This is a genomic window from Muribaculum gordoncarteri, from assembly GCF_004803695.1.
Classification (GTDB): Bacteria; Bacteroidota; Bacteroidia; order Bacteroidales; family Muribaculaceae; genus Muribaculum; species Muribaculum gordoncarteri.
In genome coordinates, this window is the sequence record NZ_CP039393.1 from 1,787,815 (window position 1) to 1,845,485 (window position 57,671).

The 57,671-nt window shown below is 47.8% G+C and carries 49 protein-coding genes, 2 tRNA genes, 3 rRNA genes and 2 pseudogenes (2 of these 56 only partly in view); 21 read left to right on the top strand and 35 right to left on the bottom strand.

Annotation, left to right across the window (positions count from 1 at the left end; translation table 11 throughout):
• The 3 genes in view from E7746_RS07920 to mazG are tightly spaced (at most 40 nt apart) and all read right to left on the bottom strand, a layout consistent with a single transcriptional unit that may run on beyond the window.
• Window positions 1–440: the 5' portion of a DNA topoisomerase 3 gene (locus tag E7746_RS07920; RefSeq protein WP_136410433.1), read on the bottom strand. The gene continues 1,627 nt to the left of window position 1, outside the view; only the first 440 of its 2,067 coding nucleotides appear in the window; its start codon is at window positions 438–440; its stop codon lies beyond the left edge, outside the window.
• Between the two features lie 11 nt (window positions 441–451).
• Complete coding sequence (locus tag E7746_RS07925; protein ID WP_136410435.1) at window positions 452–865, bottom strand: hypothetical protein; 414 nt, start codon at window positions 863–865, stop codon at window positions 452–454.
• 40 nt (window positions 866–905) lie between these two features.
• Window positions 906–1,697, bottom strand: coding sequence for a nucleoside triphosphate pyrophosphohydrolase (gene mazG, locus E7746_RS07930; RefSeq protein WP_123396815.1), 792 nt, complete (start codon window positions 1,695–1,697; stop codon window positions 906–908).
• Window positions 1,698–1,899: 202 nt separating this feature from the next.
• On the opposite strand from mazG, the gene E7746_RS07935 reads away from it, so the two are divergent.
• A complete protein-coding gene (locus E7746_RS07935; protein WP_123396814.1) occupies window positions 1,900–2,685 on the top strand; it encodes a Cof-type HAD-IIB family hydrolase in 786 nt (261 codons plus the stop codon).
• A 218-nt stretch (window positions 2,686–2,903) separates the two neighbouring features.
• On the opposite strand, the gene E7746_RS07940 is transcribed toward E7746_RS07935, so the two are convergent.
• Entirely contained in the window at window positions 2,904–4,709 is a 1,806-nt protein-coding gene (locus E7746_RS07940; RefSeq protein ID WP_136409411.1) for an IS1634 family transposase, read from the bottom strand.
• A 121-nt stretch (window positions 4,710–4,830) separates the two neighbouring features.
• Between E7746_RS07940 and E7746_RS07945 the strand changes: the two are divergent.
• From E7746_RS07945 to E7746_RS08000, 12 genes and pseudogenes are all read left to right on the top strand, one after another.
• Window positions 4,831–4,914 (top strand): annotated as a pseudogene (locus tag E7746_RS07945) (Cof-type HAD-IIB family hydrolase); the annotation flags it as partial.
• Window positions 4,915–5,067: 153 nt separating this feature from the next.
• On the top strand, window positions 5,068–5,877 hold the full coding sequence (locus tag E7746_RS07950) for a glycogen/starch synthase (RefSeq protein ID WP_123396813.1): 810 nt from the start codon (window positions 5,068–5,070) through the stop codon (window positions 5,875–5,877).
• A gap of 26 nt (window positions 5,878–5,903) precedes the next feature.
• Window positions 5,904–7,274: a DUF4270 family protein gene (locus tag E7746_RS07955; protein WP_136410437.1), complete on the top strand. Its 1,371-nt coding sequence runs from the start codon at window positions 5,904–5,906 to the stop codon at window positions 7,272–7,274.
• Between the two features lie 21 nt (window positions 7,275–7,295).
• Window positions 7,296–7,369: transfer RNA gene (locus tag E7746_RS07960), tRNA-Thr, on the top strand.
• Window positions 7,370–7,533: 164 nt separating this feature from the next.
• Window positions 7,534–8,142 (top strand): hypothetical protein, encoded by a 609-nt coding sequence (locus tag E7746_RS07965; protein ID WP_136410439.1) that lies wholly within the window; start codon window positions 7,534–7,536, stop codon window positions 8,140–8,142.
• On the top strand, window positions 8,139–8,549 hold the full coding sequence (locus E7746_RS07970; protein ID WP_168184337.1) for a hypothetical protein: 411 nt from the start codon (window positions 8,139–8,141) through the stop codon (window positions 8,547–8,549). The genes E7746_RS07965 and E7746_RS07970 overlap by 4 nt, the downstream gene beginning before the upstream one ends.
• A gap of 225 nt (window positions 8,550–8,774) precedes the next feature.
• Window positions 8,775–9,011, top strand: a complete 237-nt coding sequence (locus E7746_RS07975; RefSeq protein ID WP_136410443.1) for a helix-turn-helix domain-containing protein — start codon at window positions 8,775–8,777, stop codon at window positions 9,009–9,011.
• Entirely contained in the window at window positions 9,004–9,786 is a 783-nt protein-coding gene (locus tag E7746_RS07980; RefSeq protein ID WP_136410445.1) for a DUF7833 domain-containing protein, read from the top strand. The genes E7746_RS07975 and E7746_RS07980 overlap by 8 nt, the downstream gene beginning before the upstream one ends.
• A complete protein-coding gene (locus tag E7746_RS07985) occupies window positions 9,701–10,375 on the top strand; it encodes a P-loop NTPase family protein (RefSeq protein WP_238337155.1) in 675 nt (224 codons plus the stop codon). The genes E7746_RS07980 and E7746_RS07985 overlap by 86 nt, the downstream gene beginning before the upstream one ends.
• 216 nt (window positions 10,376–10,591) lie before the next feature.
• Window positions 10,592–10,948 (top strand): plasmid mobilization protein, encoded by a 357-nt coding sequence (locus tag E7746_RS07990; RefSeq protein WP_136410447.1) that lies wholly within the window; start codon window positions 10,592–10,594, stop codon window positions 10,946–10,948.
• Window positions 10,948–12,120, top strand: a complete 1,173-nt coding sequence (locus E7746_RS07995; protein WP_136410449.1) for a relaxase/mobilization nuclease domain-containing protein — start codon at window positions 10,948–10,950, stop codon at window positions 12,118–12,120. Before E7746_RS07990 ends, E7746_RS07995 begins: the two co-directional genes overlap by 1 nt.
• Window positions 12,117–12,761 (top strand): hypothetical protein, encoded by a 645-nt coding sequence (locus E7746_RS08000; RefSeq protein ID WP_136410451.1) that lies wholly within the window; start codon window positions 12,117–12,119, stop codon window positions 12,759–12,761. Before E7746_RS07995 ends, E7746_RS08000 begins: the two co-directional genes overlap by 4 nt.
• Window positions 12,762–12,897: 136 nt before the next feature.
• Here E7746_RS08000 and E7746_RS08005 read toward each other — a convergent pair whose 3' ends face one another.
• The 10 genes from E7746_RS08005 to E7746_RS08050 all read right to left on the bottom strand — a co-directional run bounded on the left by E7746_RS08005 (window position 12,898) and on the right by E7746_RS08050 (window position 23,485).
• A complete protein-coding gene (locus tag E7746_RS08005; RefSeq protein WP_136410453.1) occupies window positions 12,898–14,571 on the bottom strand; it encodes an RNA-binding domain-containing protein in 1,674 nt (557 codons plus the stop codon).
• A gap of 75 nt (window positions 14,572–14,646) precedes the next feature.
• On the bottom strand, window positions 14,647–15,477 hold the full coding sequence (locus tag E7746_RS08010) for an HNH endonuclease (RefSeq protein WP_136410455.1): 831 nt from the start codon (window positions 15,475–15,477) through the stop codon (window positions 14,647–14,649).
• Complete coding sequence (locus tag E7746_RS08015; RefSeq protein WP_136410457.1) at window positions 15,455–15,946, bottom strand: hypothetical protein; 492 nt, start codon at window positions 15,944–15,946, stop codon at window positions 15,455–15,457. Before E7746_RS08015 ends, E7746_RS08010 begins: the two co-directional genes overlap by 23 nt.
• A 3-nt stretch (window positions 15,947–15,949) precedes the next feature.
• Window positions 15,950–17,740 (bottom strand): DNA cytosine methyltransferase, encoded by a 1,791-nt coding sequence (locus tag E7746_RS08020; protein ID WP_136410459.1) that lies wholly within the window; start codon window positions 17,738–17,740, stop codon window positions 15,950–15,952.
• Window position 17,741: 1 nt separating this feature from the next.
• Complete coding sequence (locus tag E7746_RS08025) at window positions 17,742–18,563, bottom strand: DUF6339 family protein (RefSeq protein ID WP_136410461.1); 822 nt, start codon at window positions 18,561–18,563, stop codon at window positions 17,742–17,744.
• 393 nt (window positions 18,564–18,956) lie between these two features.
• Entirely contained in the window at window positions 18,957–19,412 is a 456-nt protein-coding gene (locus E7746_RS08030; RefSeq protein ID WP_136410463.1) for a hypothetical protein, read from the bottom strand.
• Window positions 19,399–21,486 carry a hypothetical protein gene (locus E7746_RS08035; RefSeq protein WP_136410465.1) on the bottom strand — a complete coding sequence of 696 codons (2,088 nt, stop codon included), beginning with the start codon at window positions 21,484–21,486 and terminating at the stop codon, window positions 19,399–19,401. The genes E7746_RS08030 and E7746_RS08035 overlap by 14 nt, the downstream gene beginning before the upstream one ends.
• A gap of 5 nt (window positions 21,487–21,491) precedes the next feature.
• Window positions 21,492–21,725, bottom strand: coding sequence for a hypothetical protein (locus E7746_RS08040; protein WP_136410467.1), 234 nt, complete (start codon window positions 21,723–21,725; stop codon window positions 21,492–21,494).
• A 156-nt stretch (window positions 21,726–21,881) separates the two neighbouring features.
• On the bottom strand, window positions 21,882–22,148 hold the full coding sequence (locus tag E7746_RS08045; protein ID WP_136410469.1) for a hypothetical protein: 267 nt from the start codon (window positions 22,146–22,148) through the stop codon (window positions 21,882–21,884).
• A gap of 20 nt (window positions 22,149–22,168) precedes the next feature.
• Window positions 22,169–23,485, bottom strand: coding sequence for a site-specific integrase (locus tag E7746_RS08050; RefSeq protein WP_136410471.1), 1,317 nt, complete (start codon window positions 23,483–23,485; stop codon window positions 22,169–22,171).
• A gap of 318 nt (window positions 23,486–23,803) precedes the next feature.
• On the opposite strand from E7746_RS08050, the gene E7746_RS08055 reads away from it, so the two are divergent.
• Window positions 23,804–24,529: a glycerophosphodiester phosphodiesterase family protein gene (locus E7746_RS08055; protein ID WP_238337156.1), complete on the top strand. Its 726-nt coding sequence runs from the start codon at window positions 23,804–23,806 to the stop codon at window positions 24,527–24,529.
• A 73-nt stretch (window positions 24,530–24,602) separates the two neighbouring features.
• Here E7746_RS08055 and E7746_RS08060 read toward each other — a convergent pair whose 3' ends face one another.
• The 3 genes from E7746_RS08060 to galK are packed head-to-tail and all read right to left on the bottom strand — an operon-like array spanning window position 24,603 to window position 27,717.
• Window positions 24,603–25,505 carry a sugar phosphate nucleotidyltransferase gene (locus E7746_RS08060; RefSeq protein WP_123396810.1) on the bottom strand — a complete coding sequence of 301 codons (903 nt, stop codon included), beginning with the start codon at window positions 25,503–25,505 and terminating at the stop codon, window positions 24,603–24,605.
• Window positions 25,506–25,524: 19 nt separating this feature from the next.
• Window positions 25,525–26,568 carry an aldose epimerase family protein gene (locus E7746_RS08065; RefSeq protein ID WP_136410475.1) on the bottom strand — a complete coding sequence of 348 codons (1,044 nt, stop codon included), beginning with the start codon at window positions 26,566–26,568 and terminating at the stop codon, window positions 25,525–25,527.
• A gap of 18 nt (window positions 26,569–26,586) precedes the next feature.
• Window positions 26,587–27,717, bottom strand: coding sequence for a galactokinase (galK, locus tag E7746_RS08070; protein ID WP_136411324.1), 1,131 nt, complete (start codon window positions 27,715–27,717; stop codon window positions 26,587–26,589).
• Between the two features lie 186 nt (window positions 27,718–27,903).
• On the opposite strand from galK, the gene E7746_RS08075 reads away from it, so the two are divergent.
• Together E7746_RS08075 and E7746_RS08080 are read left to right on the top strand one after the other, a co-directional pair.
• Entirely contained in the window at window positions 27,904–28,968 is a 1,065-nt protein-coding gene (locus tag E7746_RS08075; RefSeq protein WP_123396808.1) for an endonuclease, read from the top strand.
• Entirely contained in the window at window positions 28,965–29,429 is a 465-nt protein-coding gene (locus tag E7746_RS08080; RefSeq protein ID WP_136410477.1) for a hypothetical protein, read from the top strand. The genes E7746_RS08075 and E7746_RS08080 overlap by 4 nt, the downstream gene beginning before the upstream one ends.
• A gap of 6 nt (window positions 29,430–29,435) precedes the next feature.
• Here E7746_RS08080 and lgt read toward each other — a convergent pair whose 3' ends face one another.
• The 8 genes from lgt to E7746_RS08120 all read right to left on the bottom strand — a co-directional run bounded on the left by lgt (window position 29,436) and on the right by E7746_RS08120 (window position 38,793).
• Window positions 29,436–30,296, bottom strand: coding sequence for a prolipoprotein diacylglyceryl transferase (gene lgt, locus E7746_RS08085; RefSeq protein WP_136410478.1), 861 nt, complete (start codon window positions 30,294–30,296; stop codon window positions 29,436–29,438).
• Window positions 30,297–30,403: 107 nt separating this feature from the next.
• Window positions 30,404–31,300: a diaminopimelate dehydrogenase gene (locus tag E7746_RS08090; protein WP_136410479.1), complete on the bottom strand. Its 897-nt coding sequence runs from the start codon at window positions 31,298–31,300 to the stop codon at window positions 30,404–30,406.
• 30 nt (window positions 31,301–31,330) lie between these two features.
• Window positions 31,331–32,542 carry an acetate/propionate family kinase gene (locus E7746_RS08095; RefSeq protein WP_136410481.1) on the bottom strand — a complete coding sequence of 404 codons (1,212 nt, stop codon included), beginning with the start codon at window positions 32,540–32,542 and terminating at the stop codon, window positions 31,331–31,333.
• A gap of 42 nt (window positions 32,543–32,584) precedes the next feature.
• A complete protein-coding gene (gene pta, locus E7746_RS08100; RefSeq protein WP_123396803.1) occupies window positions 32,585–33,589 on the bottom strand; it encodes a phosphate acetyltransferase in 1,005 nt (334 codons plus the stop codon).
• Window positions 33,590–33,741: 152 nt separating this feature from the next.
• Window positions 33,742–33,850 (bottom strand): 5S ribosomal RNA (gene rrf / locus E7746_RS08105).
• Window positions 33,851–34,025: 175 nt separating this feature from the next.
• Window positions 34,026–36,920, bottom strand: a 23S ribosomal RNA gene (locus E7746_RS08110).
• 140 nt (window positions 36,921–37,060) lie between these two features.
• Window positions 37,061–37,134 (bottom strand) — tRNA-Ala (locus E7746_RS08115).
• A gap of 121 nt (window positions 37,135–37,255) precedes the next feature.
• A 16S ribosomal RNA gene (locus E7746_RS08120) occupies window positions 37,256–38,793 on the bottom strand.
• The 16S, 23S and 5S rRNA genes sit together here with 1 tRNA gene alongside, the layout of an rRNA operon.
• Before the next feature lie 458 nt (window positions 38,794–39,251).
• On the opposite strand from E7746_RS08120, the gene dnaE reads away from it, so the two are divergent.
• The gene (dnaE, locus tag E7746_RS08125) at window positions 39,252–42,887 is read left to right on the top strand and encodes a DNA polymerase III subunit alpha (RefSeq protein WP_136410482.1); all 3,636 of its coding nucleotides are present in this window, start codon (window positions 39,252–39,254) and stop codon (window positions 42,885–42,887) included.
• A gap of 134 nt (window positions 42,888–43,021) precedes the next feature.
• Here dnaE and E7746_RS08130 read toward each other — a convergent pair whose 3' ends face one another.
• Entirely contained in the window at window positions 43,022–44,827 is a 1,806-nt protein-coding gene (locus E7746_RS08130) for an IS1634 family transposase (protein WP_136409411.1), read from the bottom strand.
• 70 nt (window positions 44,828–44,897) lie between these two features.
• Between E7746_RS08130 and E7746_RS08135 the strand changes: the two genes are divergently transcribed.
• From E7746_RS08135 to E7746_RS08150, 4 genes are all read left to right on the top strand, one after another.
• Window positions 44,898–45,320: a hypothetical protein gene (locus E7746_RS08135; protein WP_136410484.1), complete on the top strand. Its 423-nt coding sequence runs from the start codon at window positions 44,898–44,900 to the stop codon at window positions 45,318–45,320.
• Between the two features lie 87 nt (window positions 45,321–45,407).
• Window positions 45,408–45,725, top strand: a complete 318-nt coding sequence (trxA, locus tag E7746_RS08140; protein ID WP_123396507.1) for a thioredoxin — start codon at window positions 45,408–45,410, stop codon at window positions 45,723–45,725.
• A 174-nt stretch (window positions 45,726–45,899) separates the two neighbouring features.
• Window positions 45,900–47,699: a translational GTPase TypA gene (typA, locus tag E7746_RS08145; protein ID WP_136410485.1), complete on the top strand. Its 1,800-nt coding sequence runs from the start codon at window positions 45,900–45,902 to the stop codon at window positions 47,697–47,699.
• An 85-nt stretch (window positions 47,700–47,784) separates the two neighbouring features.
• Window positions 47,785–48,261: a PepSY-like domain-containing protein gene (locus E7746_RS08150; protein ID WP_136410487.1), complete on the top strand. Its 477-nt coding sequence runs from the start codon at window positions 47,785–47,787 to the stop codon at window positions 48,259–48,261.
• Between the two features lie 95 nt (window positions 48,262–48,356).
• Here E7746_RS08150 and E7746_RS08155 read toward each other — a convergent pair whose 3' ends face one another.
• From E7746_RS08155 to E7746_RS08190, 9 genes and pseudogenes are all read right to left on the bottom strand, one after another.
• A complete protein-coding gene (locus E7746_RS08155) occupies window positions 48,357–51,290 on the bottom strand; it encodes an outer membrane beta-barrel protein (protein WP_136410488.1) in 2,934 nt (977 codons plus the stop codon).
• A 191-nt stretch (window positions 51,291–51,481) separates the two neighbouring features.
• Window positions 51,482–51,907, bottom strand: a complete 426-nt coding sequence (locus E7746_RS08160; protein ID WP_136410490.1) for a hypothetical protein — start codon at window positions 51,905–51,907, stop codon at window positions 51,482–51,484.
• A gap of 38 nt (window positions 51,908–51,945) precedes the next feature.
• Window positions 51,946–52,326, bottom strand: a complete 381-nt coding sequence (locus E7746_RS08165; RefSeq protein WP_136410491.1) for a hypothetical protein — start codon at window positions 52,324–52,326, stop codon at window positions 51,946–51,948.
• A 108-nt stretch (window positions 52,327–52,434) separates the two neighbouring features.
• Window positions 52,435–53,145: a tyrosine-type recombinase/integrase gene (locus E7746_RS08170; protein WP_238337377.1), complete on the bottom strand. Its 711-nt coding sequence runs from the start codon at window positions 53,143–53,145 to the stop codon at window positions 52,435–52,437.
• Window positions 53,146–53,172: 27 nt separating this feature from the next.
• Window positions 53,173–53,466 (bottom strand): annotated as a pseudogene (locus E7746_RS15265) (site-specific integrase); the annotation flags it as partial.
• A 38-nt stretch (window positions 53,467–53,504) separates the two neighbouring features.
• Window positions 53,505–54,461, bottom strand: a complete 957-nt coding sequence (locus E7746_RS08175; protein WP_168184338.1) for a tyrosine-type recombinase/integrase — start codon at window positions 54,459–54,461, stop codon at window positions 53,505–53,507.
• Window positions 54,454–55,704 carry a tyrosine-type recombinase/integrase gene (locus E7746_RS08180; protein WP_136410497.1) on the bottom strand — a complete coding sequence of 417 codons (1,251 nt, stop codon included), beginning with the start codon at window positions 55,702–55,704 and terminating at the stop codon, window positions 54,454–54,456. The genes E7746_RS08175 and E7746_RS08180 overlap by 8 nt, the downstream gene beginning before the upstream one ends.
• Before the next feature lie 142 nt (window positions 55,705–55,846).
• A complete protein-coding gene (locus E7746_RS08185; RefSeq protein ID WP_136410499.1) occupies window positions 55,847–56,641 on the bottom strand; it encodes a hypothetical protein in 795 nt (264 codons plus the stop codon).
• 107 nt (window positions 56,642–56,748) lie between these two features.
• Window positions 56,749–57,671: the 3' portion of an MFS transporter gene (locus E7746_RS08190; protein ID WP_168184339.1), read on the bottom strand. It continues 520 nt past the right edge of the window; the window shows 923 of its 1,443 coding nt (coding positions 521–1,443); its start codon lies beyond the right edge, outside the window; the stop codon is at window positions 56,749–56,751.

Consider the following 57,671-nt stretch of genomic DNA (forward strand, 5'->3'; position numbering starts at 1 on the left):
GGCTTAAGGTCGTTGAATCCCTCGCGTATCGACTCGTCGGTCAGCGAGCTTATCCACAACCGGCGCACCGGGCAGTGTATCTCGGCTTTCTGCATGACCCATCGCTGGATCAGCTCACCCTCCTGGCCGGCATCACCGCAATTAATCACCTCATCGGCCTCGCCTATAAGGGTCTTGATAACGTTGAATTGTCGCTCGATGCCTTTGTCGGCTATAAGTTTTATACCGAATCGCTTGGGAATCATCGGCAATGCGCCCAACGACCACCGCTTCCACAGGTCGGTATAGTCGGCAGGCTCCTTGAGTGTGCACAGGTGACCGAAAGTCCATGTCACCTTATAGTCACCGCCCTCATAGTAGCCGTCACGCTTGACATTGGCTCCCAGAATGGCGGCAATGTCCTTGGCGACACTCGGTTTCTCGGTGATGCAAAGCTTCACGGCCCACTCGATTAGTTACGTGTCAGATGACATGTGTCGACACCGCGCGGCGTGGTGATAATCATCACGCCCGACTGAAGGGTATTCATCTTCGGGAAATCAATCTCAATAGGAATCACGCCGTCGTCCTCCCATTGAAACCAACGCTTGAAGTCAACGCCGTCAATGTCGTTGGCTCCGTATGTCATGTCGTTGCACTTTAGCACTATTTCGTCGATGCGCTGCGATGTGTGAGGACGGCCCACAAGCTTGCCGTAAACACGAGTGAGGTCGGCACGATAGTCGATGCTGTCCACTACGAGCGTTATGTGTTCGGCGGCTGAAGCTCTGTATCGGCGTTCAACACGGGCCTGGGCAATGAGCACTGCGGCAATCAGAAACAGCACCGAAATGCCAAAAATCCAAACACGGTTCTTCTTATTCACATTTTCACTCATCTTTATATAAATCTATAGCACGTTGTTTTTAATTTTGTTCGATTGATTTGGCCTCATTCCACAGTTCATCCATCTCGGCAAGCGTCATCTCCCTCAAGTTTCGTCCCGCCTTCTTGGCTGCCGCCTCAACATAGTTGAAACGCGAAATGAACTTCTGATTGGTGCGTTCAAGTGCATTCTCGGGATTCACGCCATAAAGACGCGCGGCATTCACCAGGCTGAAAAACAGGTCGCCAAACTCAGCTTCCATGCGATCCTGCGACATGGCATCAATCTCCTTGGCCACCTCGCCTATCTCCTCGCGCACCTTGTCCCACACCTGGCTGCGCTCATCCCAGTCAAATCCCACATTGGAGGCCTTCTCCTGAATGCGGTCGGCCTTTATCATTGCGGGGAGCGACTTGGGCACACCGGCAAGTACGGTCTTGTTGCCGCCCTTCTCCTTAAGTTTTATCTGCTCCCAGTTCTGCTCAACATCATGCGAATCGTTGACCTTTGTGTCGCCAAACACATGAGGATGGCGGAATATAAGCTTGGCGTTAAGAGCCTCGGCCACATCGGCTATGTCGAAGTCGCCGCTCTCCTCGCCTATCTTGGAGTAAAACAGGATGTGAAGAAGCACATCACCAAGCTCCTTCTTGATGTTGGCCTTATCGGAATTGAGCAAAGCCTCGCACAACTCGTAGACCTCCTCTATCGTATTCGGGCGCAGCGACTCATTGGTCTGTTTTCGGTCCCACGGACACTCCACCCTCAAAATGTCAAGAGTGTCAATGACTTTGCCAAGCGCCTCAATTTTTTCCTCTCTGGAATGTTTCATAACGTTGATTTATTGATGCAAAGATACGAATAAGTTGAGAGCAATGCCAAATTTATTTGAGCATTGCCGAACGTGAGTATCTAAGACGGAGTCAAATATACGAATAAAATTACCCACTCTCCGCACCAAATCCCACAAAATTATGTTATATAACAACAAAACGATGTAACTTTGCACCAAAATCACATTAATCTACAACGACATGAACAAAGCCCTGTTTTTTGACATAGACGGCACATTAGTAAGCTTCAAGACCCATGAAGTGCCCGAATCGACAATCGAGGCTCTGCAAAAAGCCCATGACCGAGGCAACAAGATATTCATATCGACCGGCCGTCCCTATCAGATAATCAACAATCTCGGCCCGCTGCAGCAGCGAGGTCTAATCGACGGCTACATAACGATGAACGGTGCCTACTGCTTCATAGGCGACAATGTGCTGTATAAAAGCCCCATTCCGCAGGAAACGGTGAAAAACGTTGCCGAGATAAGCCGACGCGAAGGATTCCCCACCATATTTGTAGGCGAAAAGAGCATTAAAGTGTGTCAGCCCGATGAAGAGGTGCGCAAGATATTCTACGAATTTCTGCATGTCGAAATTCTCCCTGTGGCGACATTCGATGAAGTGGTCGACATCGAAACCTATCAGATGACACCGTTCTTCACCGTTGATTTTGAGCCAAAGATAAAGCCCTATCTCAATCAATGCGAACTTAACCGCTGGTATCCTACATTTGTCGACATAACGGCCAAAGGCAACACAAAAGCCCACGGGATAAAGGTGATACTCGACTATCTGCACCTCAGCGTCGACGACGCAATGGCATTCGGCGACGGAGGCAACGACATTCCCATGCTCCTTGCCGCAGGCACAGGAATAGCCATGGGCAACTCCGACGACAAGGTGAAAGCCGCAGCCGATTATGTGACGACATCGGTCGACGATAACGGAATTGCCAATGCCCTGCAACGGTTTGGCCTAATATAGCGTGAAATGTCGTCCATAAATGTTAACGTAACATAACTCGTTGCTCTTAAGCCCCAATCGTAGACAAATCGAGTCGAAAGACGACAATAAGATAGCATATTTGGAAAAAAATCACCCATCTTTTACAGTCCAAAAACGAGCAAACCCTTTTGTACATTGGCGTGAAGCCATGTGCAAAAGGGTCTATATATGTAGCACTGGAATGGGGTTATCTATATTTAACCTTTTTTAATATTAGCAATAATCTGTTTGATTTTCTGACGAGTAACAATCTCGGTGTCGAGTCTGAAGCCGGCTTTGGCATGTAGGTCATCGGTAAGATCATCCCGTGTGAAGTTAGGCTTGTAGCCTTCTCCCTTGACTATGTTCATAGTCATTGACCGTAGTTTCTCAATTATAGCGGAGGATGTGTATTTATAGTTCAGTTCCTTTTCCATTATTCTGAAGAGCAGTAGTGTGATAAAGCAGACAATGAAGTGGGCCCTTATGTGTTCCGCCGTCCAGACGAAGACGGGTCGACCCTTGAAGTCAGTCTTGATGACCCTGAAGGCATCCTCCGACTCCCAGCGGTTATGGTTCAGTTCGATGATTTTCGTCACATTGTCAGACAGATCCGTACATATCGCATAGAAGCCGTCATATTTTTCTTCTTCTGATATGGCGTCAAGATTCAGGGAGACGGTTCTGAATACCGCAACCTCGCCGTCTTCTGTGGCGTAGGTCTCGGAAAGGAACCTGTCAGGGCTCTTATAAGATTTGGTCAATGTCCTGTTTCCACGTGCATTGCTGTCAGCCTTGTCAATCTCGCGTTGACGCAGGAATCGGAGGTAGTCGCGGTATTTGTATGAAAATGTCACAATCAATCTTTGAGAGAACTTTGTCTTTTCATTGACAATCCAACGCTCGCGATAAAAAGTGCGGTCTCCGTAATAACGGGCAGTATCGGCATCAGTCAGGTCAAACTCCAGTTCATCCTCGTCTGCATCCCGGTACCGCTTGTCTTTTTGTACCGTGTCGGACTTTACAAGTTTCCATCCTGTCGGTTCCAGACACCAGTCCCTGAGATTATCCTCCAGTTTCTTTATTGACTGCACCGTTATGAATGATCTTTCTGCTGTGGAGTTATATGACCGGTTGCCTTCAGAAGAGAGACCTCCGTCTGTACAGACTACAATCTTGCTGACCCCCATCTTCTCAACTATAATCTTTTCAGTTGGAATCAAGGTAGTCTGTTCGTTGGCATTGCCGGGATTGATGCACATCGCAACCGGCATGCCGGAGTTGTCGATGAACATACCCATCTGTACGATGGGGTTCGGTCGATGTTCCTTGGAGACTCCGTACTTGCGTATACGTTCATGAACGTTCCCTTTTTTGTCTGTCACATAGTCCGGATCGGCAGATTCTCTCTCGAAAAAATAGTTGGTGCAGTCATAGTACATGACGGTCGTATCCCGTTCGACAACCTTTGACGAATTAAGGAAAAGTCTCTTCTGGATGTATTCACCGTGTCTGTCCAGGATATCCAGACTCCTGTAGATATGCTGTTTTTCTATATCAAAAGGCTCGATATAGCTTCCGCTCCTGCGATAATTACCTAGTTTTGAAGCCGGTCTCAAAAGCCGTTCGTAGACCATCAGCTCCAGAACTTTGTTGAAATCGAAGTCGAACTTATGTTTACGTGAGATTGCCTCGCATATCCTGTCCATCCCGACCTTATGGTACAGCCGTTTAAGAAACAGATATCCGCTCTCGCAACTCTGAGCCTCGCCTTTTTCAATAAGCTTTGTGGGCGACAGACGTGATATTATCACCTGCCGGCCCTCCTTCTCCTGTGCCGTAAGCCTGGCGATATATCCCCTGGCCCATTCAACAGGATCTCTGTCTCCGCATCTCTGACGAACTTCCTCAAGCGTTCCAAGGCGCTCATGGATTCTTGAGGTACTTTTGCCGTTCTTGTCCCTGTATGCCTTCTGTACATAAAGGATGGAAGTCTTTTTTGTCTTGGTTATTTTCAGCTTCATATTATGCCGCCCTGCCGTTGATTGCTACACGGTGCTACAAAGATAGTAATAAAATTTGACACGTGCAAGCGTGCCAGCAAAAAAGATTCATGAAAATGCAACTGTCAAACTACCGGACAAGGTGAAAGCCGCAGCCGATTATGTGACGACATCGGTCGACGATAACGGAATTGCCAATGCCCTGCAACGGTTTGGCCTAATATAGCGTGAAATGTCGTCCATAAATGTTAACGTAACATAACTCGTTGCTCTTAAGCCCCAATCGTAGACAAATCGAGTCGAAAGACGACAATAAGATAGCATATTTGGAAAAAAATCATTATCTTTGCACACAATTCTATAGTCAATCTTAAAATTAATGGATATCAACAAGGTTCTATACATTTCTCAGGAAATCACGCCTTACCTACCCAGCACTCCCATGTCGGAGATTTCCCAGAAGTTGCCGCAAGGCATACAGGAACGCGGCTCGGAAGTGCGCACATTCATGCCTAAATACGGGTGCATAAAGGAGCGTCGCAATCAACTCCATGAGGTGATTCGACTTTCAGGAATGAACATAATCATCGACGACTCCGACCATCCCCTCATCATAAAAGTCGCCACGCTTCAACCGGCCAGAATGCAGGTCTACTTCATCGACAACGAGGATTACTTCCTGCGCGGACAATCGTCCAAGGACCTTGAAATAAGGCTGACTCCCGAGGACAACGACGAGCGCATCATGTTCTACGTAAGAGGCGTGGTCGAAACCGTAAAGAAACTGCGTTGGGATCCCACGTTGGTTCATGCTTCGGGATGGGTATCGGCTCTCGCTCCCATATACTTGAAGCGAGTTTATTCCGACGACCCGTCGTTCCGCAACTCCAAGGTGGTCTACTCGGTGTTTGACGACAAATTTGACGGAACGCTCGACCCCCGCATGGTGGAAAAGCTGAAGATGGAAGGCTTCACCGACGAAGACCTGAAATCGATATCCTCGGCTCCGGTCGACTACGTGGCCTTGAACAAGCTGGCTATTGACTATTCCGACGGTGTGATTCAGGCATCGCCCGAAATTGATTCCGAGATATTGAGCTACATCAAGGAATCGGGCAAGCCGTTCCTCCCCTATCCCGGCGAAACGGAATATATCGACAAGTACGCCGAATTCTACAATTCGCTCTAATTACTTTAAGCAGTACACAATTCACAATGAAAATAAAGAACCTATTCATTGTCACGCTGATTGCTCTCGGAGTCATCAGCTGTAATGAAGACAGCACTATAGGCTCATCGATTGTCAATGACGAGCTTGCTGTAGTAATCGACTCCACATTTACTGTAACGGGTCATTCGGTGCCCAATGCAAAGATTCAATCACGCACCGATGTACAACTTCTCGGAATAATCGACGCAAAAGGCTACGGACATCTGTCAAGCGAATTTGTAACACAATTCATGCCTTCCAACGCGCTTGACACAGTAGGTGTAACCGTAAACGACATCGACTCACTGATGCTCGGCATGGTCATGAGCGAAGGCCAGTATGTAGGCGACTCCATCGTGCCGATGGGAATCGATGTCTACCGCCTCAAACGCGCTCTACCCTATCCCATATTCAGTAATTTCAATCCCGAGGACTACTATTCGCCCGATGACCTCATAGCGTCAAAAATCTATAACGCTACCCGACTTGGAATGCCCGATTCGATAGCCAAAGTCTACCGCAATAACAAGCAGGTGCCTGTCGAGGTCAAGCTCCCCGTCGAGCTCGGACGCGAATTTTTCAAAAAATACAAGGAAAGCCCTGAAACATTCAACGATCCCGAACGATTTGCCGAGTGGTTCCCCGGACTTTACATCAAAAACAGCTACGGCACAGGTCGTGTGATGCGATTCTACAACACATCATTGGCATTGCACTACACCAAGCACATAACCGCCGACTCCACCACCCACATGCGCAAGGCAATAATGGCCGTAACGCCCGAGGTTGTAAACAACAACAACATGGAGCTTTCGATAAGCCCTCAGATAAAGTCACTCGCACAAACAACTCCCATAGTCATGGCTCCCCTCGGCTACAACACCGAAGTGACCCTGCCGGCTCAGGACCTGCTCAACCGCTTCCGCTCGCAATCGGGCGACTACACCGTGGTCAACGCAATGACATTTGAGGTTCCTGCCGAAACCATCGAGAACGACTACGACATCAAGGCTCCCAACTATATGCTGCTTGTAAGGAAGGACAAGTTGACCGATTTCTTCGCCACGACCCAAATCAACGACGATGTAACTTCGTTCTACGCCATCTACAACACAGCACGCAAGTCCTATACATTCTCTGCAATGCGCGGCTATTTCACCGACCTGCTTAAGAAGGACAAAATAACGGCTACCGACTGCGAGTTTGTGCTCGTCCCCGTCAATCTTAATGTCGAATATGTGCAATCGGGCTACAACACCAATGAAGCCGTTGTAGTGGCAATTGTCCCCTATGTCGACACTCCCGCAATGGTAAAATTTGACCTCGACAAAGCAAAAATTAAGCTCACATATAGCAAGCAAACGATAAATAATTAGTATCTTTGCACTCGCAAACAAGCCACAATAGCTCAGTTGGTAGAGCATTTCATTCGTAACGAAAAGGTTCGTGGGTTCGAGCCCCACTTGTGGCTCATAGAATAGCTGATAATCGTTTGATTATCAGCTATTTCTGTAAATTTGGGTAGCCAAAGGGTAGCCAAAACAACAAAAAGGTGTACTGTTGAAGAGAACCAAAGAGAACTCATGCTGTTCTAATTCTAAGGACAAATTGCAATTTTCCTCAAACACATCCCCCATGATAAACGAGCTTGTTCAAAACCTCATTGCCATCAATAAATGCACCGAAGGACAAGTAATGTCCTTTGAGAACGCATTGTCCATCGTGAAACTTTACGATGAGATGCCGGAACCGAATAATCTGATTGATGAAGCGGAGGAGATGGCTGCATCCGATATTGATGCTCTGGAAAAGTCCGTCATCAAACTCAAAGAGGAATCAGAACGATTTTTGTGTGTCGGTATGCCAATGCTGAAGGAGGTTGATTTCAAGGCTATCGCACAAAATTATTCACGCACCTTTTATAATAAGTTTCATAAAGCAGAGAAAGAGTTGACAGCATATTGGAGAGAATACTGCCAGTTCAATAACCGACTTGACTATCTGGATTTTGATTCCCGGGAATACATAGAAACAGAAAAACTTTGCGAGAAAGCCAAAGCAGAACATGATGAACGGCAAAGGGTGGTTCGGGAGTTATATGCCGAATATGAACAGGCAAACAAAGATAGCTCACATGTATTCCGGTTCAGAGCTGACTTTCTGGGAACTGTCATTTCCCGATATAAAGACATAGCAACTGCGATACTTGCAGACATCAAACGAATCAAGGAGGGCGGTTCATGAGGAAGATTTTGATGAAAGATGCCGAGCAGTTTCGCGATACTGTATCGGCGAAGCTCTGCAACTGCCTTTATGAAGCCTGCAACGAGGTACTGTTTGAATTTACTACTCCCATAATGTTCAGTTTCTACATGAACATTAGATCTGAACAAGATTTCTTCCAGCCTATAAAATTCAAGCAGCTTCATATATGTTATATGGTGTATGCTGTGGAGAAATTAATCTCCCCATCTGCACTTGGAAAGGAATGGTCATCGCTGTTCCTGAAACGCAGCGGCATAAGTCAGCCCTATTATAAAAGTCATCGGCTCGATGACGCAAGAAGCGATGTCCCGGCTAACATAGAATTTCGTGAAAATATAAACAACGCCATCAAAAACTGGGAAGAGATGAGACGTGCCCCACGTTAATCACAATTTCAACACAACAGAATTCGATTTTCAGGACTCACAACGCGCTATATCGCTGTATCCCAGCATATAGTGCGTTTGCATTATTTATATTTCGACACAATGTGCTCACATGGTGTCACTTTGGATAGGCGGTAACTTTGCATCGGAAACGAAAGGTACTCAATGCATGCCAAGAGTACCCGGGTATTTCCAAAAGTATCTACGAAAATCTGACACTACAATATGCAAAGAAAACTTCTCACCTCTAAGGAAGCTGCACAGTATCTTGGCATCTCGCTATCCTTTCTCCGTAAGATGATGATGAACCGCATCATCCCCATGTACAAGCCTAACGGCAAACTCTGTTACTTTGATCCTGCAGACCTCGACGCCTATCTTACCAGTGTCCGCATTTCCTCTCAAGATGAAATCAGGGAGCGCGCTAACGAATATCTACGCAAGTCTGGCAATCATGTCTAAGGGAGTCAACATCTACGAAATCATGCAGCGGTTTTGGCGAGAGAACGAGTATGAGCCATTCTCCACTGCGGAGATTGCGCTGTACTTCTTCCTAATCAACCGCGCGAACAGTCGCCGATGGCAGATGCCGTTCAAGTGTCCGACTTCGGTAATCAGCACCGCAATCCAAGTGACCCGGCAGACTGTTGTCAACACCCGCGAGTCATTGCGAATCCGGAATTTCATAACCTACACCAAAGGCACGGGCAAGGGTTCCCATCCGTTATATTCACTTGTCTTGACAGATAACTTGACGGAATGTTTGCCGGAGGAATTGACGGAAACTTTGCCGGTTAGCTCAACGGTTGACCTGTCGGATAGCTTGACACCCTATAATATAGAAGATAGAAATATTAAAGATAAAAATTATTCTTCAATTAAAACAGGCGATGTGAAGATTCTGAGTTTGGAAGAACTTGAGGTTTTGCTGGTTAACGACGAGTTGTGGCTCAATGAAATCATCACCCTTCTTTCTCCCTCCTGTCAAATCGAATTGCCGGATCTGAAATTGTATCTCGGCAACTTCTTCCGCTACCTCCGTTGCCAGGGAACGAAAGGTAGGGAGGAAGATGACTGCCGGAGATATTTCGTGAACTGGATTAAAAAACAACCAATCAATAAAAACAAAACAACTCTTAAACCGACAATCCATGCAACAAATCAACCATCCAACGATGCTCGCCGACCTGCTGGCGTCACAGCTAAATCAGCGACAGACTACGAGGGCGCGTTTTAGGCTTCCGTTCTCAAAGACCGATACCGTCCGTGTACTTCTTGCCGGAGTGAAAGCGGAGGTTGAACGCCGCGACAAGACTTTTGTAATGAGCGAAGCCCTGTTGACGCAGACCGAACAGATTGCGGAGTGGCTCACGGGCAACCACTCGAAATTCGGGCTTATGCTGTGCGGCGGATGCGGCAACGGCAAGACTACATTTGTAAAAGCCTTCCAGCAAATTCTCAACAAATTTGAAATGAAAGTTGATGATTATTACTCCGAGCGATACTCCATCCGGATTGTCAATGCCCGCGATCTTGCGAGGGTTTGCAAAGAGGACTATGACGAGTGGCGCAGTCTCTGTTATAAACGGATGCTTGCCATCGATGATTTCGGAACCGAACCGCTTGAGGTAATGGACTACGGCAACGTGCTTTATCCAATCACGGATTTGCTGACTACACGCTACGACCGTCACCTTTATACCATCCTCACCACCAACTTGACACCGCAGGAGATACGGCCAAGATACGGCGACCGCATAGCCGACCGCCTCAACGAGATGATGGGCAAAGTCATCTTCGCCAACTCCACTTACAGGACTCCGTAGTCGGAAGTTCAGCCGCTTGTAGCTGTGCTCCGTAATCGAAACGGAAGTGAAGATGGAGGAGGATTGCAAGGTTGTTTTTTATGTCCCATAAAAATTGGCTCCGTCAACCTCACGATTGCCGCATTCTCCGTGGTCTTGAAATCATTCTGATTCCGCATCCTGTCCTTACCTCCTCCATCCTTCTTCCCTCCATTTCTATTTCCAATCAACCCCACAATGACACTGACAAAACGAATATCCAAACACGGGCGCAAGCCCAAACCGGAGTGGCAGCGACTCCGCAATGAAATCAAGCTACATCTTGATGACGGAAACTACGCCGTCGTAAAAGATATGGCCCGCGAAGCCGGTCTTTCACTCAATAAGTTCATCACCCGTGCCGTCATGGGCGCAACAATCCGTAAGGCTCTGACTGAAGAGGAATACTCGATGGTCCGCAGCCTTCAGGGTATCGCCAATAATCTCAACCAGCTTGCCCGATGCGCAAATGGCATGGGCTTCGATACGGTGGCAAGCAAAGTTGATAGCCTGCTCACAACAACGCTCGGTTTACTCTCCAAATTCCGTATGTGATGATAGCCAAATTCAAAAACCGAGTTGACTTCTCGGGTCTGGTAAGCTATGCCAACGACATCAAGAGCGATGAAAAGAGAGGACGGCTATTGTCATATCAGGGTGTCTGTGTCGTTTCCAACGAAACTATTGCTGACAGTTTCAATACACATCTGCGTCGCCCGGATAGCCGAGGACGGGTACATCATATCGGGCAACCGGTAAAGCATGTGTCTATCTCATTCTCCCCGGAGGACGCCCATCTGTTCCCCGACAACGAGGATGGTGACCGCTATATGGCGCAGCTCGTTGATGAATGGCTGCGGGGCATGGGTATTACCAATGCACAGTATATCGTGGCACGTCACTTTGATAAGACGCACCCGCATTGTCATCTTGTGTTCAGCCGGATTGACCTTGACGGCAATATTATCTCCGCATTCAATGAGCGTATCAGTAGCGCGAAAGTCTGCAAGGAAATCAAGCTACGCTACGGTCTGACATTCGGTAACACGACAGGCGAGAAAGTTAACCGTGATAGACTGCGACCGATTCAGCAGTTGCGATTCGATGTCAAGTCGGCAGCAATCGTCGCCGCAAACTGCTCGACATCCTGGGCTGAATTCCAACATTCTTTGGAGGCACATGGGATAGAGGCTTATTTCATTATCAACAGCTCCACGGGAGAAATCCGAGGCATTGCATTCGCCAAAGATGGTTGTCGGTTTGCCGGTTCCAAACTCTCCAAACAGAAACTCTCCTACGGTAAGCTCGTTGCGAAGTTCGGAGAGCTGCCCAATGTGGGGGTGAACGTTTTGTTCACTCCCTCTCGTTACCATCGGATTAACTCTGAGGAGGGTATGGGCAAATTGACCGCACCCTATCAAGATTCAAGCAAGGGGGTCGGCGTTCTGCAGACCTCCTCTCGCAATGAGCCGGTTAAAGGTAAAGGGGTTTACAAAACGGAAAGTCCTTTTGAGGGAGTGCTACCCGTCAGCACTCCCGCTGAACCAACGGAAGTTAGTATGATACCATTGTCTATAATACTCGATCTGCTCACTGGTCCGGCAGTCGTGCAATTTTCCGGCGGTGGAGGCACCACCAACGATCTTGACTGGAATGATGAACGCCGTCGCCGTAAGGAAGCAGAGGAAAACCGAGATATTCACAAACCGTTCAAACGCCGAAGATGAATACAAACGATAAAAACTATGTTGACCGACTGCACAACCAGCAAGTCAACGAGCTTAACGAAATCAAGAACCGACTTCTGATTCTGGAAGGCAACTCGAATGCGATGTCCGACGGCAACATCAGGGTCGAAATCGACACCGACAAAATCTATGAAATGTTCTTGAAATCATGTCACGACTGTCTGCAACAACAGCAGGAACGCCGCCAAGAAGAAGACCGCCAAGCCGCCGAACAACTTCGACAGGAATGTGAAGCTAAAGGGGAACCATATTATGGCTCCGAGACAGAGATGCACGTTGTTATGCTCAAAGAGTTCAACACATTTTACCGGTTGATAATCACCTATATCAAAAGAACGGAGGAGCACTATAAACTCTTCCATTCAGATATACTCAATCATCTCGTAGCAGCCACCACTGCAGATGATACGCCCAAACCGCATTCGATTTTCTCAAACCTACCGTCAGGCTTACTCCCCAAAATAGCCACACTTCGCCATCGCCTCACAAGCTGCATCCGCAATTATCTCACCGGCAGTTTCACTCTTCCTCGCGGCTGGACACTTCTAACCATACTACTCTATTCCCTTGTGTTTATTCTTATCCTCTACTTCCGCATAACAATTATGGTGTCAGGTTAATGAAAACAAAGAACACGCCTGTTACCTATAACTACTCGTTTTTTCGGACAAACTACTCGGATATTTGCAGAACTACTCGCCAACTACTCGCTTTTTCGTATGAACTACTCGGTTTTCAGGTCAAACTACTCGCTTTCTACTCGGTTTCCATAGCATACCAGCGTTGTTTAATTGATTGGATTTTGCCTTCAGATGCCAATTCCTTGAGAATATTACCGACCATTTGGCCATTCTGATCGGGAGTATTGCGGCTGGGGAGAGTGCCGCCGAGATATTCCATGATGTCGCTACGCTTGGCACCATCCGCACCAGCGTTCTGAATGTATTGGAGCACCATGAGCTTTATCTTGTCTCGCTCTAAGCCGACAACGCGAGTATAACCGGAAAGTTGTTTGGTTTTCTTCGCCACTGTCAGCGAGATACGATAGTTTGGAGCTTCGCCTTCGATGAGACCACGCTGCATCATGTCCTGCGCGACCGTTTCATCAATACGGTGCCCCTTTTGGATAGCGTCAAGTGAGATGCAGTCCCAAAGGGTAAGCGAGTCGTTATTCTTGAGCATATTGGTGTAACGCTCATCAATGGACGTACCGTAAATGCGAACAGCTACTTGCTGCCTATCATTGTCTATCTCATAGTCCGGCATAGGGAAGCGGCGCTGCCATTGCTCGGTGAACATCTTCTTGATGCCTCGGCTTACGGTGTCAATCATGTTGAAATGCACCATCGCCTGACAAAGACAGTCGTTGCGGAAGAACTTCTGCGGCTCGTCAGTGCTCAGGACTTCTTCCAATGATCCCGGAATGAAAGAACCGGCATTGGAGTAGTAAAGAAAACCGGGATTCTCAACGAAGTTTATACGCTGCTGGAGCTGATAATTCGAATGGGCAATGCAGTTGTGAAGTGCCTCACGGATGGTGTAGTCATCATACTGCTTCATTGTGTCGGGGAACAATGTGCCGCCCGGCATCTCGCGCAGCGTCAGATTGTGAATCTTGGCAAGGATTTCATCGACTGTCAGTATGTATGGCACGGAGAAATGCTCGTAATCAACAACATCCTTGTTCTTGTCGCGTAGCGTCCAAGTAACCTGCACGACAGCCGGTCTCAGCAGATACTCCGAAAAGCTCTTGCCTAAAAGAATGATGGCTGCACGTGTCAGCTTACCGTCAATCATAAGACCGCATTTGCTGAGGAACTTTTCATCTGACCAAGCATTGACTTCGGCAACCGGAATCCGGCTATGCACCTTTTTGAACATCTTGCGGGCTTTTGCAATCGCAACCTCATCAAGGTCTTCGAGCGAAGCGTTGGGCACAATCTCGGCAGACCAGTCGCGATATGGTGTCTGATTGCGGATTTCATCCTGCTTCGACTGATTGAGTGGTTTTAGACTCTCGCCGTCACGACCGTAAGCGATACCTTTCCACTTCATCACGATATTGCGCGGTGAGGCCGGAATCTTGAACATCAGTATGCGCTTGTTGTAAACTTCGACAGGAATAATCTCGCGGAATGTCTGACCGTCACTCATGTTATTAGTGAGGTCTTGCTTCACCCTGTTCAATGCACCCTCGCCATCCTTGTAAAAAGTGCCGACGATTTCATGCTTCTTTTCATCGTAGCCAAATACAAGCCACGCAAAAGGAAGACCATGTAAATTCGCCTCGTTGCTCAATGCCGAGAAATACCTGCCGAGATCATCAAAGTCGAAGTTATTCTCCGCCTTCTTGAACTCCACCACTTCCGATTCCTTATGCTGAATCAAAGAGTGAAAAAGCTGCCTGCATGTCGAGTTGTCAGTTGTCATAATCTTCTAATGGTTTTTAATTGGATTTTGCAAAAGCAAGACCGATATAATACACAATCCTTACAATTATCCAAGTCAATTTATCAATTTCTCACGATGCATGGCAAGATACTCCTGAGAGGGTTTATATATTGGCGGAAGATGTATTGCTTTTCCTTCAAAGTTTAGAAAATATTCCTTAAATGCGGTGGAGGTATACTCTTCTTTTAAAATCGGACTAAGAATCAATCGATAATCTTCATCGAAAGAGATGAAATATTTATCGAATGCTGCATCATAAGTCGCACTAAGACATAAACCATTTTCTGGGTTCAAGCGGGTATTCACTCGCTCTGCCCATGGAATAATGTGACTAGCCCGTAGCACCTCTGGGATTTCTAATCCAGTAAGGCAACATTTTGAGTCATAAATTTTAAGCAACATAGCCCTGAATATGTCTTGACCAACTCGTCGTTTTGCTCTAACTTCTGTGTCAGATCCTATTTCATTTATCTGAAACTTCTTCATCAAATCTATAGAAAGCTTTGATCCATTATGTTCAGACTTTCGCATAATTTCGGATGCTTCGGCGGCACAAGCCCTTTGGACGAATTCTCCAAATCTACGGATAGCTGCAGTACAGAATCTTTTTCTCGGATAGCTCGTTTGGGTCGGCTTGCCAAAATCAAATATGGATTCCGTCCCATTTCTAAACTTATCTTCTTCGGCAGCAATATAATCAATGATTCGAGCAATCAAATAAGGATCTCTTATTTCTAAAAGAGGCTGATTGCCCCAATTAAATTGATTTTCCTTTTGTAAAAGCTCATCAATAATTTCAATTGCCTTAAGATATGAAGATGGAGTACCGCTATTCTTATTTGGATAAGCGGAATACAAATAATCACTGAATGTAAGAGCTTCCATTATGATCAGAATAGTCGTTCTTGTTACTCAAAAAATCTTTTATTGGGTTTCCGAAGTCTGAATTAAGAGCACGCTTTATACTGTACTGAGAAATATTAAGCAAATAAAGCTTGTTGTCAGAAGCAAAAATGGCTAATTTGTCATTCGGAGAAGCATATTTACGCGCAAAAGGACCAAACCAAATGCGGCAGTCACCTCGTTTATTAGCTCGATATAGGGTAGACAAGCCATCGTCAAGTGACTTGTATGCGAGATATATAGTGGGGATCTGAATTTTATACTCGGGCCCAAATTCCTGTTTAGCATAATCGTGTATACACCCTTCAACGAGTAAATCGCGAAGCGAACTATTTGCATCGGCAATACTATGCGAAAGCATATTCTCACTCATCGGCATTAGTGAGAATCTACATCCCATCTCTGTAAGTACAGCGATATTTTGGGTTACTCGTTCAGATTTTTCATCCATGGGTTAATGTATATGTTTAAGAATTTCGTTAGCAATTGCTTTAGCCATCAAAGGAGGAACGGCATTCCCGACAAGAGAGTATTGTGGTATGTCATTCTTTCTCGAATCTCCACCCGTGGTACGTTTGCCTTGAAAAACGAAAGAGTCATCAAAAGACTGCAAACGAGCCATTTCACGTACAGTCATGCATCTGTGAGATGAATAATGTATAAAGTCATCCGGCATAGTTACAACTGTAGGGGATTGACCATTAGGATCTAAGACTGTATAATTGCGTTTAGCAGATGCTAAATTTTCTGCTTGCAATCGATTTTTGCATTCTGGAGTATAACCACCTTCTTGAGCTATTATTTCTAATCGGCGCTTTACAGTATCCGTTTGGTAGCTTGTTTGATGATTAAATAACTCTTGTCTCAAAACATCTCTTGCTTCATACGCCTCTTCTGATTTGGCGTATATCGGAGAATTGTCAAATTCAAAACGATGATTCATACGACCCTCTCTTGACTCTTTGGCATAATCAGATTGAGCCTCTAATTCATAGTTGGTTTTAGACTCCCCATTGCTAATAAAATCTAAATCGCCAATGGCATCCTTTACAGTAGGAGATATGGGGCAAGTTGACGGAATTGCAGAAATCAAAGGTTGATCCTTTCTGCATCCAATAAATAAGACGCGCTCTCTTTTCTGAGGGACTCCATAATCTATACTATTAACCACAATTGGTTCTTGGATATTATATAAGTGTATGGAGTCAAATTGTTCTTTAACAAGTTGTTGCCGCCCATCTTGAACTGATTCCAAAATTACGTCAATCGTCTCTTCTATTGTCTTGTTGAACAGTCCTATTGCAGTATAAATTTCATTATACCCATCAGAATCATCAACTTCAATATTAACGCTTAATGCTTTTTGCATCTCCGATATAACAGCATCGTCGTTATAGGAATCAATAAATGTATCGATTTTTTCTGCAAAATTGTCGTTATCGATATAAAATTCTGCCTTCTGATGCATTAATGTATTTATTATTGTTTGTCTCGCATCAGAATTTTTAAGCAAGATAATACCATGACGAACAGTATTTATATCAGAATCGCTTTTACTCGTTTGATATGGCAATCCTTTTGTATATTCCTTAAACTTGGCTTCAATTGCTTTCAAATATTCGTCTTTAGCCACTGAATCGTCAAATAGTTCCCATTTTAATTTATTAATGAGGACAGAACGCATAAAATCAGATATTTCCTGATCAAGCGATTCTTCAACATAAATGATGAATTTTTGAGCAAGTTTTTCGTCTATTATAGAACGAATCTCATTTAAAATAGCCGCCTTAAACGCGCCATGGTCTTTTGTGAGAATACCACGCACATTCTCCATTACGAAGTACTTCGGTTTTAACTCGCTAATTACTTTTAAATAATGGATGAAAAGATTATCTCTTTTATCATATTTGCGGCGACGCCCCGAAAGGCTGAATGACTGGCAACTTGGGCCACCAGTAACGACATCAATACTCCGACCTTCAAGTTGTCGTTTTAGCTCTTCAATGAACTGGGGGGACATAATATCTTGTGTTATGAATTTTATATTCAACCCCAGTTGATAATTATAACGCAACTCGTGAGTTAAAGCACAGTTTTTATTGATGTCACTTGCCAAAATAAATTCAAAATATTTATCGGGTGTATAAGCTTGTAAAAAGCCCTCACTGAAACCACCGGCTCCAGCGAACAAATCAATAAATGTGAATTTACGCTTATCCTTAGTAAATTCTACCTTCTCTGCCATGTTAATCCTGCTGTTCTCTTAATGCCTTTCTTTGTTTCTTGCGATCTTCAATCGCAACGATTACATCTTTACACTGTTCCAGGTAGTTAAAGAAGTCATTTTGATCCCATACTGTCAAATCAACAACGCCTCCGGCATTATTAAGTAGTTGGACACACGCATCCATTCTGTATTCTACATATTTGTTAAATATATCAGATTCATGTGCTGAAACAAAATTCATAAGGCCTTGAAGCGGTGCTCGGTTACTCATTAGAAAAGGTGCGGCAGCAACTCCTCTAGAACGTATATTCTGATGTGTGAACAGACGTTGGGTTAAGGTATAATCAAAATTTTGCTCTTCGCTGTCGCCTCTTACCACTGTCGCATACACAGACCAGTAAAGGCCATGAAGCCAATTTCGCACTACTCCTTGACCATAGAGCCAGTGCTCATTAATATAATTAGGACTTACATCCTCTTCTTCGTCAATTTTCTCCCAGCGTTTGCGCACGTAAGGCATTAAAACGCAATGGGATAAAAACACCCAAATCTCGCGTTGAGCGACTTGTAAAGGGCTCAGTTCAGGAAACGCCTCAAATAAGATTTTGGCAGCTTCAAAATCATAAATGGCTTTATTACGTGCATCAGAAGGAGGAACGGTAGCTAACATACGGTCGCATAAATCATCAGGAACTTCGATTGGAACTGTATGTAATCCATTCTTATCCTGAGCATATTCCATCCAATCGAAATTAGGGTCCTTATAGCGGTCCATGTTTTCGTCTATCGAATTTGAAAGGATATCGACGAAGTCTTTTGTGAAGATACGTTGGTTACTCATATTCTTCCTGATTTAATTGTGCAGAAAATTCTTTTATAGCGTTCTCTCGAGGGTTACTGAGCAGTTTGTCTGCTACGTCACAGGCTTCGTCGTAGGTAGGCGTTATGTCATTATCTAAATCGATATTTGTATCAGTAAGAGACTGGATAAATTCCTTTAAGAATATGCACCAATCTTTTTCGGCATAAATGGCCTTTTTTATATTTAAAACTCCTTGCAAGAATGCATCTCTTACGATAAGGCCATTTGATAACGATGGATGTTCACCGTCAAAATTCTCGAAGGCTCGATAAATATTCGAAGGACAACCTATTTGAATTTTATCGCCATCAAATTTGTATTCAAAATTGTCAATGCCTTCTTTACGAACATAAGAGATGAAGTTGTTAAGATTTATGGAGTTTTTACTGCACGAAGAGATACACGTTTTTCCTCTAAAAAAGCAACGGTTGCGCCCTTTTCAAAATCAACGATTCCCTCATAGTCATCACTTACATTTTGAAATGGGAACCCGTTAATTTTCTTTACGGCAACAATAGAAGCCGCACATATAAATGTATTGTACACAGATGATGCTGGAAATCTTAATTCCAACGGAAGTGAGTCGGACTGTGCTTTGCAACTGAAGAAAGTCTTACTGCACTCAACAACTATCTGGTATTTGGCACAACCAGATTCTATTAGTTTCTCTATATCCTCATTAGAATTTTCCATAGACAACCGGATCACAATTTCTTGGTCAAGATCATTTATTGTAATCTCAAGATTAACCTTTGGCTCTTCTCCAATGAAATCCTCAGTCCATCCCCAAATGGGATGAGGATATATGGCGTTTTTATCGAGTTTCATATGCCTTTGGAACTAATGAATAGTTAATGGACTTATTCACGGGGGTAAAATATATTATGTTCGCACTATCTTTCTGCAAATCAAACCCACGAATCTCATTCTTGTTATTTCCAACGATAGATAGACCATCTCCGACCTTTTCAAGTTCAAGAGGGAGTGATTTTCCACCAAGAGCTGATATATACAATGCTACAGAACATCCTACGCAATCTTTAGGAGAGCGTATAATGAGTTTACATGTGTATTCAGAGTCCGACAAGGGTATTAACTTAAATGCCCTTGGCAACAATCTGAGCTCTCTAAGGTGAGTTATTGGCTCATCGCTAACTTGGTTCTCATGATTGCCATTTTCTGTTTCAAATTCATCTTTCTTGATGGACCCATTAGGAAGTTTATCACTTGGCGGCGGTGTTGGCCTCGGCGGTATCGCCCCCGGCGGTGCCGGGGGCATTGAAGGGACTTCTGTTTTTTCAGGTGTGGAATTGCCTCCACGAGTAGTGTTACCTGCTTGTCCCTTCCGTCTCTTTTTCTTACTTTTGCCAGTCTCTAAAATAACGAGACTACCTTTGGATTTTTTATGTGTAGCCTTTATTTCGTCTAATTCATTAGATGTTGGCCATACAGCTTCATCTTCAGTACTTTTATGTAATGAATTTCCAACCAGATTTACTTCAATAGATGAGAGAGATTGAAGCGATCGCTCCTCACTTCCATTATCCGGAAACGTTAGATTAATACACGTTGTTACAAATTCTTCGAGTTGCTTTTGAACTAAAGTTATCGCGTTTTTTTCTGATGTTGACAAACGTCGGAGTTCGGCGTTGACCCATTTGTCATGAGTGACATTTTCTATTTTGCGCAACTCAGAACTACCCTCGTTTACTACCACAACTCCACGATAACCTTGCCGTTCTTTGCCGCGACGAACTTCTATTGTCATGAGTTTATCTCGCATATAAATTATTGTATCGCGATATTTTGCTTTCAGATCGTCGTTTTTCCAAAGATAGAGCGTGGCACTGAAGTTACTCCATTTTTCTGGTGTAACTTCGTTTGTCGTGTAAACCAAGTGCTCGTCATCTTCTTTAGCTTTTGAGACAGCTTCAATCAAATATGGTCTTGGACTGAAAAAGATTCCGGCATCGCGAATTTTATTTTTAATGGAATCAAATATATCCTCTGTAGAATTGAAATAATGTTCAGTCTTCTCTATAATATTGTTGTGGTTGAATTCTTCTCCAAAGAGATTAGCGGTAATTTTCTCTTGTAATATTGCCATAAAGAAGCCTCTAAGGAAATTCCTTTTCATTTCAACCTTTTCTTCCTCGGTTAGATCAATACCTAACACATAGGCATCTGTTCCAGGAACGCTGCGTTGAAACACTTCCGGTATGGCTTCACCTGAACCTGGATGTAATCCACCTTCAGAGTCGTAAAAACCATGAGCTTTGAAACTTTGGCCATCTACGCGATGATCACATAATTTTATGACGCCTTCACAGAAAGTTTCATTTTCTGTTGTGAAGGTACTATAAATGACTGCATTAATGTTCGAATTAACAAAGCCAACTGTTTTTCCAAGTCCATGACTGCCACCAGCAGAATTTTCAGGCTTATAACTTGCACAACACTGACGGACGCAAGCATTAAAAGCACTGTTCTCACCGGTTTCATTTTCATCTTTGTACGGCATTCCTACTGTGTAATAATCGGAAAAAATCAGCACTGGGATTTCTCCATCAGCCACCCATTTAGTTAGGGCTTCAATTTTTGGGGGATATGGATCCCTACTAAAATTGTCTCTTTTGCAACTATCTGAAGCTGCTTTTAGATGGGGAAGCAATTCCCGAGTGAGATTCGGGAACTCATCAATGGACAAGCTTGAAACTGATACCATAATCCTAACAGGATTTGGTGATGTGTTGTCATGCGCATCCAGTGAGTTTTGAGTATATTCACGTATTAGATTACGAAGAGCATACTTCTCAAATTGAGGGAAGGATGCATCTTCGCTACCTTGCCCCATATCTAAAGGGCCTTTAGGAGCAAAAGTCCATTTAAAATTCTTCTCCATGCTCGTTACTTAAAAGCGAAAGTGGACTTACAAGCCTTACCCAACTCTTTTGTATAGGCGCCACGAGATTCCTTAAGCGCCTTGCTAATTTCATTGTACATAAATTCTACATCCTGTTCATTGTACTCGTAGTTGCTACGATTGGCACAATTAGCAAGGAGAGACAATGTGTTAACAATCTTCTGCACGCGTCCTGTGGCTACTTTCTCAAAGCGCTGTCGTTTTTCTGATTTTTCCATTATTGGCAATTATTTTAATATTTTTCGCAAAACTATAAAATATAATTTATTCTGCAAAATATTTGCCAATATTTTTTATATATTGTCGATAGGATTTATTGATAGGACTGATTAATGCACCTTATTTCAGACTGTTCGACATTCAATTAGATATGTTCAATAATTTTCAATAGCTTTGATAAATGGGACATCTTCGGGTGCGGAAGAACGGAGAGGATAGCGCTCAACCGGGCCACGCTCGGGAGAGCCGTAGCCGATACCGGCGCAATAGGCAAGAGATTCGGCTTCGGTGTCGAAACATTCTGGTTCATTTAAGTAGATAGTGTCATCGGAGTCGAGGTATTCTTTGAAACCTTCGATGTCGCCGTCCTGAGCGAAGTCGATAAGAATTGGATCTGTGAGGACGTAAATTTTAACTGACATATAAATTGGTATTTAAGGTGTTATAGATTTAACGGTGGCATTGAGTCGATGGCGGCTTGTTTGAGGGAATCGACGGCGCGGGTATATTTCTCGGTGTGGGAGAGACCGCTGTGTCCGAGGATGCTGGCTACGGTCTTGATGTTGGCTCCGTTGCTCAACAGGTTCGTCCCGCAACTGTGACGGGCACAATGCCAGGTGATGTGCTTTTCGATACCGGCACGGGCGACCCAGTGGCGCAAGGCTTTCAGGCACATGGTATGCGACGGTAATGGGAAGATGATTTGATTGCGGTTGCCATCCTTGGGTTGACCGATAAGGTGCAGAAGTCCGTCATTGAGGGGAATGACTACACCACTGGCTGCGCTATGGGCCTTGGTCTTGCTTTGCTCGAACTTCAGCAGTTTGTTTGAATAATCGACATTAGCATAGGTGAGATCTTTAACATCGCACCAGCGAAGTCCGCAGTAGAGGCAGAAGATAAAGGCACGGTGAATGTCGGGATTCTCCTTTTCGTAATGCGTATTGGCGAGCAGAACGATTTCTTCCTGACTGAGAATTTCCTTTTTGAGCTGTCCGTAGTCTTTCTTGATAGAGACACCTCGGCACGGATTCTTTGCAATTATATCTTTGTCGAGAGCGGCAAGTATCATTTTCTTGAAGCGCCCATAAACAGTGTGAGCACCCTCGCCGGTGAAGCGGTTAATGAGATACTCGGTGAACGCCTTCATCAAATCTTTGGTGAGATGCTGTGGGCGCACAACGAGCCCCTGCGCTTTCCTCTCCCTCTGCGCTTCTTTCTTTGCATTGCTTTGGCGGATGGCCTCCTTTTCCTCTTTCGCCATCGAGCCCGTAATCTTCCCCGGTAGCAGCTTCCCTTTCGGATCAATCAGAAAGTCGATGAACACAGTGCGTGCACGACGGATCTGATTAGCGTCCTTCTTTGTATATGAGGCATGATATTCGGCCATGAAGTCGAGGTAGTTTATCTCGACTTCCTCCTTCTTCAATCGGTAGCCAAGTTTATCCTCTTTCAGTTCTTGTTCGCGCTCAAAACGGATTTTCTTGGCTATTTCAAGAAGCTCTTTGTTTTGCTGGCGTTCAAGTTGTGTTCTCGGAGCCTGCCAAAGATAGAGGCTCAGGTATTCACGGCGCCGGTTCTTTTTTATAGTTTCTTTACCAGTTTTCTCATTGAACACCTTGGAATAGCCAAAATAGAAGTCCAAGAACAGGCTTTCACGACCGTCATTCAAAACCTTAGCCCCAAGTTTGGGGTTATCCGTTGTATCCGTGCTGATTAGATATGTATTATCGGCTCTATAATTCTTCTTTATTGCCATGTTTGTTGTCCTTTGATTCTTATGGCTACAAAGGTAGTAAAAATTTCTGATTCGGGTAGCCAAAGGGTAGCCAAAAACAACAAAAAGAGGGAATTTTTAAGAATTGAAGAAAATGGCTCAAAATTGTATTCATTTAATACACAGCTATTTTAACTTCCATTGCATTCCGATATATTCCTATAGAAATACGGTTAAGAACCCACTCGCGGCTCAAAGAGGTGGAATAAATCAATTTCACCTCTTTTTATTTTATCGGTAATAACTGAACAAAACCTCTTCACCATGCGTATAATAACATCATTAATCATCGCAATCGCAATGTCACTATCAACAACAGGATGCTCCGAAAAGACTCCGCATGTCATAGCGCATAGAGGCTATTGGGAAACCGACGGTTCGGCCCAGAACTCTATAAGGTCAATCGTCAAGGCCGATTCAATCGGCTGCTTCGGCTCGGAATTTGATGTCTGGATGACCGCCGACGGCCAATTGGTGGTGTACCATGATGAAGCTGTCAATGGATTTGTCATCGAAAATTCCAACGCCGATGATGTATTGAGCCAGAAGCTCGAAAACGGAGAGAACGTACCCACTCTTGACCGGTATCTTGAAACAGGAAAGAATCTTGGCGTAAGACTCATATTTGAACTTAAACCGCACACCGAACGCGCTCAGGAGTCGCAGGCCATAACCAAGCTGCTCGATATGGTGCAAAGCAAGGGACTTGCCGACCGAATAGACTACATAACATTCTCCAAGGAGGGGATGCTGGAGCTGATCGAACGCGCTCCGGCAGGAACCCCGGTCTACTACCTCAACGGCGAGATGACGCCTGAAGAGCTTAAAGAGGCGGGAGCTGCAGGAATGGACTATGAACTGGATGTACTGAAGTCCAATCCCGAATGGATTGACCGATGTCACGAGTTGGGACTGAAAGTCAACGCCTGGACGGTGAATGAAGCCGACGACCTGCAATGGTGCATCGACCACAAGCTTGACTTCATAACGACCAACGACCCGGAACTGCTGCAATCGATGCTTTAAGGTCTAAGAAACAATCAGGGCTGCCCCCGACGGGACAGCCCTGATCCATTATATATAACCTGCGCAGTTATTATCAGAACAACTTTTCAGGATAAGTGCCGTCCTTGTGAAGTTCGGCAAACTTGGCAACAACACCGGGGCGGTCGGCGGCATAAGTAACGCCAAACCACTTTGACTCAGTGTCAAGCACCTTAACGGTAGCTTCGCCCGAATTGATGAGAGTGTCGATTACAAGGGGAATGAAGAACTCGGCCTTGGGAGTGTTGATGTCCTTCTTGAGGAAGTTGACAAACTCACGCTCGCTGTAATCGAAATAGTCGGGAGTGAAGCCCCAGAGGTTCATCGAAACCGGAGTAGAAGGAGCGAGCTTCTGAACTTCGCCGTTCTCGTCGGTAAACACGATGTCGTGATTGTCGTCATAGCTGATAGCTGTACGCTCAACAACCGAGGTAAGCAATCCGTCCTTGTTCTCGCACACGCCGCGAGCCACTGAACCGTTCTCGGTCATGGTGTTGCCTACACGGAATCCCACCATGCAGTAATCGCCCTTGCGGTCACGAGGACGCGAAAGTTCCTTTGCAATCACCTCAAATGCATCACGGCCGTAGAAGTCGTCGGCATTGATTACGGCAAAGGGCTCCTTGATTACATCCTTACCCATGAGTACGGCATGATTGGTACCCCAGGGCTTGGTGCGGTCGGCAGGACAAGTGAAGCCTTCGGGAAGAGCGTCGGTTGACTGGAACACAACTTCTACAGGCACATGTCCTTCATATTTTGACAAAATCTTATCGCGGAAATCCTGTTCAAAATCCTTGCGGATTACGAATACCACCTTTCCGAAACCCGATTTTATGGCATCATAAATCGAGTAATCCATGATGGTTTCTCCATTGGGGCCGAGCGAATCGAGCTGCTTCAAACCTCCATAACGGCTGCCCATGCCGGCAGCAAGCACAAACAATGTTGGTTTCATTACTTAGATGATGTTTGGTTTATTTAGTTTTGAATCGGTAGACTATAGTTTGATCGTACACTTCACCCACGCCAAGAAGCTGCGAGGGGAAATTACGATGATTGGGAGCGTCGGGCATTCCCTGACACTCGATGGCAACGCCGTCGTAGTCCTCGTAACCGCGACCGCTCTTGCTTTCAGGACAGCCTGCCAACCAGTTGCCGGTGTAGACCTGTACTGCCGGCTGGGTGGTTTCCACCTCAAGCACACGACCGCTCTTGGCCGACTCAAGCACAGCTATCTTCGACAAGTTGTGCTTGTGCCAGTTGTCGACAACCCAGCAGTTGTCATATCCCTTTCCGTAGACGAGTGCGGGGAAATCGGCCTTTATGTCACGGCCAAGTTTCTTGGGAGCGGTGAAATCCATAGGCGTTCCCTTTACCTCGGCAATCTCTCCGGTGGGGATGAGTGTATCGTCGGTAGGCAGATAGCGTGAAGCCATCAGTTGAAGCTCGTGATCGAGCACGCTTCCGCTGTTTTCGCCGTCAAGATTGAAGTAGGCGTGATTGGTGAGATTGACAATAGTCTTCTTGTCGCTCTCGGCCTTAAGCTCAATAGTAAGCTCATTATTGTCGTTCCATGAATATATCACGGTAGCGGTGAGCTTGCCGGGATATCCCTCTTCACCGTCGGCTGCGACATAGGTGAACTTTACGTGGCTGCCGCAGGCTTCCGATTTCCAGTTCTGGTTCATGAAACCCTCGGGACCGCCGTGAAGAGCGTTAGGCCCGTTGTTTATGGCAAGCTGATACTCGGTGCCGTTGATGGAGAACTTACCCTTGGCGATACGGTTGGCATATCGTCCGGGGGTCTTTCCTGCACAAGGGCCGTCGCCTATGTAGTCGGCGGGATTGGCATATCCGAGAGCCACATCGACCATGTTGCCGTCCTTATCGGGAACGACTACGCTTACTATACCGGCTCCAAGGCTCGACACGGTTACCGATGCGCCTGAAGCATTTGTTAAAGTATAAAGTGTTATGTCACCCTTGGGCGACACAACACTTTTTGATTCAATTTTCATATTGTAAATTTATGATTATTAGCATCTACGGGCTCCGTCGGAAACGATTACTTCATAAACCTGAGGTTCATGACCGTACTTGGCGTTAAACTTCTCCTTGGCGGTAGCGATGAAATGGTCATACAACTCATCCTTTACAAGGTTGATTGTGCAGCCGCCAAATCCGCCGCCCATTATACGTGAACCGGTAACGCCGCACTCCTTAGCTATGTCGTTAAGGTAGTCAAGCTCCTCACAACTTACCTCATAGAGTTTCGACATTCCTTCATGGGTCTTGTACATGCGGTCGCCTACAGTGTCATAATCGCCGCGCTGAAGAGCGTCACACACATCGAGCACACGCTGCTTCTCCTCGATCACATACTTGGCGCGCTTGTAATCCTCTTCTGAGATTTGATCCTTGATTCGGTCAAGGTCGGCAATCTCGGCGTCACGCAATGTTTCTATGCCGAGAGTCTTTGCTACATGCTCGCATGAAGCACGGCGCTTGTTATAGGGAGAGTCAACGAGTTCATGCTTAACCTTGGAGTCTACAAGAACCAGCTTATAGCCATCGAGTTTGAAGGGGAAGTACTCGTATTCAAGCGAGCGGCAGTCAAGACGCATGAGGTGATCCTTCTTTCCGAACACTGAAGCAAACTGGTCCATGATACCGCAGTTTACACCGCAATAATTGTGCTCGGTCGACTGGCCTATCTTTGCAAGTTCAAACTTGTCTATCTTATTGTCATTGAACATGTCATTCATGGCAAATGCGAAGCAGCTCTCAAGAGCGGCCGATGATGAAAGGCCGGCTCCCAGAGGCACATTACCTGCAAACACGGCATCGAAGCCCTTTACAACGCCTCCGCGCTTGATAACCTCGCGGCACACACCGAAGATGTATCTTGCCCACTGCTGTGAAGGAGCATCTTCTTCATTCAAGCCAAATTCGGCATAGTCATCGATATCGATTGAGAATACACGCACCTTATCGGTTCCGTTGGGCTTGATTTCAGCCATGATAACTTTATCGATTGCTCCGGGGAATACAAAACCTCCGTTGTAATCAGTGTGTTCTCCAATAAGATTGATGCGTCCGGCCGACGCATAGAGAGTACCGGCAGCTCCAAAGCGTTCGCTAAATTGCTGCTTGATTTTTTCAGTCATGTCCATAATGGTAGTTTAAAGTTAATTGTTTTGGTAATTGGATTTACTAACTGCAAAATTAACAATTTATTTCTAAAATCATAATCTTAAAGTAGTTTTTCTCATTATATTATAATGTAATCAAATAATTTAACTATATTTGCCATTATCGAATCGATTAGCGAATGTCACATAATACCATAAGCCATGAATACCAGATTTTGCGGCATTGCCGTTGCCGCAATCACTGCAGGGAGTGTCATGATTTACGGCGATGCGATAGATGATTACGCCGTCGGTCGCAAAGACGCCGCAATTAAAAGCACCGTGAAAAGTCACTACCGTCCCCACAACTACGTGACGGAATCACACAACGACATTAACCTGTGGCAATCTCTTCTCAAAGTGGACGCCTCCGACAATGACGACGGAAGCGTGCTCAACCGTTACGCGACGACAACGGTGACTCCGGCATTTGACTCCCAAGGCGTCCCGCTCAACTTAGGATTCGACAGGATAGTACCGCCTGAATGGTGGAAGTCATCCGACATGATGACATCGGCCGCAATGGATCTTTACAACATCGTGGTGTGTGACCAGGAGCTTATGCAGAAGCGCAAATCGCTTCCTCTCGCCGATGTCACTAACGTTGAATCGGACAACGGATTCTGGAGATACGGTACATCGCCGCTCTACGGCAGCGAAAAGATTCAGTGCATCGAACCGCCGGCCGAATACAAGGGCGACTTCGCCCGCGCATTAATGTATATGGTCAGCGTGTATCCTCCGTCGATATGGCAAGGATGGGGCGATGTTATGCTGCTGGGCAACGAATATCCCACAATGCGCGACCACACCGTAACGCTTTACCTCAAGTGGCATTACGACGACCCTGTTTCTCCTCTCGAACTGCAACGTAACGACCGCATCGAGGCTATTCAAGGCAATCGCAATCCCTTTGTCGACCATCCTGAACTAATCGACTACATCTGGGGCCGTAAAGCCGGTGAGATATACGGCACGCATGAGGCTCCTGTCGACCCCGACGACCCTGACCGCAAGCGCACTCCCCTGAAGGGCAACTACACAGCGGCTGATGGTGCCGTCGACCTCTATTCGCCCTATGTCCCCGACGATGCCGAGTGGACAATCGACCTTCAGCCCGTCGCCGAGAAGAGCCTGCCGATAGACGACATCGCCGCAGGGCGTCACGAATTAAGGTACACAGCCGGCGACATGAAGGGCCGACTCATAATCAACATCACGAAATGAAACCGATAGTCACAGCAACTCTCCTGATGGTATTGTCGCTGACAATAGCCGCATGCAGCCGCAATCATCGTGAAGGCCCCATAGACCCCGATTGGATTGAGGAGCCGGGCCTGCGTCCCGACGATCCCGAAAAGTTTGACTTCACCCCCGAGTTGAGCAATGACGCATTGCGGTTTACCTCCAACGACCTGTCATTACGCTACGACGACGGAGGCATCATCTTCAGCCGCAGCACATCGGGCAACGTAACGGTAGAAATCGTAGAGCTTGCCACCGGACACTCCATCAGCTTTTCATCGGAGAGCCGGTGGAACGAAGGGCCGCTAAAAGCACCGTCATTGAAAATCAACGGATCCGAAATCAAAATAATCGACGCCTCGATAGAGCATATAAACGAAAAAAGCGCATGGATATACATCCACGCGCCTAAAAATCATATCGTTTTGGTTATTGACCGATGACTCGATTCAACGACGGCTTTTCACCGGCTTCTCATCGGCAAACTCATTGGGGAAGTCGATGTGAACCTTCGGCCGCATCATGGCATATATCACAAGACCGATGCCAAGCAGGATGAACGGAATGCTCAGCTGCTGACCGATGTTGAGCGTCATCGTAGCCTCACGTGCCACCTGGTCGTTCTTAATGAACTCAATCAGGAAACGCGGAAGGAATATACCGATGAAAAACACGCCGAGTATCAATCCGGGACGCTCCTCAGCATTCTTCTTCCAGTACATCCACATCAACAGCGCAAACAACGCGAAATAACATAATGCCTCATATAGCTGGGTCGGATGCACCGCCTGCCCTTCATACAGCTCATGCCATTCACGCGACCTCACAAACATGAAGCCCCACGGCAGTGTCGTCGCGGTTCCGAATATCTCGGAGTTGAACAGATTGCCTATTCTTATCAATCCGCCCACAAGGGCAATGGCTATGACAAGTCGGTCGAATGTCCACAACGGACTGCGCTTTGTGACAAATATCGAAAACAGTATTACAGCTATTATTATGGCTATCGTGCCGCCGTGACTTGCCAGGCCGCCCTCCCAGATGTAAAGAATCCTTATGGGGTCGGCGCGGTAGACATCCCACTCATAGAAAAACACATGTCCAAGTCGCGCACCCACTATCGTGGCCACCACGACATAGATGAGCAATATTCCAAGCCAACGCTCGGGGGCTCCCTCGTGCTTAAACATTTTGGCAACGAGCTCATAGCCTATCAGGAAGCCTATCGCAAACATCAGCCCGTACCAGCGTATGGTAACGAAACCGCTGAATATCTCGGGATTGGCCGCCCAGGTAATATAGTCAAGCATATTTTATGGAGATTATTTTAATTTTGTATCTGCAAAATTAAGAAAAAGGTTGCAATAAACTAAGTTTATCGCAACCTTTTATAATGTCGTAATCAATCAACGCGCTCTTATACGAGATGGCGTATAAGCTCCTCGCGGTCGCCGTAGAGCATGTCGATGACCGGAATCTCGATCATGGTGTATGCTCCGGGGCGCTCAATCATCGTGGCGCGTGCAACGCCTACGAGAATCTGAGCCGTAAGAGCCGGATTATTGATTGACATGTTAAACTCGAAACGCTGATTCTGGGTAACGCCCGAAACTCCCTTGCGCACCATGTTGACACCATGTCCCATATCCTTGATTTCATCAACCGAAGGCACTTGGAACACGTGGGTTTCATCGCTCGCAAAGTAGGGATCTTCCTTGACCGACTTGGCAATCTGGTCGATGGTATATCCGTCCTCGACTTCGACATACACCATTCGGCGGTGGATGCCGGTTCCCAACGGAATAGTCATCGAAAGCGCATTCTTAACACCGGGCTTCGATTTTACGGCAACGGTGTGTCCCATGCTCATACCGGGGCCGAAATTGGTGTAGGTAACTCCCTTGGGAGCGGCAGCCTGCATCAATGCACGCACGATAGAGTCGCTTCCCGGATCCCATCCTGCCGAGATGATGGCCACTGAACCGTGAGCCTTGGCAATAGGATCGAGCGTGGCACGCAGGTCGGCTATCGAACCGTGTATGTCGAAACTGTCGACTGTATTCACTCCTTCGGCCAGCAACACCCTGGCATGTTTCTCCACCTCACGTGTCGGGGTACAGAGGATAGCCACATCGACATCCTCAAGCTCCATCACATCGGCCACTACTTTGTAGCCGGCCAGCTCGGCAGGTACATTCGAGGGATTTCGTCTTACAACTCCTGCAACCTCAAAGTCGGGTGCCTGTTGCAATGCCTCAAGGACATATCGTCCGATATTGCCATATCCCACTATGGCGGCTCTTATTTTCTTCATTCTATATTTATAATGTGTAATTATTTAAAATCACTCGGGCTGACGGCCGTTTACGATAGCCTCGGTGTCACGTGCTATCATCAGCTCTTCATCGGTAGGTATCACAACCACCTTGACCTTGGAGTCGGCAGCCGAAATAACCTTCTCTTCACCGCGTGACGATGCATTTACGGCGTCATCAATCTTAACGCCGAGATAGCTCAAATGTTCACACACGGCCTTGCGCAAAGGCTGCTGGTTCTCGCCCACTCCACCGGTAAACACGATTATGTCCACGCCGTTGAGCACTGCGGTATAAGCGCCGATGTACTTGATGATGCGGTAGATATACATGTCAAGGGCAAGCTTGGCACGCTCGTTGCCTTCAGCGATGGCGGCATCGATGTCACGCATATCCGATGATATGCCCGAGATGCCGAGCACTCCGCTCTTCTTGTTGATGAGATTGCTGAGCTGCTTGGTGTCGAGATGCTCCTTATCCATTATGAATGTAAGGGCTCCGGGGTCTACATCACCTACACGTGTTCCCATCATGAGTCCCTCCACGGGGGTAAGACCCATCGATGTGTCGATGCTCTTGCCGTCCTTTACAGCGGTTATCGAGCCGCCGTTACCGATGTGACAGGTTATTATGCGCTGATTCTCGTAGGGAACGCCAAGGAAGTCACACACGCGACGGGCTACATAACGATGGCTTGTACCGTGGAATCCGAAACGACGCACACTGTACTTGGTGTAAATCTCGTAGGGCAATGCATACATATAGGCTTCAGCAGGCATCGTCTGATGGAAAGCAGTGTCAAACACAGCAACCTGAGGCACACCGGGCATAAGCTCGGTGATGGCATCTATACCCGCCATGTTTACCGGATTGTGGAGAGGTGCCACATCGTAGCACTCCTTGATTTTCTCGATAACCTCGTCATTGATGAGCACGCTCTTGTTGAACTTCTCGCCTCCGTGAACCACGCGGTGACCCACTGCGTCAATCTCCTTGAAGCTGCTGATACATCCGTAGGTGGGATCGGTCAAGATATTGAGGATATCCATTATGGCCTTGCGATGGTCGGGAATAACCTCCTCTATCACCTTCTTGCTGCCGTCGGGAAGACGGAACTTCAGGAATGATCCGGGAATGCCGATTTTCTCAACACCGCCCTCGGCGAGAGTTTTCTTGTCGTCGACATTGATAAGCTTATATTTTACCGAACTGCTTCCGCAGTTAAGCACCAGTATATTCATTTTATTGATTCAGATTAAAAGTGTATTACTTCAATTTGTTCATTAATGTCCTATGGCCTGATTACAGGTTATGACAATTGTCTTGTAGATATCTTCGGGGAAACATCCGCGTGAAAGGTCATTGACAGGAGCGGCAAGACCTTGCAGAATCGGGCCTACAGCTTGAACACCGGCAAGACGCTGGACGAGCTTGTAAGATATGTTTCCTGTTTCAAGCGACGGGAATATCAGCACATCGGCCTGTCCCTTCAACGGACTGTTGGGAGCCTTGCTCTTTGCAACTCCGGGAACTATTGCGGCATCGGCCTGAAGTTCACCGTCCACAACAAGTTCGGGAGCCTTCTCGTGGAGCAGGTTGGTGGCCTTAATCACCTTGTCGACGCGCTCATGCTTGGCACTTCCCTTGGTTGAGAAGCTCAACATGGCTATGCGCGGCTCGATTCCTGCGATGTCACGCGCCGTATCGGCTGCCGACATGGCTATCTGAGCCAACTCCTCGGCTGTCGGGTCGGGAAGCACTGCACAGTCGGCAAATACGAGAATACCGTCCTCGCCGAAAGGTGAGTTTTCAGGAAGGAGCATGATAAACGCACCCGAAACCACATTGATGCCCGGCTTGGTCTTGATAACCTGGAATGCGGCACGAAGCACATTGCCGGTTGTGTTGAGAGCACCTGCGACTTGACCGTCGGCATCGCCCTTCTTTATCATAAGACATCCCAGATACAAGGGATTCGATGCCATCTTGCGAGCGTCATCCATTGTTATGCCCTTGCTCTTGCGGAGTTCATAGAAAAGGGGTGCATACTTGTCAATAACGGCACTGTCGGCAGGATTCACGATGCGGGCACGGCTTATGTTGGTCAAACTCAGTTCTCGTGCAGCGTCAGTTATCTCAGCAGGATCACCGATAAGGATAACATCGGCGATTCCTTCCGAAATTATACGGTCGGCGGCAGTTAATGTACGAGGTTCTGTTCCCTCAGGGAGCACGATACGTTGACGGTTTTTCTTAGCTTTGGTAATTAGCTTGTCAAATAGTCCCATAATAATTATGAATAAGTTATTTAATTTCTATCTGCAAAATTATAATTTTATGACAACATCTCCCACCCCTCGTTAATATTTTTTATTAAAAATTTCGGGGAGGGTATAAAAAGAATCAGGCCGGCTGCACATCGCAGCCGGCCTGATTGTGAAGGGGGCGGTTACCTACTCTCCCACTTTCGCAGTACCATCGGCGTGGCGGGGTTTAACTTCTCTGTTCGGAATGGGAAGAGGTGGAACCCCCGCGCTGTCACCACCTTAGTTTTTCTCTTTTTCCTGTCATCGCCATCTCTAAGGCGACCGGTGTGGTGGAGGAAGCGGACTTCCTGGAAGCTGATACGAGGTCGACTCAATCGAAGCCTCGGAATGTGCACTGCGACCGTCCCGCGGCGGCGTGGCCTGCGGAACCTTTGCATTGAGCACGGGGGACTTGCGTCCCGGAAAGGGTTCGGGCGATTAGTATTGCTCGGCTCTGGACGTTGCCGCCCCTGCACCTGCAACCTATCTACGTCATCGTCTTTGACGGCCCTGTGTGGAAATCTTATCTTGGGGAGGGCTTCGTGCTTAGATGCTTTCAGCACTTATCCTGACCAGACGCGGATACCCGGCGGTGCACCTGGCGGTACAACCGGTAAACCGGAGGTCTGTCCAACACGGTCCTCTCGTACTAGTGTCGGAGCCCCGCAAATTTCCTGCGCCCACAGCAGATAGAGACCGAACTGTCTCACGACGTTCTGAACCCAGCTCGCGTGCCACTTTAATAGGCGAACAGCCTAACCCTTGGGACCTTCTCCAGCCCCGGGATGTGACGAGCCGACATCGAGGTGCCAAACCACTCCGTCGATATGAGCTCTTGGGAGGGATCAGCCTGTTATCCCCGGAGTACCTTTTATCCTTTGAGCGATGGCCCTTCCATGCGGAACCACCGGATCACTATGCTCTAGTTTCCTACCTGTGCGACTTGTGAGTCTCCCAGTCAAGCACCCTTGTGCCATTACACTCTGCGGCCGGTTACCAATCGGCCTGAGGGTACCTTTAGAAGCCTCCGTTACTCTTTTGGAGGCGACCACCCCAGTCAAACTACCCACCAAGCAGTGTCCTCGATTGCCGAGTTAGAGACCAAATGTGCGAAGGTCAGTATTTCAACGTCGGCTCCACAGGGACTGGCGTCCCTGCTTCGCTGCCTCCTGACTATCCTACACATCGCACACCCGGTCACAGTGCTAAGCTGCAGTAAAGGTTCACGGGGTCTTTTCGTCCCGCTGCGGGTAATCGGCATCTTCACCGATACTACAATTTCACCGAGCTCATGGTTGAGACAGTGTCCGGATCATTACACCATTCGTGCAGGTCGGAACTTACCCGACAAGGAATTTCGCTACCTTAGGACCGTTATAGTTACGGCCGCCGTTTACCGGGGCTTCAATTCAACGCTTCTCTTGCGATGACGTCTCCTCTTAACCTTCCGGCACCGGGCAGGTGTCAGGCCATATTCTTCGTCTTTAAACTTTGCATGGCCCTGTGTTTTTGTTAAACAGTTGCCTGGACCTATTCTCTGCGCCCCTCCCGGGGGAGGGGACCCCTTATCCCGAAGTTACGGGGTCAATTTGCCTAGTTCCTTAACCATGATTCACTCGAGCGCCTAAGTATGTTCTACCCGACCACCTGTGTCGGTTTGCGGTACGGGCCCGTCACGGATTGCTTAGCGGGTTTTCTCGGGAGCATGGTTACCACCGCTATCCGCTTGCCCGGGGGCTCGCGGTACTATCCCGTTTCACCAGGCGGCGCGTACTTTACTACGCCGCCTATAGCTACGCGGTTCAACGCACTATTCCGTCAGTGCGCGGGTGTGTCACTTCTCCGTCGCCGCATCGCTCCGCGCCGGGGTGCCGGAATGTTGACCGGCTGTCCATCGGGTCCGCCGTTCGGCTGCCCCTTAGGTCCCGACTGTGCCTGAACCGATTAGCGTTGTTCAGGAACCCTTGGTCTTTCGGCGGGGAGGTTTCTCGCCTCCCTTGTCGTTACTTATACCTACATTTGCTTTTCCGATGCCTCCAGCACGCCTTGCGACGCACCTTCAAGGGCCTACGGAATGCTCCCCTACCAATGCCGCTCTAAGCGACATTCCACGGCTTCGGCAGCGGGCTTATGCCCGATTATTATCCACGCGGGATCACTCGACTAGTGAGCTGTTACGCACTCTTTAAATGAATGGCTGCTTCCAAGCCAACATCCTAGCTGTCAAGGCAATCCCACCTCGTTATGGTCTTCAACTTAGCCCGCATTTGGGGGCCTTGGCCGGTGGTCTGAGTTGTTCCTCTCTCGGACGCGGACCTTAGCACCCGCGCCCTCACTCCCGGGATTCGTGCCGCGGCATTCGGAGTTTGTCAGGACTTGATAGGCGGTGAAGCCCTCGCATCCTATCAGTCGCTCTACCTCCGCGGTACATGTCCCGAGGCTGCACCTAAATGCATTTCGGGGAGTACGAGCTATCTCCAAGTTTGATTGGCCTTTCACTCCTACCCTCAGGTCATCCGAAAGCTTTTCAACGCTTACCGGTTCGGTCCTCCAGATGGTGTTACCCATCCTTCAACCTGCCCGAGGGTAGATCACTTGGTTTCGCGTCCACCTCCGCCGACTCAGCGCCCTGTTAAGACTCGCTTTCGCTTCGGCTCCGTGCGTCCTCGCACTTAGCCTCGCCGGCGACGGTGACTCGTAGGTTCATTATGCAAAAGGCACGCCGTCACCACATTACGTGGCTCCGACCGCTTGTAGGCACATGATTTCAGGGTCTGTTTCACTCCTCTGTTCGAGGTTCTTTTCACCTTTCCCTCACGGTACTGGTTCGCTATCGGTCTCTCGGTAGTGTTTAGCCTTGCGAGATGGTCCTCGCGGATTCACGCAGGATTTCTCGTGTCCCGCGCTACTCAGGTGCCGCCCTTGTCGCGTTCACGCTTTCGGGTACGGGGCTGTCACCCTCTACGGCCCGGCTTTCCAGCCGGTCCCCCTAGCGTTCGCGCGTCCTTGACGGGCGGTCCTACAACCCCCGGTGCCGCCTCGACGGCCCGGGTTTGGGCTCCTCCGCGTTCGCTCGCCACTACTTGCGGAATCATTGTTATTTTCTCTTCCTCCGGGTATTGAGATGTTTCAGTTCCCCGGGTTCGCCCCTGGCCATGAGCCGGGTGCCGGAATCGCTTCCGGCGGGTTGCCCCATTCGGAGATCCGCGGATCAATGGGTATTTGCCCCTCCCCGCGGCTTATCGCAGCTTATCACGTCCTTCTTCGCCTCCGAGAGCCAAGGCATCCTTCATGTGCCCTTGTCTCCTTTCCTTAGAGTTTATTTTTTTCGCCTACTCAATCTGTCGCATCGTATATGCATACCTAATGCTTTGATTTCGTCATTTGTTTCACTCGTATCTTGATTCTGATTGCTCAGAATCGCTTCCAGCATGTCAATGTCCTCTTCCTGAGTGGAGAATAACGGATTCGAACCGTTGACCCCCTGCTTGCAAAGCAGGTGCTCTAGCCAGCTGAGCTAATCCCCCCTCGACCCCCTGACGGGGATACAGGTTATGGTGTAAACGGACAAGAAGCACAAGAGCCTCAAATCGTCGTGACCAAAAAGGTCGGAAACCTCGCAGCTCCAATTGACTGCGGACGCTCCAGAAAGGAGGTGTTCCAGCCGCACCTTCCGGTACGGCTACCTTGTTACGACTTAGCCCCAGTCACCGGTTTTACCCTAGGGCGCTCCTTGCGGCAGCGCACTTCAGGCACCCCCGGCTTCCATGGCTTGACGGGCGGTGTGTACAAGGCCCGGGAACGTATTCACCGCGCCGTGGCTGATGCGCGATTACTAGCGAATCCAGCTTCATGGAGTCGGGTTGCAGACTCCAATCCGAACTGAGACAGGCTTTCGGGTTCCGCTCCCTGTCGCCAGGTGGCTTCCCGCTGTACCTGCCATTGTAACACGTGTGTCGCCCCGGACGTAAGGGCCGTGCTGATTTGACGTCATCCCCGCCTTCCTCGCAGCTTGCGCCGGCAGTCTCGACAGAGTCCTCAGCCTAACCTGTTAGCAACTGTCGATGGGGGTTGCGCTCGTTATGGCACTTAAGCCGACACCTCACGGCACGAGCTGACGACAACCATGCAGCACCTCGACACAGGCTCCGTAGAGCCGACCCCTTTCAGGGCCGTTCCTGTGTCGTTTGAGCCCGGGTAAGGTTCCTCGCGTATCATCGAATTAAACCACATGTTCCTCCGCTTGTGCGGGCCCCCGTCAATTCCTTTGAGTTTCACCGTTGCCGGCGTACTCCCCAGGTGGAATACTTAACGCTTTCGCTGTGCCACCCAGGGCCCATTCGCCCCGGACAGCTAGTATTCATCGTTTACTGCGTGGACTACCAGGGTATCTAATCCTGTTCGATACCCACGCTTTCGTGCTTCAGCGTCAGTTGGGCGCCGGTATGCTGCCTTCGCAATCGGAGTTCTGCGTGATATCTATGCATTTCACCGCTACACCACGCATTCCGCATACTTCTCGCCCACTCAAGACCGTCAGTTTCAACGGCGGGCGGAGGTTGAGCCCCCGTATTTTACCGCTGACTTGACAGTCCGCCTACGCACCCTTTAAACCCAATAAATCCGGATAACGCTCGCATCCTCCGTATTACCGCGGCTGCTGGCACGGAGTTAGCCGATGCTTTTTCTTCGGGTACTCTCGACTCCGCCACGCGTGGCGGAATTTGCTCCCCGACAAAAGAGGTTTACAACCCGTAGGGCCGTCATCCCTCACGCGACTTGGCTGGTTCAGGCTCGCGCCCATTGACCAATATTCCTCACTGCTGCCTCCCGTAGGAGTCTGGTCCGTGTCTCAGTACCAGTGTGGGGGACCTTCCTCTCAGAACCCCTAGACATCGTCGCCTTGGTGGGCCGTTGCCCCGCCAACTAGCTAATGTCACGCATGCCCATCCGTTGCCGGAATCGCTTCCTTTGGCCGCAGGGCCATGCAGCCCCGCGGCATTACGCGGTATTAGACGGGATTTCTCCCGATTATCCCCCTGCAACGGGCAGGTCGCATACGCGTTACTCACCCGTGCGCCGGTCGCCAGCGGCAAGGATTGCTCCTCGCCCCGATGCCCCTCGACTTGCATGTGTTAGGCCTGTCGCTAGCGTTCATCCTGAGCCAGGATCAAACTCTTCGTTGTTTGTATCTTTTCTTTATTTTTCTCTGTTGTCTTGCGACCACAGTCGGCTTCAGGTTCCGCTGACCTATTGAATCACGTAGATTGACTTGAGGCGTCAGTCCTCAAAAGACTGACTGCTCTTGTACTACTTCTTGTCTATTTAACTCTTTCAATGTTCTCGTTGCTTTCGTTCTCAAAAGCGAGTGCAAAGTTAGAGGATAATTTTGAACTATGCAAATATTTTTTCTGCACTTTTTTCATGCCCCGATGAACAATCGCTTCAAAAACTATGTTATTCAACATATTATAGCGATATGTAATTTTTATCTTTAACATTCATTAACATAACGCCGCAAAAAACGCCTAAAACAGCACTCATTATTATATAGAATCGGCTAAATCACCACTCCCGCCAAAATTAATCAACAGATAGATGAAAATCGGAAAATTTGGCGTACCTTTGAAAAAACTTATCACAGATGCAACCCTTCATACATCTACACGTACACACTCAATTCTCGGTTCTCGACGGACAGGCATCGGTACCTGCGCTCGTCGACAAGGCCATTGCCGACGGAATGAAAGGACTCGCCATCACCGACCACGGAAACATGTTTGGCATAAAAGAGTTCTTCAACTACGTAAAAAAGAAAAACGGAAAAATTAAAGACGAAATAAAGGAGGCTGAAAAAGCCATAGCCAAAGCACGCGAGGAAAACGACGACGAAACAGTGGCACAAAACGAGGCCCTGATCACCAAGTTGAATGAAAAAATATTCAAGCCCATATTCGGATGCGAAATGTATGTGGCCCTGAAGTCGCTGCATGAGCATGTCGACAAGAAGGACACGGGCCGTCACCTCATCGTGCTCGCGAAAAACGAAACGGGCTATCACAACCTCATCAAGATAGTGTCGCAGGCATGGACCGAAGGCTTCTACTCGCATCCGCGAACCGACAAGGAAGCTCTCTACAACCACCGCGAGGGACTCATCGTGTGCTCGGCCTGCCTTGGCGGCGAAATACCTCGACTGATACAGGCCGGAGAAATCGAAGAGGCCGAGCGACAGGTCAAATGGTTCAAGGACACATTCGGCGACGACTACTACATCGAGCTGCAGCGTCACAAGACCAATAAGCCCGGAGGCAACACCGTCACCTACGAAGTTCAGGAGAAGGTCAACCCCGAGCTTATACGCATAGCACGCAAATATGACATAAAAATCATCGCCACTAACGATGTCCACTTCGTCAACGAAGAGGACGCCGAGGCTCATGACCGACTTATATGCGTGAGCACCAACAAATTCCTGACCGACGAGAAGCGCATGCGCTACACCAAGCAGGAGTGGATGAAGACCCAGGCCGAGATGAACGAAGTGTGGGCCGACCTGCCCGAAGCGTTGACCAACACTCTTGAAATCCTTGACAAAGTAACGACCTACACAATCGACCACAAACCGATTCTGCCCAACTTCCCCCTACCCGAAGGCTTCAACGACAACGACGAATACCTGCGTTATCTCACCTATGAAGGTGCCAAACGACGCTGGGGCGAGCCCAACGAAGAGCAGCGCGAACGACTCGACTTCGAGCTCGACACCATAAAGAACATGGGATTCCCGGGTTACTTCCTTATTGTCCAGGACTTCATTCGCGCCGGACGCGAACGCGGTGTTTCCATAGGTCCGGGCCGTGGTTCGGCAGCAGGCTCGGCTGTTGCCTACTGTCTTGACATAACGCAGATCGACCCCATAAAATATGACCTCCTTTTCGAGCGATTCCTCAACCCCGACCGTATATCACTGCCCGATATCGACATCGACTTCGATGACGACGGACGAGCCGACGTGTTGAAATACGTTACCGAGAAATACGGAGCCGAGAAAGTGGCCCGAATCATCACCTACGGCACCATGGCGGCCAAGTCGGCCATAAAGGATGTCGCCCGCATCGAGCAGCTACCGCTTGCCGAGAGCAACCGCTTGACCAAGCTCATCCCCAAGCACATGCCCGAAGTCAACGGAAAGGAGCTGAAGCCCACACTCAAGAACTGCTACGAATATGTCAACGACTTCAAGGCCGAGCTGGGCAGCAACAATCCGCTCGTGGTGGAAACGCTGCGTTACGCCAAGGAGCTTGAAGGCAACGTAAGAAACACCGGCGTACACGCATGCGGCGTGATCATCGGCCGTGACGACATTACCGATTGGGTGCCTGTGAGCACCGCGACCGACAAGGACGGCACCAAGCTGCTCGTAACCCAATATGAAGGCAGCGTGATCGAGGACACCGGACTGATAAAGATGGACTTCCTCGGACTGAAAACCCTGTCGATAATCAAGGAGGCCATCTCCAACATCAAGCTCACGCGAGGCATCGATGTCGACATCGACACAATACCCATCGACGACCCGAAGACCTATCAGCTCTATTGCGAGGGACGCACCACGGGAACATTCCAGTTTGAGTCGGCGGGAATGCAGAAGTACCTGCGCGAGCTGCAGCCGTCGGTATTCGAGGACCTCATAGCCATGAACGCCCTCTATCGACCGGGCCCCATGGACTACATCCCCGACTTCATCGCCCGCAAGCACGGCAAGTCTCCCATCGTCTACGACATACCCGTGATGGAGCAATACCTCAAGGACACCTACGGAGTCACCGTCTACCAGGAGCAGGTGATGTTGCTGTCGCGACTGCTCGCCAACTTCACGCGTGGCGAGAGCGACACACTGCGCAAGGCCATGGGTAAAAAGCTCATCGACAAGATGAACGCCTTGAAGGCCAAGTTCCTTGAAGGCGGACAGGCCAACGGTCACAAGCCCGAGATTCTTGAAAAGATATGGGCCGACTGGGAAAAATTCGCATCCTACGCATTCAACAAGAGTCACGCCACATGCTACTCATGGGTGGCATTTCAGACAGCCTACCTCAAGGCCAACTATCCGGCCGAATACATGGCGGCGGTATTGAGCCGAAACCTCTCCGACATAAACAAGCTCACCGGATTCATGGACGAGTGCAAGGCCATGCACATAAACGTAAAAGGCCCCGATGTCAACGAATCCTTCTCGGCATTCGGTGTTAACAAGGACGGCGATATACGCTTCGGAATGGCTGCCATAAAAGGTGTGGGACTGAACGTTGTCAACGACATTATCGCAGCACGTAACGAAGGCGGCCCCTTCACCTCAATCTACGACTTTGTCGAGCGCGTCAACCGAGGCTCTATCAACAGGCGAATAATCGAAAACCTCGCCCTTGCCGGAGCATTTGACTGCTTCACCGAACTCAAGCGTGAGGACTTCTTTGAAACCAACGCCAAGGACGAAACATTCACCGAGCAGCTCGTAAAATACGCCCAAAGCTATCAGAACGCCAAGAACAATCAGGAAAATTCACTCTTCGGCGACTTCGACGACTCGATCAACACCGCCGGTCGTCCGCCGGTGAAGCCCGCCGTGCCTTGGGTCGACAGCATAAAGCTTGAGCGCGAGCGTGAACTCGTGGGCATGTACCTCTCGGCTCATCCGCTCGACCCCTACTACATCGAGCTGAAGTATGGCTGCATGAGCATAAAGGACTACATCGAGGAGGGCCCCGTCGAAGGTCGCGAACTCACCCTCGGAGGCATGGTCACCGAGTACACCGTGCGTCAGGGCAATTCAGGCAACTTCGGAATCCTGAAAATCGAGGACTACTCAGGCTCGACCGAAATGAGGCTCTTCGGACAGGACTTCATCGACTACGGAAAATACGGTGTGATAGGAACGCCCCTGCTCATCCACGGCCGTTACGGTCGACGGTTCCGCAACAGCGATGTGCGCTTCCAGATAACCGGCATCAAACTGCTTGAAGAGGCCAAGGGTCAGCTTGTCAACGGAATAACCATCAACATCAACGCCGACAAGGTCACCGAAAATTTCCACGGAATAATCAACGACATGATAAAGTCGTCGACCACCAATCGTGGCGACCTTTTCCTCAGGGTGCGCGACACCGAGCTCAACCGCTCGGTCAAGCTCGCCTCAGGCGTAAAGATTCCCATCACAAAGAATCTGCTCGACACTCTCGACGAAATGGAAATGGATTATGAAGTAATGAGAGGATAATACTTGGCAAGTTCATATTTCTTTCATAATCCCATCTTTTACAGTCCAAAAACGAGCAAACCCTTTTGTACATTGGCGTGAAGCCATGTGCAAAAGGGTCTATATATGTAGCACTGGAATGGGGTTATCTATATTTAACCTTTTTTAATATTAGCAATAATCTGTTTGATTTTCTGACGAGTAACAATCTCGGTGTCGAGTCTGAAGCCGGCTTTGGCATGTAGGTCATCGGTAAGATCATCCCGTGTGAAGTTAGGCTTGTAGCCTTCTCCCTTGACTATGTTCATAGTCATTGACCGTAGTTTCTCAATTATAGCGGAGGATGTGTATTTATAGTTCAGTTCCTTTTCCATTATTCTGAAGAGCAGTAGTGTGATAAAGCAGACAATGAAGTGGGCCCTTATGTGTTCCGCCGTCCAGACGAAGACGGGTCGACCCTTGAAGTCAGTCTTGATGACCCTGAAGGCATCCTCCGACTCCCAGCGGTTATGGTTCAGTTCGATGATTTTCGTCACATTGTCAGACAGATCCGTACATATCGCATAGAAGCCGTCATATTTTTCTTCTTCTGATATGGCGTCAAGATTCAGGGAGACGGTTCTGAATACCGCAACCTCGCCGTCTTCTGTGGCGTAGGTCTCGGAAAGGAACCTGTCAGGGCTCTTATAAGATTTGGTCAATGTCCTGTTTCCACGTGCATTGCTGTCAGCCTTGTCAATCTCGCGTTGACGCAGGAATCGGAGGTAGTCGCGGTATTTGTATGAAAATGTCACAATCAATCTTTGAGAGAACTTTGTCTTTTCATTGACAATCCAACGCTCGCGATAAAAAGTGCGGTCTCCGTAATAACGGGCAGTATCGGCATCAGTCAGGTCAAACTCCAGTTCATCCTCGTCTGCATCCCGGTACCGCTTGTCTTTTTGTACCGTGTCGGACTTTACAAGTTTCCATCCTGTCGGTTCCAGACACCAGTCCCTGAGATTATCCTCCAGTTTCTTTATTGACTGCACCGTTATGAATGATCTTTCTGCTGTGGAGTTATATGACCGGTTGCCTTCAGAAGAGAGACCTCCGTCTGTACAGACTACAATCTTGCTGACCCCCATCTTCTCAACTATAATCTTTTCAGTTGGAATCAAGGTAGTCTGTTCGTTGGCATTGCCGGGATTGATGCACATCGCAACCGGCATGCCGGAGTTGTCGATGAACATACCCATCTGTACGATGGGGTTCGGTCGATGTTCCTTGGAGACTCCGTACTTGCGTATACGTTCATGAACGTTCCCTTTTTTGTCTGTCACATAGTCCGGATCGGCAGATTCTCTCTCGAAAAAATAGTTGGTGCAGTCATAGTACATGACGGTCGTATCCCGTTCGACAACCTTTGACGAATTAAGGAAAAGTCTCTTCTGGATGTATTCACCGTGTCTGTCCAGGATATCCAGACTCCTGTAGATATGCTGTTTTTCTATATCAAAAGGCTCGATATAGCTTCCGCTCCTGCGATAATTACCTAGTTTTGAAGCCGGTCTCAAAAGCCGTTCGTAGACCATCAGCTCCAGAACTTTGTTGAAATCGAAGTCGAACTTATGTTTACGTGAGATTGCCTCGCATATCCTGTCCATCCCGACCTTATGGTACAGCCGTTTAAGAAACAGATATCCGCTCTCGCAACTCTGAGCCTCGCCTTTTTCAATAAGCTTTGTGGGCGACAGACGTGATATTATCACCTGCCGGCCCTCCTTCTCCTGTGCCGTAAGCCTGGCGATATATCCCCTGGCCCATTCAACAGGATCTCTGTCTCCGCATCTCTGACGAACTTCCTCAAGCGTTCCAAGGCGCTCATGGATTCTTGAGGTACTTTTGCCGTTCTTGTCCCTGTATGCCTTCTGTACATAAAGGATGGAAGTCTTTTTTGTCTTGGTTATTTTCAGCTTCATATTATGCCGCCCTGCCGTTGATTGCTACACGGTGCTACAAAGATAGTAATAAAATTTGACACGTGCAAGCGTGCCAGCAAAAAAGATTCATGAAAATGCAACTGTCAAACTACCGGACTTCATCGACTACGGAAAATACGGTGTGATAGGAACGCCCCTGCTCATCCACGGCCGTTACGGTCGACGGTTCCGCAACAGCGATGTGCGCTTCCAGATAACCGGCATCAAACTGCTTGAAGAGGCCAAGGGTCAGCTTGTCAACGGAATAACCATCAACATCAACGCCGACAAGGTCACCGAAAATTTCCACGGAATAATCAACGACATGATAAAGTCGTCGACCACCAATCGTGGCGACCTTTTCCTCAGGGTGCGCGACACCGAGCTCAACCGCTCGGTCAAGCTCGCCTCAGGCGTAAAGATTCCCATCACAAAGAATCTGCTCGACACTCTCGACGAAATGGAAATGGATTATGAAGTAATGAGAGGATAATACTTGGCAAGTTCATATTTCTTTCATAATTTTGTCAACGGAAAAGAATATACATTTAATTTCAACCTATACACATCATCGTAAATCATGGCAACTCAATTTACCGACCAGAACGTAAAAGAACTTATCGCAAGCGGAAAGCCTGTAGTGATTGACTGTTGGGCCACTTGGTGCGGACCCTGTGTTCGCATGAGCCCCATTATCGACGAGCTCGCCGAGCAGTTTGGCGACAAAGCCGTCATCGGCAAGTACAATATCGACGAGCAGAGCGACCTCACAGCCGAGCACCGCATTATGTCGATTCCCACAATCCTTTTCTTCAAGGAAGGAAAGCTTGTAGACCGTCTTGCCGGCTCACAGCCCAAGTCGACCCTCGAGGACAAAATCAACGCCCTCATCGGCTAATAATCTTCCGTTTAGCAATCACAACTAAGAGCCCGGCTATTGTCGGGCTCTTGTCATATACCCAAATGGGGCCGTCGAGCAAGAAAGTTGGCGGTTTTACAGTCACTTTTTTCGGGATGTTCTTGTTTTATGTTTAATAACATAGTAATTTTGCAGTCGAAATTGAAAATCTATATGCAGAACATCAGAAACATTGCCATTATCGCACACGTTGACCATGGCAAGACCACATTGGTGGACAAAATGCTGCTTGCAGGAAACCTGTTCCGCGAAAATCAGAATGCCGGCGAGCTTATACTTGACAACAACGATCTTGAGCGTGAACGTGGCATAACAATCCTGTCCAAGAATGTATCCATCAACTACAAAGGATATAAAATCAATATTATTGACACCCCGGGACACGCCGACTTCGGCGGTGAAGTGGAGCGAGTGCTGAACATGGCCGACGGATGCCTGCTGCTTGTCGACGCTTTCGAGGGTCCCATGCCCCAGACTCGATTCGTGCTGCAAAAAGCCATACAGATGGGACTGAAGCCCGTTGTGGTGATCAACAAGGTCGACAAGCCCAACTGCCGCCCCGACGAAGTACAGGAGATGGTGTTTGATCTGATGTTCAACCTTGACGCTACCGAGGAGCAGCTCGACTTCCCCACAGTCTACGGTTCGGCCAAGCAGGGCTGGATGTCGACCGACTGGCGCAAGCCCACCGACAACATTCTCCCCGTGCTTGATACCATAATCGAGCACATCCCCGCTCCCCAGACTCTCGAAGGCGCCCCCCAGATGCTCATAACATCGCTCGACTTCTCCAACTATGTGGGACGAATAGCCGTAGGACGCGTACATCGCGGCACCCTTCGCGAAGGCATGGACATTGCCCTCTGCAAGCGCGACGGCTCGGTTGTGAAGCAGCGCATAAAGGAGCTGCACACATTTGAGGGAATGGGTCGAAAGAAGGTCAGCGAAGTAAGCTCGGGCGACATCTGCGCACTTGTGGGAATCGAAGGATTTGAAATCGGCGACACCGTTTCCGACATAAACAATCCCGAACCCCTGCCCCGCATCGCCATCGACGAGCCCACAATGTCGATGACATTCACAATCAACGACTCGCCATTCTTCGGTAAGGACGGAAAATTCGTAACCTCACGACACATTGCCGACCGATTGACACGCGAGCTCGACCGCAACCTCGCGCTGCGTGTGAGCAAGGCTCCCCACGAGGATGTTTGGACAGTCTACGGCCGTGGTGTGCTGCATTTGTCGGTGCTCATCGAAACAATGCGCCGCGAAGGCTATGAACTTCAGGTGGGACAGCCCCAGGTTATCATAAAGGAGATCGACGGACAGAAGTGCGAGCCGGTCGAGCTTCTCACAATCAACGTTCCCGAGGAGTACTCGAGCAAGATCATCGACATGGTTACTCGCCGCCGTGGCGAAATGGTGTCGATGAACACCCAGAACGACCGTCTGCACATCGAGTTCCAGATTCCCTCGCGAGGCATCATCGGACTGCGCAACAACGTGCTCACCGCCTCAGCCGGAGAAGCTATCATGGCTCACCGATTCCTTGAATATCAACCCTGGAAAGGCGACATCGAGCGACGCACCAACGGCTCTCTCATCGCAATGGAGGCCGGAACCGCCTATGCCTACGCAATTGACAAGCTTCAGGATCGCGGACGATTCTTCATCTTCCCTCAGGAAGAGGTATATGCCGGACAGGTTGTGGGCGAAAACGCCAAGGACAACGACATCGTGGTAAATGTCACCAAGTCCAAGAAACTCACCAACATGCGTGCTTCGGGAGCCGACGACAAGGCCCGCATAATCCCGCCCGTAGTATTCAGCTTGGAAGAAGCGCTCGAATATATCAAGGAGGACGAATATGTCGAAGTAACACCCCACCACCTGCGACTACGCAAGATTATTCTCGACGAACTTGAACGCAAACGCGCTAACAAACAATAAAATTGTGTAAATACAGCTAACAGCCTGAACTTAAACTAATATTAAATGTCTTATAGTCAATATCAACTATAAGACATTTTTTATTATGTATCGATTTATTCAAAGAACAGTTCTGGCTATTGCAGCCGTAGTTGCGGCAGCATTCATCGGAGTGAACGCCAGACAGGCTATTTCGGTTGAGAGTGCTGAACTTCCCGTCGAGGCTAAGTCCTTCATTAAGCAACATTTCGGCAATACCACCATCGCCAAGTACGAAAAGAAATTCTGGTCCAACTCCTACGAAATAGAGTTGACCGACGGAACCGACATCGATTTCGACTCAAAGGGCAAATGCACAGGCATCGACGCCCCCGACAATGCTTTCCTGTCGCAGTCGATTATCAACGACCTTCTGCCTAAGAGTGCCGTTAAGACTCTTACCGACAACGACCTCATCAATTCGGTTGAAGAGATTGAGTATAATTCATCCAAGGGCTACAAAGTCGAAGTGCGTCACCACACAATCGACGACTACCGCTTCGACGCCGCAGGCAAGGTTCTCAGAGTGAATCACGACAATTAAACTAATATAAATCTACTCTATCATGAAAAGAAGCGGATGCGACCCGTCAGGCTGCATCCGCTTTTTGTGCTTTTCACATCAGGTCAAATTATCATTTAGAGCCGACTCTTAGCTTTCTTGGGCATGAAGTTGAATCGGTACTGAATATGCAGCAACAGGTAGCGCGGCAGGATGTTGCGATAGGTTTCGGTGCGGCCCTGCGCGTTTACGGCGTATGTCACATTGTTCAGCTGGTGCAGAAGGTCAAATCCGTCGAGCATGAACACGAGCGCACCCTTGGCTGCCGTGTATGTCACGCCTGCGTTCCACACAAAGTCGGTGGTGTTCATCATCTCGTCCATGTAGCCTCGGCGGGTGTAGAGGTTCAAGTCGGTCGACAATCCGAAGTTGCATGGCAGCTTGAACACTCCGCTGAGCGAGTAGTTGATGTTGGTGGCGTGTATCGGTGTGAATCCGGCACGTGACGAGCTTGTGTTTCTGCGGGTCAGGTCAATCGAAGCCGTGATGGACTGTCGTCCTATCTGACATTGCAGTCCCAGCCTGTCGTTCAGGAAGAAATTCTTGACCGACTGACGCATCGGCTCCGAATCCTCGCCTATATAGTCGCCTACATTGCTCCATGTACCGTTCAGTATGTTTGACAACACAAACTGGCCCCTGTTTCCGAAGTACAGGAAAAAGTTGTGATTTGCCTCAATGCTGCGGTTGCCGCTCACGTTATAGGTCTTATAGGTGCGCACTCCCGTCGCACTGTCATATCGGTAACCTCTTGTCAGCGCATTGGCTACAGGCTTATAGTAGAACGACAATGTGTTGTAAAATTGCTTGCTTCCGCCAAACATTTTTTCGTAACTCCATGACAAGCCGTACGACTGATTATAGGCATTCTTCAGCCCTGAATTCCCTTCATAAATGTTGAGCGGGTCGATGTCGTCGCGCATGTCTACCATGTCGACAAGCGATGGAAGTTCAGGCTTGAAATCGATTGACAGGAATAGAGTGTGGGCCGGATTACGCAGCTTCCACTGCACAAATGTATTCATAAGATCGGTCGACACCGTGGCCGTGTTGCTCACAATAGCGGTGTCTATTTTTCCGCGTCGGTAATCGAGTGTGCGGTGTATCATCGACACGGGGAAACGCGCCTGAATCCATATATTGCCGGCCTTGGTGTTCTTCTTTTGAAACACTAACGTGGGCACTATGCGGTGAATCATGTCACGGGCATCGCTTACGTAACTGTTGCCGGGGTCAAGTATCGACTCCAGCTCCTCGTCGCGGGTTCCGTCAACCGAGCTGAGAGCCTCAAGGCGATACATCTCCGAAAGCTTGCGCGATTTCTTCCACTCAAGGTCATAGTCAAGCTGCAGCGAAACTCCGTTGACCGGGAAATAGAAGTATGAAAGCTTGCCTTTCAATCTCATGTCACGTACAGGTTGCTCGCGAAACTTACGGTTGAGGCTCTGCGACGACTCGGGGCCGGAGCCGTAGTCAATGCCGAGGCTTGAAAACCGGTCAAGCCGGCGGCGTGTCATCTGGGCCTCGCCGTTTATCTCTATGTAATCGGGGCCTCCGGGTATGCTCAATCCCGAGTAGAAGCTCAATCCCGTATCGTAGCCCGTGCCGTTGCTCTTGGCCCTGTCGATGCTGCGGTTTACGATTGCCGAGCGCATTGAGCCTGCCGAGCTTTCATATATCCCTTCAATCAACGACTTGTCGATCTCCTGCTGCTCGGAGTCAAATGTCGCGGCCACATTATCGCCGAGATCGTCGTTCTTGCGATAATTGAAGTAGGGCGACACGCTGAACTGAACCGTCTTGCCGAGATTGCGCATGTAGAATCGGTGAGATGTCGACACGGCAAGGTTCTTGTTGCGGGCCGTGTTGTAAACGTAATAGTAGGTATTGCCTCCGGGCAGGAAGTTGGTGCGGTTTATCGTGACATCCTCGTTTGACGATGTATGCGACACCTGAACGTTGCCCGACACATCCCACGTGTGCAACGGATTGTCGGCACTATAGTCAATACCACCGTTACGCTCGGTGCGTACACCCGAGGGCATCTTGTCGGGAGTCCACGTGTTGTTCTCGCCCGGCTTGCGGCTGTCGTTAAGATTGTTCACATTGCCGTAAAGGGTTATGCGTGAATTATTGGTGTAGCGCATGGCAAATACTCGTCCAAGATAACGGTCGGAAGTCCCTATACCGCCCTCAACGTTGAGCATCGTTCCCGCCATATACTCTTTATTGAGCTTCACATCCATCACATATCTGATGTCGCCCGGCAGGTCACGGTTAAGAAATTCGCTCCTGTCGCCACGCTTGTCGTAGACCTCGACTGTCTTCACAGTATAGGCTCCGATATTGTCAAGCATCAGGTTCTTGTTGGAGCCAAACAGGTCTTTGCCGTTAAGCAGCAGGCTCTCCACAAACTTTCCATTGACATATATCTGTCCGTTGTCACGAATCTCGACTCCGGGCAGCTTCTTTATAAGCGCGTCAAGCATCGATCCCTCGGGAAGCTGAAATGCATCGGCATTATAGACCAGCGTGTCGCCTCGATTGTAAAACTTCACCTTAGTGGCCGTAAACGTGATTTCGCCGAGTTTACGGGTTGTGTGTCGGCTCATGTAGAGGCCGTTTACCAACCTTTCGCGCTCTCGACGGCCGAGATTCTTCAGTTTATAGTCGACATAGAGCGTGTCATATCCCTCATGAGTCACCCTCAGTATGTAATCGCCGTTTACTTTCGGCACCCGCAGATAGAAATCGGAGTGCTCCTCAATCCTCTCAGAGCCGTACATTGTCCTTGATAAAGCCTTGCATTGAGCCACCTCGCTGCTGTCACTTCTGAGCAGAGTCACTATTGCTCCGGGCAACTCATGACTGGTCATGCGATCATAAACTTTTCCCATAAGCCCGATTTTATCCTTATTGTCCGATTGTCCCTGAGCCGACAAAACCGAGTGTGCCGGCAGCATCATAACCAGCACTGTAAAAATTTTGATGATATTGTTTAAAGTATTCATTGGATGAATGGTTTTTATGCAAAATTAGCTCCATCATCCCGATTCGGCACATATTATAAGCCGCTATTTGTTATTCAAAACACAGCATAATCCACTGATTATCAGCACATATACTCTCCAAATAATTCCAACCCCAATAAGCGGCTGACTATCAAATCATTGCAGCAATCAACTCTATTTCAATCAATTATCTAAAGAAACGATATAAACTCCTCCTTGTCGACAGCCTGCGACGACTCAATCGCTTCACGAAGACGACGCCTGCGAGTGTACACGCTCGACTTCTTCAAGTTGAGGAATAAGCCTATGGACTTGATTGAAAATCCGGCCGCCGAGTAGATGAATACAACGCGGTCGTCGGCCGACAGCTCGGGCAACTGCGCCTCAAACCGATCGACAACTCCGTTTAGGTCGTCGTTCAATCTTTCGGCAAGCTGATTTCTGAACGATGCGCTGCTCATCTCTTTTATTCGGGTCTTGACATTCTTGAATATCGCATTCTTCAGATGCGAGTCACCGGGCATGTCCGATAACTCAAAGTAATCGTCGCAAAGCGAATTGATGGTAAGGAAACGCTCCCTTACAAGCGCATCTATCGAATTTCGGCGACTTTTCACTTCGTGCGACAACTCCTGCACCGTGTCGATCAGGTGCTCTATCTCATTGTTCTTACGACGGCGATAGATGTAATACCCCCTATACTCATCGCTACTATAGCTACAATAGCGCCAACAGCCAGCCAAAATCGCTTTTTGGCCTTGTAGGCAATCTTGTTGAGGCGTTCAGCCTGGGCCTTACGGTAATCTATTACAACATTATTCATGTTGTCGATACTGTTTCCAATACCGGTATTATCGGTCACATATTCCGAATACAGATCAAGCGCTCTCTTATAGTTTCCGCTCTCTTTTTCTATTACATATTCATAGAACACTGCTCCTTTAGGATCGCCAAGGCAGTAATTGCCTATAGCTTCACGCGACAATTCAAGATAGCGTCGCGCATCGTCAAATTTTCTCTGGTTTACGGCAAGCACCAACTCATATTTTATCTAAAGAGTTATATAATCAATACTTAGTCAGTATATCTGAAATAAGCACCTGTAAAATCAATAGTCTTTTATATAAATTCTTGTGATTATAATCTATGCCAAACTTTTGAGAAACTGTTTGAGTTTATCATCTTTTTCCCATTCACATTCCGTATGGACGTTACACACATCAACGTAGGCTTTTTCTAATGCCTCTCGTTTATACTTGGAATCCGCTCTTGCATATATTTCTGTAGTCTTAATAGATGCATGACCAAGGATATCCCTTATATATACCAAGTTTACGCCTGATTGCAGTAAATGCATCGCTTTTGAATGGCGCAATACATGAGGGCTTATCTTGTCTGGGAACAAATCTTCATGTTCCTTTTTTGCCATAGAATAATATTTTTCAAGAATATATGCAACTCCGGCTGCTGACAACCTCTCGCCCCAACAATTAAAGAACAAAGGGAAAACACGTTTGGCACAATCATCAAGATTATTTTCTTTGATATAGCAACTCACAAGTTCCATCGAATTCCCATCAATCGGGACTATTCGTTTTTTGGAACCTTTTCCGAGAAGTTCGACGGTGAATGGCTTTGACAGCCTAATTGATGCTGGAGTCAAGTCGATTATTTCTTGAACACGCGCCCCTGTTTGGTACATTAAAGTCAGCATTGCCAAGTCCCTTCTCCCTTTTCGGGTATCTACCGGCACATAATCCAAAAGACATTTCAATGCCTCCACTGACACATATGCCAACGAGCCTTTCACATATCTCTTCAGCCTGATTTTACATATTTCTTTCCATTGGGACATATGTGTAGGGTCGAGATACATTATATATCGAAAAAACGAGCGTAACGCAGCACATCTCTGATTCCTTGTCCCCGGTGTGCAGTCCCGCTTACACTCGAGCCAGTCAAGAAATTCCAAGACACATTCTTTCCCAATCTGACTGAAGCATATATTGTACGGCTTTATACTTTTTTCTTTTGACAAGTAATCAATCAGCAATATAAACGTATCACGGTAAGAGCGTATAGTATGGTTGCTCGCGCCACGCTCCTTTATCAGATAGTCAGAAAAGAACTTTTCCAGACATATTGCAAAGTCAAGATAATTATTCTTATGTATCATATCCTTTGAATTAAGAGATTTATGAAGAATAGTCTGAGTCAAGGAATCGCCAGCAATACATCCGGATACATGCTTTGTGTCAATCTGACATAAGACTCGGTACTTGTGGGATTTTTATGTCCCATATATCTTGCAAGCATCGGAAGAGCGCAATATATATCGTAGCCCTTTGACACAAGACGGGACATCGCATGAACGCAGGCCGTATGACGCAAATCATGGATTCTTGGTCCTTCCTGTTGACCATTATAGGGTATATCGGCAGCCAATATGATTTTTTTGAACCATTTTGAAACTGTATTCCTTTTGATTTGCCGTCCTAATCCTGAAACAAACATAAAACCCTCCGGCTCATCAATTCCGGGAACCGGTAACATGTTTCTATATTGAAGATATTGTTTAAGCACTTTCTCAAGAGACTGGTTGATTGGCGCCAGACGTTGCATTTTATTTTTGAGGCCTTCAATTAAAATCTGTCTCTTGTCAAAATTTACATCTTTGTTTCTTATAGCAAGAGCCTCTGATATTCTGACGCCCGTGCTATATAGGAACCGGACTAAAGCGGGCATTGAGAAAAGCACAGTGTTGTGTCCGGTATAATATGCAAGAGCCAGATTGTCACTGGCTTCAAATATACGCCCTATTTCTTCATCTGAGAATATATACGGAACAAAATCCGATGCGTGGTTTTTATGCGGTGGAGGAACGTAGCAATCATTACCCATTGAGCACATATATTTCATAAAGGATGTGAGGATTAGAACCTTGCAGTGTATCGTGGATCTTTTTCGATTTATAGATGCCCATTCAAGCCATCCATCATATGTACGCTTGGATATGTTGAGACCGGCATGTCCAATTTCAATTAGATACTTGTCAAATTCATGCAGGCACCAATAAGACGATTCTGTGCTTTGGCATAGGGACTCCTTCTCCGCTATGTATCCTTTCAGGTATGCGGCGAGGACACTGTTGAAAACTCTATTGCTATCCATAAAAATACTTGTCCTTTTGTGTGTAAAAACTTTCTTTGACCAATACCACGTCATTTGCACAGAGAAGCAATGATTCATTATCAATTGCGAGATAGGACATGGTGGTGTCTGTGGACTGGTGTCCGAGGGCTTCTGAAATTACAGGCATCGCCACCCCATTTTTTAACATCCGTGATGCAAGACTGTGGCGAAGACTATGGGGGCCGTGATGTTTGCCATCATATCCCACACCGGCCCTACGCATATATTCCACCACGATTTCACGGAATGTACCTTCCATAAGAGGTCTTACGGGGAAATTACAGGTAAGGAAAACATTTTTAAGGGTTGATTTTGGTCGCCCGTATCTTAGATATGATGCTATAGCATTCCCTACAATTGGAATCAGGGGCAACTCAATCGGGGCTCTCGTTTTATGCTGCATTATCCGTAAAACATTGGCATCCCAGTCTATATCAGATAATTTAAGATCTAATATATCCGAGCTGCGCAATCCAAGTCTGGATGCCAACAGTATCATGGCATAGTCTCTGAGTCCTTTCTTGCCGCTCTTGCATATGGCATTTTCTATGGAGGCTATTTCGTGCGCTTCATAGTATGAAGGTAATTTTGTCGGCCTTCTTCTCGATTTCCCAATCAACGGATGGCTCAAATCTGTGGTTGTAATCTTGTTGTCGTATAAATAAGACATAAAGAACCGAAGTATAGAAAGCCTGTCGAAATCACTGTTGTGGGTCGAACCAATGAACGCGACAATGTCTGCTTCGGATAAATCCCACAGCGTTCTATGCCTTAGCTCCATAAGAACCGCAAATTTGCTGAGGACTCTTTTATATTGTCGAACAGTATTCAGGCTTAGATGTTTTTCGTCTGTGCGTTCGTTTATGAACTGTTCTGCAACAGTACCAATATCTCCGGGAAAACGATAGGATTTATGAACATAGCGTTGCGCCTTTGGAATCGTATAGGTCGCCTCACCATTAAGATAGGCATTGACAGCCCGGATTGCAGGTATTATCTGCATCTTTCTGTATTTAGACAGGTTTTGTTCAAATATCTCAACTATATACCGTTCTCCTTCTTCCGGTTTATAATTTAACACACCGTCCTGCTGTAAATGCCTGCTTAGCACTCTAATCCCTCTCATAAACCGACTTTTGACATCAGTCGCCAATTGAAAGGTCTCAACAGCCTTTTCACAAACCTCTATCAAACTATCAGTGGGAATAATCGTGTTTTCCATATCTTGACAATATTATGGGGTTCTATAAGTAATACATATATTATCCCAAGATAGTTATCGCGATTGCCGCTGACTAATAGGTTATTATTGATTTTTAACTTTGAAAGTAGTGATTATATAATTCTTTAGATAAACCCAATTATCAAAAGCTTTTGATAAATGGCTGGAACAAATCCTTGTCCAATCGCTCATCAATGCTCTTAAGCCTGTCAATCTCGGCCTGCGCCCTGTTGAAATCAATATTGACAAGACTTCTCAACTCTCCGAATATCAGGTTAACCATTATGGCACTGTCGACTGCATAAATTGTCTTCAGGCTGTCGTAAAATGCCACAGCCTCCGCATCACGATGCATATTTACAATCAACATTGCCTTTTGACGAAATAATCGATATGCATCTATCCCGGCCAATTTACTGTGCTTGATTGACTGTTCGCTATACTTAAGCGCATCATCGTCCTTACCTATATTGTTGTAAAATATCGACATCGCCAAGTAAATGCGCCCCAAAGCCTCATTGTCATTCATTTCAAGCGCTACACGCTCGGCCTCAAGCGCACGTAACATTCCGTCGACAAATTCATCTCTGGAGCCGAGCTTGGAACACAACTCGGCATAACACATGTTACTCTCCAGGCGATAGGCCGCCTCTTCGTCGCTCCAGTTGTAATCGGCAGCTATAGCTATGATCGAATCGTTTACCGGCCACTTTCCCCTGCTTCCTACACGCGACACCATCAATGCATACACCGCGCGGTCACGGGCACTGAAATCATCAGGATTGCCAAGGGCATGGAGCATGGCCACCGCCGAGTCGATGTCCTCTTCACACATCCGGTCAATGGTGGCAAGCTTTTCGCTCACATTGCGATGACACCCCGACAACATCGACAGCAAGGCCGCAAGTACAATGAATAAGCACGCAAACCGATTCATAGCCAATCACAATTTAAGGTTTTCCTCTTAAAATCATGACAAAAGCACCGGGACATTTTCAATCCCGGAGCCTTTGTCATGCAAGTTTTTATAAGATTTGTATCTCGTTATTCAAATGTTTCTCCCTCCGATTCAAATACCTTCTCCTCGGTGTTGGATACGATGTTGGGCTTCTCGAGGCCGTAGTGCTTTTTGCTGTCAAGCACCTTGAGCCATATACCGAAGAACAACGCAAGCACTCCAAGCGAAGCAAAGAGGAGCATCGGATTGGTGTAGTTGTACTCCATCGGGTTGTCGACACCGGGGTTGGATGCGGTGAGCACCTTACCGATGAGGATGGGGAACAGGCACAAGCCTATGTTCTGAACCCAGAATATCAGTGAATAGGCACTGCCCAGGAATCGCTCGTCCATAATCTTGGGCACCGAAGGCCACAATGCGGCGGGAACAAGCGAGAACGATATGCCAAGCACGATGATGGCGCTGAATGCCAATGCCTTACTCGGGAATGCGGGAAGCAGCAATGCAAATGTGCAGTGACACATAATCATAAGCACGGCACTCACGATAAGCATCGTTGCACCCTTGCCCTTTACATCAAGGTATATACCCAGAAGCGGAGTCAGGGCAGCAGCTCCGATGGGGAACCAGCGGAATATGTCGGAAGCCGTGGTGGCGTCGATGCCGAGGTTGCACTGAAGCATGTTGGCGGCGTAACGCTGGAACGGGAATATAGCCGAATAGTAGAGCACGCAGAGCATGGCGACAATCCAGAAGAGCTTGCTGCTGAAGATGTTCTTTACATCACTGAGCTTGAACTCCTCTTCGGCGGGAGCATCGGGCAACTTGGCGGCGTCAAGCTGCTTGTCAAATGCACGGTCGATAAATGTGAAGATGATGAAGCAGATGAGTCCGATGCACAACAGAGCCGTACAGAATGCCACAGGCACTACGACTGTGGGATCGTCCTTGCCCATCCAGTCGGCAAGACGGGGCGAAATAGAGAAGATGGCAAACACGCCGATACGCG

What these genes read in the sequence shown, in the direction of transcription:
- E7746_RS08130 (WP_136409411.1), bottom strand. Translation starts at nt 44,827, where the DNA reads ATGAAGCTGAAAATAACCAAGACAAAAAAGACTTCCATCCTTTATGTA.
- E7746_RS08010 (WP_136410455.1), bottom strand. Translation starts at nt 15,477, where the DNA reads ATGGAAGCTCTTACATTCAGTGATTATTTGTATTCCGCTTATCCAAAT.
- E7746_RS07995 (WP_136410449.1), top strand. Translation starts at nt 10,948, where the DNA reads ATGATAGCCAAATTCAAAAACCGAGTTGACTTCTCGGGTCTGGTAAGC.
- pta (WP_123396803.1), bottom strand. Translation starts at nt 33,589, where the DNA reads ATGGGACTATTTGACAAGCTAATTACCAAAGCTAAGAAAAACCGTCAA.
- E7746_RS08175 (WP_168184338.1), bottom strand. Translation starts at nt 54,461, where the DNA reads ATGGATAGCAATAGAGTTTTCAACAGTGTCCTCGCCGCATACCTGAAA.
- E7746_RS08020 (WP_136410459.1), bottom strand. Translation starts at nt 17,740, where the DNA reads ATGGCAGAGAAGGTAGAATTTACTAAGGATAAGCGTAAATTCACATTT.
- E7746_RS08060 (WP_123396810.1), bottom strand. Translation starts at nt 25,505, where the DNA reads ATGAAACCAACATTGTTTGTGCTTGCTGCCGGCATGGGCAGCCGTTAT.
- dnaE (WP_136410482.1), top strand. Translation starts at nt 39,252, where the DNA reads ATGCAACCCTTCATACATCTACACGTACACACTCAATTCTCGGTTCTC.
- E7746_RS08185 (WP_136410499.1), bottom strand. Translation starts at nt 56,641, where the DNA reads ATGAATCGGTTTGCGTGCTTATTCATTGTACTTGCGGCCTTGCTGTCG.
- E7746_RS08075 (WP_123396808.1), top strand. Translation starts at nt 27,904, where the DNA reads ATGAATACCAGATTTTGCGGCATTGCCGTTGCCGCAATCACTGCAGGG.
- E7746_RS07970 (WP_168184337.1), top strand. Translation starts at nt 8,139, where the DNA reads ATGAGGAAGATTTTGATGAAAGATGCCGAGCAGTTTCGCGATACTGTA.
- E7746_RS08090 (WP_136410479.1), bottom strand. Translation starts at nt 31,300, where the DNA reads ATGAAGAAAATAAGAGCCGCCATAGTGGGATATGGCAATATCGGACGA.
- E7746_RS08025 (WP_136410461.1), bottom strand. Translation starts at nt 18,563, where the DNA reads ATGAGTAACCAACGTATCTTCACAAAAGACTTCGTCGATATCCTTTCA.
- mazG (WP_123396815.1), bottom strand. Translation starts at nt 1,697, where the DNA reads ATGAAACATTCCAGAGAGGAAAAAATTGAGGCGCTTGGCAAAGTCATT.
- E7746_RS08055 (WP_238337156.1), top strand. Translation starts at nt 23,804, where the DNA reads ATGTCACTATCAACAACAGGATGCTCCGAAAAGACTCCGCATGTCATA.
- E7746_RS08155 (WP_136410488.1), bottom strand. Translation starts at nt 51,290, where the DNA reads ATGAATACTTTAAACAATATCATCAAAATTTTTACAGTGCTGGTTATG.
- E7746_RS08030 (WP_136410463.1), bottom strand. Translation starts at nt 19,412, where the DNA reads ATGAAACTCGATAAAAACGCCATATATCCTCATCCCATTTGGGGATGG.
- E7746_RS07950 (WP_123396813.1), top strand. Translation starts at nt 5,068, where the DNA reads ATGGATATCAACAAGGTTCTATACATTTCTCAGGAAATCACGCCTTAC.
- typA (WP_136410485.1), top strand. Translation starts at nt 45,900, where the DNA reads ATGCAGAACATCAGAAACATTGCCATTATCGCACACGTTGACCATGGC.
- E7746_RS07940 (WP_136409411.1), bottom strand. Translation starts at nt 4,709, where the DNA reads ATGAAGCTGAAAATAACCAAGACAAAAAAGACTTCCATCCTTTATGTA.
- E7746_RS08150 (WP_136410487.1), top strand. Translation starts at nt 47,785, where the DNA reads ATGTATCGATTTATTCAAAGAACAGTTCTGGCTATTGCAGCCGTAGTT.
- E7746_RS08170 (WP_238337377.1), bottom strand. Translation starts at nt 53,145, where the DNA reads ATGTCCCAATGGAAAGAAATATGTAAAATCAGGCTGAAGAGATATGTG.
- E7746_RS08180 (WP_136410497.1), bottom strand. Translation starts at nt 55,704, where the DNA reads ATGGAAAACACGATTATTCCCACTGATAGTTTGATAGAGGTTTGTGAA.
- E7746_RS08065 (WP_136410475.1), bottom strand. Translation starts at nt 26,568, where the DNA reads ATGAAAATTGAATCAAAAAGTGTTGTGTCGCCCAAGGGTGACATAACA.
- E7746_RS08035 (WP_136410465.1), bottom strand. Translation starts at nt 21,486, where the DNA reads ATGGAGAAGAATTTTAAATGGACTTTTGCTCCTAAAGGCCCTTTAGAT.
- E7746_RS08000 (WP_136410451.1), top strand. Translation starts at nt 12,117, where the DNA reads ATGAATACAAACGATAAAAACTATGTTGACCGACTGCACAACCAGCAA.
- E7746_RS07955 (WP_136410437.1), top strand. Translation starts at nt 5,904, where the DNA reads ATGAAAATAAAGAACCTATTCATTGTCACGCTGATTGCTCTCGGAGTC.
- E7746_RS08045 (WP_136410469.1), bottom strand. Translation starts at nt 22,148, where the DNA reads ATGTCAGTTAAAATTTACGTCCTCACAGATCCAATTCTTATCGACTTC.
- E7746_RS07935 (WP_123396814.1), top strand. Translation starts at nt 1,900, where the DNA reads ATGAACAAAGCCCTGTTTTTTGACATAGACGGCACATTAGTAAGCTTC.
- E7746_RS07975 (WP_136410443.1), top strand. Translation starts at nt 8,775, where the DNA reads ATGCAAAGAAAACTTCTCACCTCTAAGGAAGCTGCACAGTATCTTGGC.
- lgt (WP_136410478.1), bottom strand. Translation starts at nt 30,296, where the DNA reads ATGCTTGACTATATTACCTGGGCGGCCAATCCCGAGATATTCAGCGGT.
- galK (WP_136411324.1), bottom strand. Translation starts at nt 27,717, where the DNA reads ATGACTGAAAAAATCAAGCAGCAATTTAGCGAACGCTTTGGAGCTGCC.
- trxA (WP_123396507.1), top strand. Translation starts at nt 45,408, where the DNA reads ATGGCAACTCAATTTACCGACCAGAACGTAAAAGAACTTATCGCAAGC.
- E7746_RS08095 (WP_136410481.1), bottom strand. Translation starts at nt 32,542, where the DNA reads ATGAATATACTGGTGCTTAACTGCGGAAGCAGTTCGGTAAAATATAAG.
- E7746_RS08005 (WP_136410453.1), bottom strand. Translation starts at nt 14,571, where the DNA reads ATGACAACTGACAACTCGACATGCAGGCAGCTTTTTCACTCTTTGATT.
- E7746_RS08050 (WP_136410471.1), bottom strand. Translation starts at nt 23,485, where the DNA reads ATGGCAATAAAGAAGAATTATAGAGCCGATAATACATATCTAATCAGC.
- E7746_RS08040 (WP_136410467.1), bottom strand. Translation starts at nt 21,725, where the DNA reads ATGGAAAAATCAGAAAAACGACAGCGCTTTGAGAAAGTAGCCACAGGA.
- E7746_RS07990 (WP_136410447.1), top strand. Translation starts at nt 10,592, where the DNA reads ATGACACTGACAAAACGAATATCCAAACACGGGCGCAAGCCCAAACCG.
- E7746_RS07985 (WP_238337155.1), top strand. Translation starts at nt 9,701, where the DNA reads ATGCAACAAATCAACCATCCAACGATGCTCGCCGACCTGCTGGCGTCA.
- E7746_RS08015 (WP_136410457.1), bottom strand. Translation starts at nt 15,946, where the DNA reads ATGGATGAAAAATCTGAACGAGTAACCCAAAATATCGCTGTACTTACA.
- E7746_RS07980 (WP_136410445.1), top strand. Translation starts at nt 9,004, where the DNA reads ATGTCTAAGGGAGTCAACATCTACGAAATCATGCAGCGGTTTTGGCGA.
- E7746_RS08080 (WP_136410477.1), top strand. Translation starts at nt 28,965, where the DNA reads ATGAAACCGATAGTCACAGCAACTCTCCTGATGGTATTGTCGCTGACA.
- E7746_RS07965 (WP_136410439.1), top strand. Translation starts at nt 7,534, where the DNA reads ATGATAAACGAGCTTGTTCAAAACCTCATTGCCATCAATAAATGCACC.